Annotated in this window: 42 protein-coding genes and 1 other annotated feature (1 of these 43 cut by a window edge); of the genes, 18 read left to right on the top strand and 24 right to left on the bottom strand. The window is 45.2% G+C overall.

Annotated elements, in window-relative coordinates:
* Positions 1–400 precede the first annotated feature (400 nt).
* The 3 genes from clpB to rluD form a co-directional block, all read right to left on the bottom strand.
* Positions 401–2,974 carry an ATP-dependent chaperone ClpB gene (gene clpB / locus BIW15_RS13260; protein ID WP_005460310.1) on the bottom strand — a complete coding sequence of 858 codons (2,574 nt, stop codon included), beginning with the start codon at positions 2,972–2,974 and terminating at the stop codon, positions 401–403.
* A gap of 147 nt (positions 2,975–3,121) precedes the next feature.
* Positions 3,122–3,850, bottom strand: coding sequence for a peptidoglycan editing factor PgeF (gene pgeF / locus BIW15_RS13255; RefSeq protein WP_005460314.1), 729 nt, complete (start codon positions 3,848–3,850; stop codon positions 3,122–3,124).
* Position 3,851: 1 nt separating this feature from the next.
* On the bottom strand, positions 3,852–4,829 hold the full coding sequence (rluD, locus tag BIW15_RS13250) for a 23S rRNA pseudouridine(1911/1915/1917) synthase RluD (RefSeq protein WP_070225966.1): 978 nt from the start codon (positions 4,827–4,829) through the stop codon (positions 3,852–3,854).
* 136 nt (positions 4,830–4,965) lie between these two features.
* On the opposite strand from rluD, the gene BIW15_RS13245 reads away from it, so the two are divergent.
* The 5 genes from BIW15_RS13245 (at position 4,966) to yjjX (ending at position 9,947) form a co-directional block, all read left to right on the top strand.
* Entirely contained in the window at positions 4,966–5,694 is a 729-nt protein-coding gene (locus BIW15_RS13245) for an outer membrane protein assembly factor BamD (protein ID WP_005460312.1), read from the top strand.
* A gap of 134 nt (positions 5,695–5,828) precedes the next feature.
* The gene (locus BIW15_RS13240) at positions 5,829–7,310 is read left to right on the top strand and encodes a transglycosylase SLT domain-containing protein (RefSeq protein WP_373270266.1); all 1,482 of its coding nucleotides are present in this window, start codon (positions 5,829–5,831) and stop codon (positions 7,308–7,310) included.
* 330 nt (positions 7,311–7,640) lie between these two features.
* Positions 7,641–7,967, top strand: coding sequence for a ribosome hibernation-promoting factor, HPF/YfiA family (hpf, locus tag BIW15_RS13235; RefSeq protein ID WP_005468590.1), 327 nt, complete (start codon positions 7,641–7,643; stop codon positions 7,965–7,967).
* Between the two features lie 107 nt (positions 7,968–8,074).
* Positions 8,075–8,197 (top strand) — a sequence feature (Phe leader region).
* Between the two features lie 13 nt (positions 8,198–8,210).
* Positions 8,211–9,389, top strand: coding sequence for a prephenate dehydratase (gene pheA / locus BIW15_RS13230; RefSeq protein WP_005468591.1), 1,179 nt, complete (start codon positions 8,211–8,213; stop codon positions 9,387–9,389).
* A 24-nt stretch (positions 9,390–9,413) separates the two neighbouring features.
* Positions 9,414–9,947: an inosine/xanthosine triphosphatase gene (gene yjjX, locus BIW15_RS13225; protein WP_031810323.1), complete on the top strand. Its 534-nt coding sequence runs from the start codon at positions 9,414–9,416 to the stop codon at positions 9,945–9,947.
* 48 nt (positions 9,948–9,995) lie between these two features.
* Here yjjX and trpR read toward each other — a convergent pair whose 3' ends face one another.
* Both trpR and sltY read right to left on the bottom strand, forming a co-directional pair.
* Complete coding sequence (trpR, locus tag BIW15_RS13220) at positions 9,996–10,307, bottom strand: trp operon repressor (protein WP_005497218.1); 312 nt, start codon at positions 10,305–10,307, stop codon at positions 9,996–9,998.
* Between the two features lie 13 nt (positions 10,308–10,320).
* Positions 10,321–12,267, bottom strand: a complete 1,947-nt coding sequence (gene sltY, locus BIW15_RS13215) for a murein transglycosylase (RefSeq protein ID WP_029785163.1) — start codon at positions 12,265–12,267, stop codon at positions 10,321–10,323.
* Positions 12,268–12,629: 362 nt separating this feature from the next.
* Between sltY and ettA the strand changes: the two genes are divergently transcribed.
* The 3 genes from ettA (at position 12,630) to BIW15_RS13195 (ending at position 15,999) form a co-directional block, all read left to right on the top strand.
* Complete coding sequence (gene ettA / locus BIW15_RS13210; protein ID WP_005460278.1) at positions 12,630–14,297, top strand: energy-dependent translational throttle protein EttA; 1,668 nt, start codon at positions 12,630–12,632, stop codon at positions 14,295–14,297.
* A gap of 303 nt (positions 14,298–14,600) precedes the next feature.
* Positions 14,601–14,969, top strand: coding sequence for a PilZ domain-containing protein (locus tag BIW15_RS13200; RefSeq protein WP_005497212.1), 369 nt, complete (start codon positions 14,601–14,603; stop codon positions 14,967–14,969).
* Between the two features lie 28 nt (positions 14,970–14,997).
* Positions 14,998–15,999 carry a M23 family metallopeptidase gene (locus tag BIW15_RS13195; RefSeq protein ID WP_005477915.1) on the top strand — a complete coding sequence of 334 codons (1,002 nt, stop codon included), beginning with the start codon at positions 14,998–15,000 and terminating at the stop codon, positions 15,997–15,999.
* 62 nt (positions 16,000–16,061) lie between these two features.
* Here the strand turns inward: BIW15_RS13195 and tyrA are convergent, their stop codons facing one another.
* The 3 genes from tyrA to nagZ form a co-directional block, all read right to left on the bottom strand.
* The gene (tyrA, locus tag BIW15_RS13190) at positions 16,062–17,189 is read right to left on the bottom strand and encodes a bifunctional chorismate mutase/prephenate dehydrogenase (RefSeq protein WP_020904200.1); all 1,128 of its coding nucleotides are present in this window, start codon (positions 17,187–17,189) and stop codon (positions 16,062–16,064) included.
* Between the two features lie 25 nt (positions 17,190–17,214).
* Positions 17,215–18,288 carry a 3-deoxy-7-phosphoheptulonate synthase gene (locus tag BIW15_RS13185; RefSeq protein WP_005488320.1) on the bottom strand — a complete coding sequence of 358 codons (1,074 nt, stop codon included), beginning with the start codon at positions 18,286–18,288 and terminating at the stop codon, positions 17,215–17,217.
* A 207-nt stretch (positions 18,289–18,495) separates the two neighbouring features.
* Entirely contained in the window at positions 18,496–19,479 is a 984-nt protein-coding gene (gene nagZ, locus BIW15_RS13180) for a beta-N-acetylhexosaminidase (RefSeq protein WP_021454358.1), read from the bottom strand.
* A gap of 99 nt (positions 19,480–19,578) precedes the next feature.
* On the opposite strand from nagZ, the gene BIW15_RS13175 reads away from it, so the two are divergent.
* Both BIW15_RS13175 and murQ read left to right on the top strand, forming a co-directional pair.
* Positions 19,579–20,691 carry an anhydro-N-acetylmuramic acid kinase gene (locus BIW15_RS13175; RefSeq protein WP_077281142.1) on the top strand — a complete coding sequence of 371 codons (1,113 nt, stop codon included), beginning with the start codon at positions 19,579–19,581 and terminating at the stop codon, positions 20,689–20,691.
* 36 nt (positions 20,692–20,727) lie between these two features.
* Entirely contained in the window at positions 20,728–21,654 is a 927-nt protein-coding gene (gene murQ, locus BIW15_RS13170) for an N-acetylmuramic acid 6-phosphate etherase (protein ID WP_017449483.1), read from the top strand.
* A 79-nt stretch (positions 21,655–21,733) separates the two neighbouring features.
* Here murQ and BIW15_RS13165 read toward each other — a convergent pair whose 3' ends face one another.
* The gene (locus BIW15_RS13165) at positions 21,734–22,066 is read right to left on the bottom strand and encodes a hypothetical protein (protein WP_005460263.1); all 333 of its coding nucleotides are present in this window, start codon (positions 22,064–22,066) and stop codon (positions 21,734–21,736) included.
* Between the two features lie 139 nt (positions 22,067–22,205).
* Positions 22,206–22,547 (bottom strand): DUF2799 domain-containing protein, encoded by a 342-nt coding sequence (locus BIW15_RS13160; protein WP_005460271.1) that lies wholly within the window; start codon positions 22,545–22,547, stop codon positions 22,206–22,208.
* A 273-nt stretch (positions 22,548–22,820) separates the two neighbouring features.
* On the opposite strand from BIW15_RS13160, the gene BIW15_RS13155 reads away from it, so the two are divergent.
* The 3 genes from BIW15_RS13155 to btsR all read left to right on the top strand — a co-directional run bounded on the left by BIW15_RS13155 (position 22,821) and on the right by btsR (position 26,881).
* Positions 22,821–24,305 (top strand): carbon starvation protein A, encoded by a 1,485-nt coding sequence (locus tag BIW15_RS13155; RefSeq protein ID WP_069508639.1) that lies wholly within the window; start codon positions 22,821–22,823, stop codon positions 24,303–24,305.
* Between the two features lie 145 nt (positions 24,306–24,450).
* The gene (locus tag BIW15_RS13150) at positions 24,451–26,121 is read left to right on the top strand and encodes a sensor histidine kinase (protein ID WP_017449481.1); all 1,671 of its coding nucleotides are present in this window, start codon (positions 24,451–24,453) and stop codon (positions 26,119–26,121) included.
* Between the two features lie 31 nt (positions 26,122–26,152).
* Positions 26,153–26,881, top strand: coding sequence for a two-component system response regulator BtsR (gene btsR, locus BIW15_RS13145; protein ID WP_005460295.1), 729 nt, complete (start codon positions 26,153–26,155; stop codon positions 26,879–26,881).
* Positions 26,882–26,957: 76 nt separating this feature from the next.
* On the opposite strand, the gene ispH is transcribed toward btsR, so the two are convergent.
* The 6 genes from ispH to murJ all read right to left on the bottom strand — a co-directional run bounded on the left by ispH (position 26,958) and on the right by murJ (position 34,580).
* The gene (gene ispH / locus BIW15_RS13140; RefSeq protein ID WP_005460282.1) at positions 26,958–27,923 is read right to left on the bottom strand and encodes a 4-hydroxy-3-methylbut-2-enyl diphosphate reductase; all 966 of its coding nucleotides are present in this window, start codon (positions 27,921–27,923) and stop codon (positions 26,958–26,960) included.
* 24 nt (positions 27,924–27,947) lie between these two features.
* Positions 27,948–28,379, bottom strand: coding sequence for an FKBP-type peptidyl-prolyl cis-trans isomerase (gene fkpB, locus BIW15_RS13135; RefSeq protein ID WP_011105680.1), 432 nt, complete (start codon positions 28,377–28,379; stop codon positions 27,948–27,950).
* A 156-nt stretch (positions 28,380–28,535) separates the two neighbouring features.
* Complete coding sequence (lspA, locus tag BIW15_RS13130) at positions 28,536–29,045, bottom strand: signal peptidase II (protein WP_005460289.1); 510 nt, start codon at positions 29,043–29,045, stop codon at positions 28,536–28,538.
* Between the two features lie 73 nt (positions 29,046–29,118).
* On the bottom strand, positions 29,119–31,947 hold the full coding sequence (gene ileS, locus BIW15_RS13125) for an isoleucine--tRNA ligase (protein WP_005488293.1): 2,829 nt from the start codon (positions 31,945–31,947) through the stop codon (positions 29,119–29,121).
* A gap of 64 nt (positions 31,948–32,011) precedes the next feature.
* Positions 32,012–32,947 carry a bifunctional riboflavin kinase/FAD synthetase gene (gene ribF, locus BIW15_RS13120; protein WP_005477935.1) on the bottom strand — a complete coding sequence of 312 codons (936 nt, stop codon included), beginning with the start codon at positions 32,945–32,947 and terminating at the stop codon, positions 32,012–32,014.
* Between the two features lie 70 nt (positions 32,948–33,017).
* Positions 33,018–34,580: a murein biosynthesis integral membrane protein MurJ gene (gene murJ, locus BIW15_RS13115; RefSeq protein ID WP_025556242.1), complete on the bottom strand. Its 1,563-nt coding sequence runs from the start codon at positions 34,578–34,580 to the stop codon at positions 33,018–33,020.
* 294 nt (positions 34,581–34,874) lie between these two features.
* Here murJ and rpsT point away from each other — a divergent pair, with 294 nt between their 5' ends.
* On the top strand, positions 34,875–35,135 hold the full coding sequence (gene rpsT, locus BIW15_RS13110) for a 30S ribosomal protein S20 (protein WP_005381938.1): 261 nt from the start codon (positions 34,875–34,877) through the stop codon (positions 35,133–35,135).
* A gap of 198 nt (positions 35,136–35,333) precedes the next feature.
* Here rpsT and BIW15_RS13100 read toward each other — a convergent pair whose 3' ends face one another.
* The gene (locus BIW15_RS13100; RefSeq protein WP_005461077.1) at positions 35,334–35,630 is read right to left on the bottom strand and encodes a metalloregulator ArsR/SmtB family transcription factor; all 297 of its coding nucleotides are present in this window, start codon (positions 35,628–35,630) and stop codon (positions 35,334–35,336) included.
* A gap of 292 nt (positions 35,631–35,922) precedes the next feature.
* Complete coding sequence (gene nhaR / locus BIW15_RS13095) at positions 35,923–36,813, bottom strand: transcriptional activator NhaR (protein WP_005457134.1); 891 nt, start codon at positions 36,811–36,813, stop codon at positions 35,923–35,925.
* Positions 36,814–37,197: 384 nt separating this feature from the next.
* On the opposite strand from nhaR, the gene BIW15_RS13090 reads away from it, so the two are divergent.
* Together BIW15_RS13090 and BIW15_RS13085 are read left to right on the top strand one after the other, a co-directional pair.
* The gene (locus BIW15_RS13090; protein ID WP_005497177.1) at positions 37,198–38,346 is read left to right on the top strand and encodes a Na/Pi symporter; all 1,149 of its coding nucleotides are present in this window, start codon (positions 37,198–37,200) and stop codon (positions 38,344–38,346) included.
* A gap of 307 nt (positions 38,347–38,653) precedes the next feature.
* Positions 38,654–39,796, top strand: coding sequence for a flavohemoglobin expression-modulating QEGLA motif protein (locus BIW15_RS13085; protein ID WP_370686416.1), 1,143 nt, complete (start codon positions 38,654–38,656; stop codon positions 39,794–39,796).
* 72 nt (positions 39,797–39,868) lie between these two features.
* On the opposite strand, the gene BIW15_RS13080 is transcribed toward BIW15_RS13085, so the two are convergent.
* From BIW15_RS13080 to rppH, 5 genes are all read right to left on the bottom strand, one after another.
* Entirely contained in the window at positions 39,869–40,720 is an 852-nt protein-coding gene (locus BIW15_RS13080) for a thymidylate synthase (protein WP_005481388.1), read from the bottom strand.
* Positions 40,721–40,729: 9 nt separating this feature from the next.
* Complete coding sequence (lgt, locus tag BIW15_RS13075; RefSeq protein ID WP_021450223.1) at positions 40,730–41,551, bottom strand: prolipoprotein diacylglyceryl transferase; 822 nt, start codon at positions 41,549–41,551, stop codon at positions 40,730–40,732.
* Between the two features lie 88 nt (positions 41,552–41,639).
* Entirely contained in the window at positions 41,640–42,431 is a 792-nt protein-coding gene (locus BIW15_RS13070) for a sulfite exporter TauE/SafE family protein (RefSeq protein WP_005481395.1), read from the bottom strand.
* Positions 42,432–42,437: 6 nt separating this feature from the next.
* Positions 42,438–44,684: a phosphoenolpyruvate--protein phosphotransferase gene (ptsP, locus tag BIW15_RS13065; protein ID WP_025441313.1), complete on the bottom strand. Its 2,247-nt coding sequence runs from the start codon at positions 44,682–44,684 to the stop codon at positions 42,438–42,440.
* Positions 44,685–44,686: 2 nt separating this feature from the next.
* Entirely contained in the window at positions 44,687–45,211 is a 525-nt protein-coding gene (gene rppH / locus BIW15_RS13060) for an RNA pyrophosphohydrolase (RefSeq protein ID WP_005457789.1), read from the bottom strand.
* Positions 45,212–45,829: 618 nt separating this feature from the next.
* Between rppH and mutH the strand changes: the two genes are divergently transcribed.
* Positions 45,830–46,510, top strand: a complete 681-nt coding sequence (gene mutH, locus BIW15_RS13050; protein WP_005481789.1) for a DNA mismatch repair endonuclease MutH — start codon at positions 45,830–45,832, stop codon at positions 46,508–46,510.
* A gap of 14 nt (positions 46,511–46,524) precedes the next feature.
* Here mutH and BIW15_RS13045 read toward each other — a convergent pair whose 3' ends face one another.
* Complete coding sequence (locus tag BIW15_RS13045; protein ID WP_005481791.1) at positions 46,525–46,836, bottom strand: DUF6482 family protein; 312 nt, start codon at positions 46,834–46,836, stop codon at positions 46,525–46,527.
* A 156-nt stretch (positions 46,837–46,992) separates the two neighbouring features.
* Between BIW15_RS13045 and BIW15_RS13040 the strand changes: the two genes are divergently transcribed.
* Positions 46,993–47,449: the beginning of an NADP(H)-dependent aldo-keto reductase gene (locus tag BIW15_RS13040; protein WP_069488685.1), read on the top strand. The gene runs 578 nt beyond the window's last position; the window shows 457 of its 1,035 coding nt (coding positions 1–457); it begins with the start codon at positions 46,993–46,995; the stop codon falls past the right edge of the window.

Genomic DNA, 47,449 nt, shown 5'->3' with positions numbered 1-47,449 from the left:
TAATTTGATACCGAGGTATCTAATTGGATTATCATCAACGAGTGCCCACACAGATTGATAGGTTCTTATTTTTAAAGAGCACACTTTGAAGTTCTCTTCAAAGTGGACGGCCATTTTAGCTAGATAACTTATCGTGTCAAACACTTTTTTAAGTTATTTATCTGCGAGTTAATTCTTAACTCACTGACCTTGTTGACTAGGCTTCGCTTAACTTGCTTCCCCTTGGCAACGGAGGCGCATTATAGGGAGTTCATTGAGGAACACAAGCCTATTTTTCAAAAAAACTCTCCTTTTTAGTTCATTCGTATAGAAAACATCCAAAACGGACTAAAAGCGCATAGAAAAGGGGCCCGAAAGCCCCTTAAATGTGATTTTAATCTCACTTTTTGTGTCAGTGCAATTACTGATGAGCGAGAATTTGGTCATTAGTAACGATTAGCTGCACTTTCTTGTCTGGAACTATTTCACCAGCAAGAATGGATTTAGCTAATGGGTTCTCGACATTCTGTTGAATTGCACGTTTTAAAGGACGTGCACCGTATACTGGGTCGAAACCGACTTGGGCGATCAAGTCGAGTGCTTTATCAGAAACCTCTAATTGATACCCTTTTTCTTCTAGTCGTTTTGCCAAGCGTTCTAATTGAATAGAAGCAATGGACTTAATGTGCTCTTGACCAAGTGGGTGGAATACCACTATTTCGTCAACACGGTTCAAGAACTCTGGGCGGAAGTGTTTGCTAACCACATCCATCACTTCACTCTTGATACCTTGATAGTCCAATGTGGCGAAGTTCTCTTGGATTCGAGAGGAACCCAAGTTTGATGTCATGATCACGACGGTGTTACGAAAATCAACCGTACGACCTTGTCCATCAGTGAGTCGGCCATCATCGAGCACCTGCAGAAGAATATTGAACACATCTGGATGTGCTTTTTCTACTTCATCCAACAAGATCACTGAGTATGGTTTTCGACGAACCGCTTCAGTTAGATAACCACCCTCTTCGTAACCAACGTAACCTGGAGGCGCACCCACTAATCTTGCTACTGAGTGTTTCTCCATGAACTCCGACATGTCGATACGTACCATTGCATCTTCGCTGTCGAACATGAAGCTCGCGAGTGTCTTACATAATTCCGTTTTACCGACACCAGTTGGGCCTAAGAATAAGAAGGAACCAATTGGTCGGTTTGGATCAGAAAGACCAGCTCGGCTACGACGAATCGCGTTCGATACCACTGCAACTGCTTCGCTTTGCCCTACAACACGATTGTGAAGCACATCTTCCATGCGAAGTAGTTTCTCTTTCTCCGCTTCTAGCATCTTAGATACTGGAATGCCGGTTTGTTTAGAAAGCACTTCTGCGATTTCGTTATCTGTTACCTTATTACGAAGCAGCGTCATTTCTTGCATTTCAGCCTGAGTCGCCAAGTCTAGTTGCTTCTCTAATTCCGGAATACGACCGTATTGAAGCTCAGACATTCGGTTCAGATCACCAGCACGACGCGCAAACTCCATGTCCATACGAGCTTGCTCTAGTTCAGATTTAATATGCTGAGTACCAGAAAGTGCGGCTTTTTCTGTATTCCAAACCTCTTCTAACTCTGCGTATTCGCGTTCTTTCTCATTCAACTCATCATTCAATGCTTGCAGACGCTTTTCACTCGCTTCATCGTGTTCGTTACTTAGTGCTTGTTGCTCAATTTTTAGTTGGATGATTTTACGCTCAAGCTTATCCAATGATTCTGGTTTTGAATCGATTTGTAGACGAATGCTTGAAGCCGCTTCATCGATCAAGTCAATGGCTTTATCTGGCAACTGACGGTCCGAAATATAACGGTGCGACAAACTTGCCGCTGCAACAATCGCTGGGTCAGTAATTTCTACATGGTGATGAAGTTCATAACGCTCTTTCAAACCACGAAGAATAGCCACCGTATCTTCTACTGTCGGCTCATCCACCAGCACTTTTTGGAAACGACGTTCTAATGCAGCATCCTTTTCGATGTATTGACGGTACTCATCCAATGTTGTTGCACCAACACAGTGAAGTTCGCCGCGAGCCAATGCTGGTTTGAGCATGTTGCCCGCATCCATTGAGCCTTCACCTTTACCAGCGCCGACCATAGTGTGTAGTTCATCAATGAAGAGGATGACGTTGCCTTCTTCTTTAGCAAGTTCATTCAATACTGATTTTAAACGCTCTTCAAATTCACCACGGTATTTCGCGCCAGCAACAAGTGCGCCCATATCCAGTGATAGAACACGGCGACCGCGTAGACCTTCTGGCACTTCGTTATTAACAATTCGCTGCGCCAAGCCTTCCACAATTGCGGTTTTACCCACACCAGGCTCACCGATGATCACTGGGTTGTTTTTGGTGCGACGTTGCAATACTTGAATCGTGCGACGAATTTCATCATCTCGACCAATTACAGGATCCAATTTGCCTTGCTCAGCTCGCTCAGTTAAATCGATGGTGAATTTTTCAAGAGCCTGACGTAGCTCTTCAGCATTTGGATCATTGACCTTTTGACCACCTCTGATCTTTTCAATCGCTTGACTCACTTTTTGCTCGGTGAGCCCCACTTCTTTAAGTAGTTGCCCTAAAGGACCGCGATCTTCTAATGCCGCAAGCAAGAAGACTTCGGACGAGATGTAGGAGTCTTGACGCTTTTGAGCCACTTTGTCACACAGATTGAACAAAGTCCCCATCGAGCTAGAAAGCTGCACATCACCACCGATGCCACTCACCTTTGGTAATCGATCAAGCATTTCGCCCAGCTTTGAGCGGAGATGAGTTACATCCACGTCCAGCATTGTCAGCAATGGACGAATTGGACTGCCATTTTGATCAAGCAAAGCCACCATTAAGTGAACTGGCTCGATGTACTGATGATCGCGCCCTAACGCTAGTGATTGAGCATCAGAGATAGCGATTTGAAACTTACTGGTAAATCTATCAAGACGCATATCGACCTTCCTAACCTCGATTAAAGAGAATTCTTTTGACAGTAGAAAGATGGATACTCAGTGGGGGAATTTCAAGGGAGTGAATAAATAAAGATAGCTTTGCAAAAATAGAACTATGCATCTCAGCTCTTTTGAGCTTTATGGGGCTTACTCTTCAATCCAGATAAACGTAGCTTGCCTTCCTGTCACACCATCTCGGCGGTAAGAATAAAAGGACTCTTTATCTTGGTAAGTACACAAACCGGAATCGAAAACTTGCGAGACGCCAGCCCTGTTGAGACGCTGCGTCGCTAATTGCGACATGTTGGCAAGCCATTTACCTTCCACATTACGAGGGGTAAATGCGCGCTGAGCTTTTGAGTCAAAATCGACAAACGCTTGTAGAACATCTTCGCCCACTTCAAACGCCTGTGGACCAATAGCAGGCCCTAACCATGCCATCACATCACCCGAAAATAATGCGAGAGCATTTTCAACGATACCATTTGCCAAACCACGCCAACCAGCATGAACAGCTGCTACTTGAGTACCTTGAGTATTCGTCAGCAGTATAGGCAAACAATCAGCGGTCATGGCAGAACACACAACATTACTCGCCGATGTGAAGACGCCATCAGCATCAAGCACTATTGACGTAGGAGCATTCGCATGGGCAACGACAGTAGAATGAGTTTGGTTTAACCAAATTGGCGCACTTGGCATATTCGCTTGCTGCGCCAACCAATGACGATTCTTCGCTACGATAGAAGCATCATCCCCAACGTGTGCACCGAGATTTAACCCTTGATAAGAGCCTGTCGAAAAGCCACCAACTCGCGTAGAAGCAAAGGCTTTGACGTTTTTAGGTGCAGACCAGTTAGGAATGATTGCCTTCATCTTAAAACTCGTCCGGTAGACCGTATTCTTCAGTGTCTTTACGCAGCGCTTCAGTCATTGCCACCATATCGTCTGGCACTGGAGCATGGAATTCCAGTTCTTCACCAGTTATCGGGTGTTCAAAACGAAGCATTACAGCGTGTAGCGCCTGACGATCGAAACCACGAATCATGTCCGTCAGTTCCTGCGATGCACCAGTAGGAATACGTGCACGACCACCGTAGGCAGTATCACCTAACAGAGGATGCTGTAGGTAAGACATATGAACACGGATTTGGTGAGTACGACCCGTTTCCAAACGCAGACGGATACGCGTGTGCTCACGGAAGTGTTCTGCTACACGGTAGTGCGTTACCGCAGGTTTACCCAAAGGAGCTACAGCCATGAGTGTGCGTTTAGTCGAGTGGCGACCAATTGGTTGATCCACTTTACCACCCGCTGTCATACGACCGATTGCAATCGCTTCGTACTCACGCGTGATGTTGCGTTTTTGCAGGGCACGAACCAAACGAGTTTGCGCTGGAACGGTTTTCGCCACAACCATCAGACCTGTGGTGTCTTTATCAAGACGATGCACGATGCCCGCTCGCGGTACTTCTGCGATGTCTGGGTAATGATGTAGCAATGCATTCAGCACGGTACCATCTGGTGTACCAGCACCAGGGTGAACGACGAAGTCACGAGGCTTATTGATTACGATGATGTCATCATCTTCGTAGACGATATCTAGTGGGATATCTTGCGCTTCCCAGCGTTCTTCATCTTCCAGCTCGGCTTGCAAAGTAATTTCCTCGCCACCCATAACTTTGGTGCGAGGTTTAGTGACAACTTCACCATTCACTTGAACTTTCCCGTTCAGCAACCATTCTTTCAGGCGCGAACGAGAGAAGTCAGCGAACAATTCGGCGATAGCTTGGTCTAAACGTTGACCTAACTGGCTATCTTTTACGGTATTTGTTAATACAATCTGCTGAGCCATATCGAACTTTTTTAAAAACTGTGAGACTAATGCTCACGACTGTGGAAAAATAGACTATTACGTCATTGTATCTGTTACTGGAAAGAAAGTAACGGCAGCTTAAGAAATATTTAGATTCAAGGAACAGACTCCTGATATGAAACGTCAGACTTTAACAGGCCTTTTAGCGGTATCTCTTCTGTTTGGATGTGCAAGCAAAGAAGAAATCGTTCCTGATGTGCCACCTTCGGAACTGTATGCAGACGCACAAGTCTCACTTCAAAGTGGCAACTGGCTTTCTGCGATTGAGAAACTGGAAGCGTTAGACTCACGTTACCCATTTGGTGCCTACTCTGAACAGGTGCAACTTGACCTTATTTACGCATACTACAAAAACGACGACCTAGCGTTAGGCTTAGCAACCATCTCTCGCTTTATGCGCCTAAACCCTACCCATGAAAAAATGGACTGGGTGCTTTACATGCGTGGCCTGAGCCACATGGCTCAAGATCGTAACTTTATGCACGACCTGTTTAGCATCGATCGTAGCGACCGCGACCCAGAGCCCGTGAAAAAAGCATTTGATGACTTTAAGAAGCTGCTTCAACGTTATCCAAACAGCCCATATGCGGAAGATGCACAAAAACGCATGGTGGCCTTGAAAAACCGCTTAGCGAATTACGATTTAGCTACCGCTGATTTTTACCTTCGCCGTGAAGCATGGATCGCTGCCATTAACCGTAGCCAAGAGCTTCAAAAATCATTCCCTGATACAGAAGCAGCTCGCAAATCGTTAGAAATTCAGCTGGAAGCCTACAAGCAGCTGCAACTAGAAGATGCCGTTGCAAGAACAGAAGCGCTCATTAAGCTAAATCCTGTCAAATAAACGCCGACCGCCACAGCTCAAACTGTGGCGGTTTTGTTTTCTACCACCAATTCCTTCTCTTTGAACAATCTTGATGATTTTTTGAGCACAACTTATGCTTAGAGTTCTACTCCACCATTTAACTGGACGTGAACGTGACCATATCTAAGTTTTGGGCAATGCTGTTCTTTCTGTTGTCGGCGTCCGTTTACGCTTTGGAAATCTCACCATTAAAACAGCCTCCGTACACGGGTGACTTAGATGTCATCAAAGAGAAAAACGTATTGCGCGTTTTAGTCTCTGCCGATTTAGGCTTCTACTATATCGAAGGAGGAACACCAAAAGGGATTGGCGCAGAGCTGCTGGCTCACTTTGAAAAAGATTTACGCAAAATCAAACCCAAACTGAACGTACAAATCATCCCTCTAGCGCGAGACCAATTGCTCCCTTCTCTCGAAAACGGCTCTGGTGATTTAGTGGTGGCAAACTTGACGATCACCGATGCCCGAAAACAAAAAGTCGACTTCAGTACCCCAATCTTATCCGGCATCGAAGAGTGGGTGATCACCAACAAAAATACTCCAACCATCACTAAACTTGAGCAGTTGAGCGGTAAGGAGATTTGGGTACGTGCCAGTTCCAGCTACTTTGAAAGTATTCAAGCCGTCAACAAAACACTGAACAAGAAAGGCTTACCGCCAATTATCGTGCACTTCATCGAGGAGACTCTGCAAGACTACGAACTCGTCGGCATGCTCAACAATGGCTATATCAAAGCCATTGTTTTAGATAGCCACAAAGCCAAACTTTGGCTCAATGCGATGGATGACATCAAAGCGCATAAGAAAGTCCCTCTTCGCAAAAACGGCAACATCGCTTGGGTAATGCGACAAAACAGTCCTCAACTCAAAGCAGTGGTGAACAAATTCATCCAAAAATCTCGCTCAGGCACACTCCTTGGAAACGTCATATATAGCAAATACATCGACAATACCAATTGGCTCAATAAGGCACTTAACCCTAAGAAAATTGCCCAGCTAGAAAAACTGTCGGCGCTGTTTTCGCGCTACGGGGAGAAATATGACTTGGATTATTTGCTGATTGCGGCGGTTGCGTATAAAGAGTCCGGATTTAATAACAACTTAGTCGGCACAAGAGGCGTTGTGGGCATAATGCAAGTCTTACCGAGCACAGCGCGCGATCCAAACATCAACATCAAAAATGTTCGACAACTCGAAAACAACATCCACGCAGGAGCGAAATACTTAGCGTTTTTGCGTCGGCAGTACTTTGGCGATAAGGCCATTACGGCTGAGAACAAAATTTACTTTACCTTGGCGGCTTACAATGCAGGCCCAGGTAATGTCGAGAAAATGCGCAAGCGAGCCGCACAGCAAGGTTACGACCCCAACGTTTGGTTTAATAATGTCGAAGTGGTCATGCGAAAAAGCCTCAGCTCAACGGTCAGTTATGTGACCAGCGTGAACCGTTACTACGTCATCTATAAGCAACTAGAGAGCTTAGACCTCGCCAAAACACTAGAAAATGTGCTGCTGATTCCTGATGACCCGATCTTTATGACACCAATAAGGAAAATCACTCAAACGCCAGATACAAAAATGCCGCTTGTTAATTAAGCGGCATTTTTATTATTCAGTGTACTTTGAAATTGCAGAGTGATTAATGTCACATTTTCATTCTAGTTAAAATTTAACCACTCTAAAAAACAGGCTGAACAACGTCCCTAAAAACGAAGGCGTTTTCAGCTGAGTACTCTATCCAATCTAATGATTTGCTAACCGATAACAAGCAATTTTGCGATAAATCTCAACAGATCTTGAGTGAGATCACATTCATTTTTCATCATCAAAAACACAACTTAAAAGGTGATCTAAATCACATTCTTTTATCCTTAAAGCGGTAATCTGAACTCAACCCATGAGGGATGCAACAGAGGAAAAACACTTATGACAATGAATATCACTGGCAAAAACATCGAAATCACCTCTGCAATCCGTGCTCATATTGAGAGCAAGTTTAAAAAACTGGAGAAATGGCAAGTCGACATTATTGGATGCCAAGCAACTTTCAGTGAGGAACCGAATAAACAGAAGAAATTCGAAGCGGTAATTAAAGTTCCTAAAGGCCAACTTGTCGCCTCAGCAACTCACGAAGATCTTTACGCAGCTATCAATGAAGTGGAGCAAAAACTAGAACGACAACTGAATAAGCTAACCCACAAACCTGAAGCTCGTCGTGCCAATAAACCTGAGCTAGTGGAAGAAGAAGAGTAAACCGACCAGATTGAGGAAGTAGCGCCGAAAGGCGCTATTTTTTTGCTTGACGCTCCCCGCCTGCTTGCTTATTGTGTTTAAACACTCATAAATTAAGCACTATTTATGCACTTAACCTCACTGTTTATTTTTGACTTCTTTTTCCTTCCATAGTTGGAGGGGCTAACTCGTTTGTGAAAGAAAAGTCAAAAACAAACAGAAAGCCTCCCCACTCGGGAGGCTTTTTTTATAAGGAAAGAATTGATGACTGACCAACCTATTTCCCTTGAAGAAATTCGTTTACGCTTGAATGAGCTTGATGACCAGCTCCTTAGCTTGCTGTCTGAACGCCGTAAACTCAGCATTGAAGTAGCCAAAAGCAAAGTACAAACCTCAAAACCAGTTCGTGATGCCGTTCGAGAGCAACAACTGTTGGTTAAGCTGATTTCCAACGGCCGAGACAAATACGAACTCGATGCTCAGTACATCACCAAACTTTTCCACACCATCATTGAAGATTCGGTCTTACTTCAACAAGGTTATCTGCAAAACCTTGTTAACCCGCAACAAAGCCGCAAGCCACTTGCACGCGTCGCTTTCTTGGGAGCCAAAGGTTCTTACTCGCACTTGGCAAGCCGCGAATATTTCAGTCGTAAAAATACCGAGCTTATCGAGCTAAATTGTGAGCATTTCAAAGAAGTGACTCGAACGGTGGAATCAGGCCATGCTGATTACGGTGTGCTGCCCATCGAAAACACCAGCTCGGGCTCGATCAATGAAGTATATGACCTACTGCAACACACCACGCTGTATATTGTTGGTGAGCTGACTCAACCTATCGAGCACTGCTTAGTTGCAACGAAAGACATTCGCCTCGAAGACATCAAAACACTGTACTCGCATCCGCAACCGCACCAGCAGTGCAGCGAATTCTTAAGCCGTATGAAAGGCGTGAAACTTGAGTCTTGCGCAAGCACAGCAGACGCGATGCAAAAAGTCCAAGAGATGAATCGTGATGATGTGGCCGCAATTGGTAATGCTTCAAGTGGTAAGTTGTACGGCCTGCAAGCGATCCAAGGCAACATCGCAAACCAAACCGAAAACCACACACGCTTTATTGTCGTCGCGCGTAAACCAGTTGAAGTCTCAACACAAATTCCAGCCAAAACGACGTTGATTATGTCGACCTCCCAAGAGGCGGGCTCATTGGTTGAAACTCTACTGGTACTGCAACGCTACGGCATCAATATGACTAAGTTAGAATCGCGTCCAATCATGGGTAATCCGTGGGAAGAAATGTTCTACGTTGATCTAGAAGCGCACCTAGGCTCAACCGAAATGCAGCAAGCATTGCAAGAGCTAACAAAAATCACTAAACACTTGAAAGTACTGGGTTGTTATCCAAGCGAAAACATCAAACCAACGCAAGTGAAATTGAGCTAATAGACATCGATGAGTAAAAAGATCATGGCAACCCAAAAAGTCGTTATCGCCTCTCTAAACCCTGCAAAAATCAATGCGGTAAAGAGTGCATTTCAAAGCGCATTCCCTCAACAAGCTTTTGAGTTTGTCGGCATCAGCGTTCCGAGTGAAGTCGCCGATCAGCCGATGACTAACGAAGAGACCCATCGCGGCGCACTCAATCGAGTTAAAAATGCTAAATTGGAAATGCCAACCGCAGACTTTTATGTTGGCTTAGAAGCTGGAATTGAAGGCAATGTGACGTTTGCGTGGATGGTGATTGAATCAGATACCCATCGTGGAGAATCTCGCTCAGCCAGTTTGATGCTACCGCCAGAAGTATTAGCTCAACTTGCAGATGCTAATGAACTTGGTGATGTGATGGACAAAGTGTTTGGCACTGAAAACATCAAACAGAAGGGCGGCGCAATCAGCTTGCTGACCCAAAACCAATTAACTCGTAGCTCGGTGTATCATCAAGCGTTAATTCTGGCGCTGATTCCATTTACGAATCCAGACCACTTCCCTGCCAATCTTTAATTCGAATTACCAGATACGAAAAAGGGCGGATATTTCCGCCCTTTTCTGTTACTTCGCGACTTGAGCCACTTGCTCTAGTAAGAGTTTCAGCTTGTCTTTTTCCGCTTCGGATTTCGACTTCAACTCATTTGAGCCACGAGTGATCGTGGCAATGCCAACACCAAGCATCTGACTGATCTGACGTTGAGATAATTCCCCTTTGAGAAGCTCATTAAGAATGTTAACGCGTGCAGTTAATGATTCCCTCTCATCAGGTGTCATCAGCATGGTTAACAACATCTCATGTTGCTGGCTATCCACGCTGGATCGGATTAGCTCGACAATCTGTTGCCAGTCTCTGTACTCGGGTTCGTGTGACATCAAGTTACCTCACTCAATACTTGGTATTGATCTCGTGTTGATTCAAGAACGCGCCGTCGATACCCAAAAGATCACGATAGTAGGTTTCAAACATCAAAATGTTTTGCACATACCCACGAGTTTCGTTAAATGGAATCGCCTCAATAAAGGCGTATGCGTCCACTTTGCCTTGGGTTCGCTCTCGCCACGTTTTTACTCGGTTAGGGCCAGCATTATAAGCGGCGAGCGCAAAAATACGATTATTATCGTAATCCTCTAGCAAACCTTGCAGATAATGGCTACCGATCTCGATGTTTTTGCCAACGTTGTATAAATCATCGCTACCTTGATAAGTCAGCTTGTATTTACGCGCCGTGTACTTCGCAGTCGCAGGCATGATTTGCATGATACCGCGAGCCCCTACCGGAGAACGCGCCTCTGAATCCAATGCACTTTCTTGTCTGGCTAACGACATCATCGTAATCGGGTCGATGTCATGCTTCTTCGCATAAAAGTTGAACCACCAGCGGTGCGCAATGGGGAATCGCAGTTCAATATTGTCCCACATTTGCGCTTGGATACTGGCTGTGACGGTTAGGTGATGCCAATTCTTGGATGAGGCATACGCCGCCAACATCGCCTTTTCATCTTTACCTACTCTACTCAGCAAATGCGCCCACTCACTTTTCGCTGCCGCAATTTTATCTGTCGCAATCAACTCTTCAATACGAGTGAGAGAGTTTTGATACGGGTGGATAACCTTAGTATCGAGCTTAATACGATGAGATGGATATTTGATTGACTGACCAATCGCATTCGCCGCAGCCACGCTGTAGAAATTGCGCTGACCAACTAAGGTCGCCAATCGCTGTTTGCCAGCAATATCATCACCCAGCGCAATCTCACTTCGACCTAACCAATATTGCCAGCGAAGCGAGGCTTGCTCATCTTTGTTGAGTACGGCAATCCACTGTTGAACACCTTTCCAATCTGCATTTTGAATTGCTAGACGGATACGATTTTCGATCAAAGCGACATTTTTACTGGTTTTCGTCTTATCATCTCGCCATTTGGCTAGTGAATCGGATTCAGTACGAATCAGACGAATCGCAATGTAGTCCGCAAGTGCTTGGGCTTTTTCTGCTGAGAATTTTTGTCCTTTCACGACTTGCGTATACGCTTTTTGAGCTTGATTGACATCCATGCGGGCTAGCTTTTCTAACGCATACTCACTCTGAGCACGATAAAAGTCGTTGGCTGGCTTTTTCTTAGCAAACTCAGCCACCGTCGCAGGTTTATCAAACAACGCTTTCATTTCTTGCGCTTGTTGTTTCGCTTTTGCAGAGCTTGGCAGCTTTTGCAAATAAGCCATCAAACTACCGTTACGAGCATCAAACGCCAACAACATGCGTTGCAGAACCAAATCGTCTGTACGTCCACCCGCTTTATCCCAAGCATTAAATAACGGGTCACACTCACTCGCGATGCTAGAACCGCTTAGCCACATGTCTTCTGCGCCTTTAAAGGCTGCAACTTGTTTGCCTTGTTTTAACTGAGCAACGTAAAAAATACACTGATAACGCTCACCACTTGGAATGACTTTTTGAAACTCAGTGATGGTTTTCCAATCTTTCTGTTTGTACAAGTTATCGAGATAAGGCGCACGAATGCGACGTGAGAAAGGGAACGCCTCATGCTCATTAATGAAAGCATCCACTTGTTGTGGTGATTTCATGGATAGCTGCCTGATGAACGTTCGGTAATCCACATAAGGAGTCAGTGGATAATCAGCAATTTTTGGACGAATAGATAAGTATCCGTCAATGTCATTCTTATCTAATAAATCTTGAGCTTGTTCATATACTTCGCGCTGCTTTTCTAAGCTGAGCGACGCGTTTGCCGTCATGCTCACTGCACATAACGCAGCGGCATAACACACGTTTTTAGCCAATTCAGATACGTTGAATCTCATTTGTGTCATTTTCCCCAGACATTTACTGCCCCAAAGCTAGTTTTCTTAGAGTTCAGTGTTTTGAAGGCGCTTTGAATCCATGCATTCATTCGTTTGGAATGCGGCTATCACTGTAAAACAACTTGGTGTATTAAAATTTGTACTCGTGAAACTTTTAAGACAATAGAGGCATGATGTTCCCAATAAGCAATGCAGACGCTCCTAAAATCAAAGCGAATAACAAAAGTGTATACCCTAACCGTGTAAGTTTCCGGTCAGCTGAAAATAAGAAATCTCATCCATAGGGAAATTCTTGCAATCCGGTAACAAAACAAAGGGAGTTGGTATAAAATAGTGGGTTTGAATGACAGTTAATTTAGGAACGATCGGCAATGGCTGAATACGTATATACCATGTCGCGGGTGAGCAAAATTGTGCCACCTAAGCGTCAAATTCTTAAAGACATCTCTCTGAGCTTCTTCCCTGGTGCGAAAATCGGTGTTTTAGGTCTGAACGGTGCAGGTAAATCTACCCTGCTACGTATCATGGCTGGTATCGACACGGATATCGACGGTGAAGCACGTCCACAACCGGGCCTAAACGTTGGCTACCTACCGCAAGAACCAGTACTCGATGAATCGAAAACCGTTCGTGAAGTCGTTGAAGAAGCAGTTGCTGACGTTGCTGACGCACTGAAACGTCTTGATGCTGTGTACGCTGCATACGCAGAACCAGATGCAGACTTTGATGCCCTAGCGAAAGAGCAAGGTGAACTAGAAGCTTTGATCCAAGCAAAAGACGGCCACAACCTAGAAAACACGCTAGAGCGTGCGGCAGATGCACTTCGTCTACCTGAATGGGACCAAAAAATCGCTCACCTATCTGGTGGTGAACGTCGCCGTGTAGCAATTTGTCGTCTGCTTCTATCGAAACCAGACATGCTACTACTCGACGAACCAACCAACCACTTGGATGCAGAGTCGGTTGCATGGCTAGAACGCTTCCTAGTGGATTACTCTGGCACTGTTGTGGCGATCACCCACGACCGTTACTTCCTAGACAACGCAGCAGGTTGGATTCTTGAACTTGACCGTGGTGAAGGTATTCCATGGGAAGGTAACTACACCTCTTGGCTAGAGCAGAAAGATGCACGTCTACAACAAGAAGCATCACAAGAAAGCGCTCGCCAAAAGACCATCGAGAAAGAACTTGAATGGGTACGTAAAAACCCTAAAGGTCGCCAAGCAAAATCTAAAGCACGTATGGCGCGCTTTGAAGAGCTACAAAACACTGAGCACCAAAAACGTAACGAAACCAACGAGCTGTTCATCCCACCAGGTGAGCGTCTAGGTGACAAAGTGATTGAAGTGAAGAACCTGACTAAGTCGTTTGACGGTCGCGTTCTGATTGATGACCTATCGTTCAACATGCCTAAAGGTGCGATCGTGGGTATCATCGGTGCCAACGGCGCGGGTAAATCAACGCTATTCAAGATGCTAAGCGGCACTGAACAACCTGACTCAGGTACCATTGAGATGGGTGACACAGTAAAACTCGCATCTGTTGAGCAGTTCCGTGATTCAATGAACGATAAGAACACGGTATTCCAAGAGATTTCTGAAGGCGCTGACATCATCAAGATCAACAACTTTGAAATCCCTGCGCGTGCGTACTGTTCACGTTTCAACTTCAAAGGCTCAGACCAACAGAAAGTGATTGGCGAGCTATCTGGTGGTGAGCGTAACCGTGTACACCTAGCAAAACTGCTTAAAGCGGGCGGTAACGTACTACTACTCGACGAACCAACCAACGACCTTGACGTTGAAACGCTACGTGCTTTAGAAGAAGCACTACTAGAGTTCCCGGGCTGTGCAATGGTTATCTCGCACGACCGTTGGTTCCTAGACCGTATTGCAACGCACATCATCGACTACCGTGACGAAGGCCAAGTTAACTTCTACGAAGGTAACTACACTGAGTACATGGATTGGTTGAAGAAAACGTTGGGCCCTGAAGCTGCAGAGCCGCACCGCATCAAATACAAACGTATTGCGAAATAATGATTACGACAGACTGACACCGAAACTTACGCTTTCTGGAAAGTCTGTTGGTAATTTATACAAAGGCCGCTATCATAGCGGCCTTTGTCGTATACCCCAGCCAGTTAAAAGCGCCTTTCTGGGCCATTTTGATTGGCGTTATTAAGGTATTTGATGATTTGAGAGTCATTGGGTCAGTGAAAAACATGACCGTGTACTTACGTAACTCTGTAGCGTTCTCGACAGTTTTTAAACAACATTCGAACACTTTTTGTTCTTCTTGATATACTATTCAATCTGTTTAAATGCCTTAGAGAGCGCAATATGACGGAGAAAAGACGCTTTTCACGCATCATCTACCAAGCTCCAGCTCAGTTAGAACAACGTGATTTGAGACTTAACGCTACGATTCAAGATCTTTCCTTACATGGTTTGCTCTTACAAGCCGAAGGCTTAGATACATTGAATCCTGCACTTTTAGTTGATGTCGGTTTCTCGTTCCACCAGTCTGAACAAGAGATTACGTTAACGGCACAGATCGTAGACGTCGCTCAAGACCAAATACGGCTCAAGATCACCAACATCGGCATTGAAAGCATTAGCCAATTAAAACGATTTATCGAATTGAATGTAGGCAATAACGAACTTCTGAATCGAGAGTTAGACCATCTTTCCGATTTAGGGGAAAAATAAATCAACGCCTATTTAAGTAACAATAATTATGTCTAAAAAAATCATCATGCAGATCCCCACTAAAAACGGTGATCAGCAATTTTATTTGGGCCGCGGTTCGGTCCTAACCATATTAACTTCGATCATCGCCTTACCTGCCGTTGTCGGCGGGGCTTGGTATTTGAACCAGCAACAGATTCATAATCAGACAACGCTGGCGCAAACCATTACCAAACTAGAAAGCGAGAAAGCGGAAATCACAGCGCTCTATGAAGAGCAATTGGATACCAACCACTCTCTCTCTCAAGCTTTGACGGACAAGAACAACCAGATTCAGCTGCTCGGAAAGCGCGTATTTGATGTGGAATCAGTACTCGGCCTTGCTGATGAAGAGCTGTCTATCGATGAGAACAACCTCGCCTTAGAAGAGCGAATTGATGCGGCAGCTATAGATTCTGCGGTTCGTGCAACCATGTTCCGTTTGATTCCGAATGACAGCCCAGTGACGTATCAACGAATCTCTTCTTCTTACGGCAGTCGGATCAATCCTATCTCAGGCAGAAGACACGTGCATACTGGTATCGATTTGACCTGTAAGCGCGGTGAAGAAATTCTCGCACCTGCAGACGGTGTGGTTGAAACCGTACGTCCAGGAAACAAAGGTTATGGTAACTACCTCACCCTTCGTCACTCTTTTGGTTTCTCTAGCTCTTTCGCTCACTTGAACAAGTTCAATGTCAAAAGCGGCCAGTTTGTTAGTAAAGGGGATGTCATTGCGCAATGTGGTAACTCAGGAAATTCAACCGGCCCACATTTGCACTATGAAGTGAGATTTCTAGGTCGCACACTTAATCCTCAATCACTAATGGAGTGGACGCCAGAAAACTTCAACTACGTGTTTGAGAAAGAGAAGATGGTGAAATGGGGTCCATTAGTTCAGTTGATTGATAATGTAGTGCGTCTACAAATCAACTTAACTAACTCACCCTACCGCGACACAACGATTAATACTGTTTCCAGTGAAGACAACAACGAAACGATTATTAACTGATGTCATTCGCTTGAAATAGAAAGAGCAGCCTAGAGCTGCTCTTTTCTTTTAAGAGGATAACATTATCCACGATGGATATTGTCATTCGCCTGTTTCAGTAAGTTTTGGCTCTCGTTCATAAATTGCTGAGAGTATTGGCCAAACCAATCACTCACCTGCTCAAAACTTTCTACAAATTTGGCCTTGTCTTTGCTGTCTAAAATCGCAAGCGCTTCCCCAAAGCGTTGATGGAAACGTTTGATCATATCGATGTTCTCTTGCGATGCGAGAATGATGTCACCGTAGAGATTTGGATCCTGCCCAAACAGACGCCCCACCATTGCCAATTCAAGACGGTAGATTGGCGAGCTCAGTTTCAACAGTTGCTCGATATTCGGGTTCTCTTTGCTAAGGTGCATTCCGTAAGCAAATGACGTGAAGTGGCGCAGCGCTTGAATTAACGTCATGCCATGATCGTGCTCTTGCGCATCAATCTGACACAAGCTCGCGCCCCAAATACCAAACTGTTGTAACAACCATTGGTATTGCTCGTTACCACGCCCATCACAGTACACAATCACCTGCTTGGCAAGGCTAGGAACATCAGGGCCGAACATCGGGTGTAAACCAACCACAGGTCCAGCGTGCACATTCAACATCGCTTGCAGCGGCTTTGACTTGATAGACGTCAGGTCACACAGAATGCAGTCTTGTGGCAAGTTGCCCAGTTTTTCAATCACCCCTTCCGTCAGGTGAATCGGTACGGTGACAACCACTAAGCCTGCGTCTTTGAGAATCTCATCTGCACGATCCCAATCTTTGCTACCCAAAACTTTCACTTGGTAACCTGATAGCTTGAACATGCGGCCAAACAGACCGCCTAACTGGCCATTACCACCAATAATGACCACTGAGCGTAATTCTGGGTTCAAACACTTAAAACCGGAATCTTTCTCGCTGGCATAAGACTCACGCATGGTACGACGAAGAATGTCTTCGATAAGCTGAGGTGGGACACCCATTTTCTCAGCTTCTGCTCGGCGAGACGCCAGCATCGCCGCTTCACGATCAGGGGCATAAATAGGCAAACCGTGTTCGCTTTTTACTTCCCCAACTTTTTCTACCAGCGCTAAACGCTGAGCCAAAAGCTCAAGCATTTGTTTGTCGACTGCATCAATCTGATCGCGCAATGCGTTAAGTTCAACTGCCATTGATGTTCCTTAAATAAGTTCCGTTTTAGCCTTTAAGGCGGTTTTCTAAGAAAGGCACCAGCTCTTCGTGTGCATGACGTAATAGTGCCTCAGTTGACTCCCAATTAATACAAGCGTCAGTGATAGATACGCCGTATTTCATCTCATCCAAAGCCAGATCAGAAGATTGATTACCTTCATTGATGTGGCTCTCGATCATCAAACCGATGATCGACTTGTTCCCTTCACGGATTTGGTGAATCACATCTTCTGCGACCAATGGCTGACGACGGTAATCTTTGCGTGAGTTTGCATGGCTGCAATCCACCATCAATGACGCTTCAAGACCTGATTTCGCCATTTCTTGTTCGCATTCAGTAACGGATACTGAATCGTAGTTCGTCTGTTTACCACCACGTAAGATCACGTGGCCATTCGGGTTACCTTGGGTTGTGAGCAACGCAACTTGACCTTCACGGTTGATACCCATAAAGCGGTGGCTAGAAGAGGCTGCCTGCATCGCATTGATTGCGGTTGCCAAACTGCCATCTGTGCCGTTCTTAAAGCCAATCGGCATCGAAAGACCACTAGCCATCTCACGGTGTGTTTGTGATTCTGTTGTGCGTGCGCCGATCGCTGCCCAACTAAAAGTATCGGCTAAGTATTGTGGGCTAATTGGGTCAAGAGCTTCGGTTGCAAGTGGGATTTCCATTTCCGCCAGTTCCACCAGCAGTTCACGTCCTACATGCAGACCGTGTTCAATGTCGAAGCTGCCGTCTAGGTGTGGGTCATTGATCAGGCCTTTCCAGCCGACCGTGGTGCGCGGCTTCTCAAAGTAAACACGCATTACAATATACAGTTGATCGCTTAGTTGTTCAGAAAGAGCTTTTAGACGCTTCGCGTAATCCTTTGCGGCTTCGATGTCATGGATAGAGCATGGTCCACATACGACAAGTAGGCGATGGTCTTTTTTGTGAATGATGTTGGCGATGGTTTGGCGAGATTCTTGAATAAAACGGCGCGCCTTTTCACTAAGAGGAAGCTTCACTTTTAGCTCATCTGGCGTAATAAGAACCTGTTCATCGCTGATGTTTATATTGCTCAATTCACTTTTTTGCATAATTCAAACCTGTATATTTATTTTTACACCCAACCAAATCCTTGGCGAGACAACTAAGCTTTAACGACAAGATAACAGGCTAAAAAAGAAAAACAAGCGTACACAATAAAAAACATTTAATGTAAATTAAAATTTACACTAAAAGAAAAAGCCAAAGTCTAATGAGCTTTGGCTTCTAATTGGTGTTTTTAACAGTTTACAAGAGGTTTAGCTGGTCAAGCGTTTCATCGCTTCACTCGCCGCTTTCCACTCATGAGACAATTTGAGATCGCTTAAAGAAAACGACTGCTTTTTGAGTAACGCATCCGCTAGTGGCACGGTTGAAACAGGCAAGTTATCCAACACTTCAACTTGTGCTTCACGCTTATTACACATCAATAGCATATCGCAACCGGCTTTCATGGCTTGAGCCCCACGCTCAGCTGGGCTGCCCATGATCGCTGCACCTTCCATCGTCAAATCATCGGAGAAAATTAAGCCTTTAAAACCAAGCTGTTGACGTAAAACGTGTTTCAACCAGTATTCAGAACCACTTGCGGGCTGAGAATCGTAGTTCGGGAAAATCACGTGAGCAGGCATCATGGCATCTAAAATACCGGCATCAATTTGCGCTTTGAAGATAGCCATGTCTTGTTCAAAAATGTCACTGCGCTCGTCGTATGGCGTTTCTAAGTGTGAGTCAGCAATCACACCACCATGACCTGGGAAGTGTTTTCCGGTCGTCGCCATTCCTACGCTCTTCATACCCTGCATATAAGCGGTGCTATAACGAAGGATGGTATCGGCATCTTCACCAAATGCACGGTTACCGATCGCTTTACATTGATGACCTTTGTCGAGCACGGGTGCAAAGCTTAAATCGATGTCGTGAGCAATCAACTCGGCTGCCATTAGCCAACCGCCCATACGTGCTAGCTCTTCGCCATTTTGATGTTTGGCGTATTCGTCGGCGGCAGGGATTAACGAGAAACCTTCACGAAAGCGTTGTACTCGCCCGCCCTCTTGATCCACACCAATCAGGAATGGGCGTTTCACAGCTTTGCGGATAGATTGAGTAAGTGCTTGAAGCTGTTCACTATCATGATAGTTACGAGTAAATAGGATCAAGCCACCAACCGTAGGATGTTCCAGAATTTCTTTGTCTTCTGCGGTCAGTTCATAACCCGCAACGTCAACCCATAACGGTCCCATTTTTTCTCCTCAAAATCGGCTGAATATCTCGTATTCGATGAGGTTATTCGCTTCAGATTTGCTTTACAATAAGTGAATGAAGAATTGACGAGATCGGCTATGAAATTTAACGAACTGTACATTGGTGTGATGTCTGGAACCAGTATGGACGGCGTTGATACCGCTCTGGTTGAGATTACAGATAATCACGTTCGCTTAATTGCGCACGACGACTATCCAATGCCTGCGGCGATGAAAGAAATGCTGTTATCGGTTTGTACCGGTCAAGCGACAAACTTAAAAGCCATCGGTGAACTTGACCACCAGCTCGGCCACCTATTTGCAGATGCCGTGTTGCAGCTACTCAATAAGTCTGGTTACGTCGCAGAACAAATTCGTGCGATTGGTAATCACGGTCAAACGGTATTCCACCAACCTACTGGAGAGTTACCCTTTACCACTCAATTGGGCGATGCCAACATTATCGCGGTCAAAATAGGCATTGATACGGTAGCGGATTTTCGTCGTAAAGACATGGCGCTAGGTGGACAAGGAGCCCCACTGGTTCCCGCTTTTCACAAAAGCATCTTTGCCATGCAAGATTCCACAACGGTCGTGCTAAACATCGGCGGCATTGCCAACATTTCGGTTTTGCATCCGCAGCAACCCGTGCACGGCTACGATACAGGGCCGGGCAATATGTTGATGGACGCATGGTGTGAGCGACATACAGGTCACGGTTTCGACAAAGACGCGCAACTTGCCCTGCGAGGCAGCGTCAACGAAGCATTGCTGGCTCATTTACTTAAAGAGCCTTATCTCGCAATGTCTGCCCCGAAGAGTACTGGACGTGAACTGTTCAACATGGATTGGCTACATCACCAGTTAGTAAATTACGATGTATCCGTCGAAGACGTCCAACGCACCTTGTGCGAATACACCGCAATCACTATTGCGCATGACGTAACAAAGTTCACGTATGGCGAGACTCCTCAGCTGTTGGTTTGCGGCGGGGGTGCACGCAACCCACTTTTGATGCAACGTTTAGCGGAACTTCTCCCCCAATGGCATGTGACAACCACTACCGATAAAGGCGTTGATGGCGACTACATGGAAGCTATGGCGTTTGCTTGGCTTGCGCAGCGCCATATTCATGGCCTCCCTAGCAATTTACCGGAAGTCACAGGGGCAAGTCGCCTCGCTTCACTTGGTGTGCTCTATTCAAAAAATTAAGGGCAATAGACCCTAAACAAAAAGGCTTAATTCATTATGACGAACGATGCACTTATCGCAGCTTTATCCCATTTGGTCTCTGAAGGGCGAAATCCAGATACCATGGACATCGACTTGCTGCCTTCTCTCGATATTGTTCAACGCATCAACCAACAGGACAAACTCGTTCCGCTTGCCGTTGAAAAAGTGCTGCCTGAAATTGCTCAAGCGGTCGATAAGATCACCGACGCCTTTAAAGTGGGTGGACGCTTAATTTATATGGGTGCAGGCACGAGCGGCCGTTTAGGTGTACTGGATGCCTCGGAATGCCCACCAACGTTTGGCGTATCGGACAAAATGGTGATCGGCCTTATCGCTGGTGGCCCAGAAGCGATACTAAAAGCCAAAGAAGGTGCAGAGGACTCACCTCAACTTGGTGAGCAAGATTTAAAGGCTATCGACTTCAGCAGCAATGATGTACTGGTAGGAATAGCAGCCAGTGGTCGTACACCTTATGTGATTGGCGGTTTGGAATACGCGAATACGATTGGTGCAACTACCGTTGCGTTGTCGTGCAATCCGGACTCTCCTATCGCAGATATTGCCGATATCGCAATAAGCCCCGTTGTTGGCCCTGAAGCCTTGACGGGGTCCACTCGCTTAAAATCAGGCACCGCGCAAAAGTTGGTGCTCAACATGCTCACTACAGCAAGTATGATCCGTTTAGGTAAGAGCTACCAAAACTTGATGGTGGACGTGAAAGCGACCAACAACAAATTGGTCGCGCGTGCTGCTCGCATTGTTATGCAGGCGACGGAGTGCACTAAAGAAGAGGCAACCGAGGTACTTAAGCAGACCAATTATGAGGTGAAACTGGCGATCTTAATGATCTTGACCGATCTTGATATCGAGTCCGCACGTCAGCACCTTCATCATCAAGAGGGCTTCTTGCGTAAAGCGGTAGAAAGCCACAAAGCAAACTGACCTAATGTAAGAAGGTTGGATAGTAAAAAGGTGGCTCATGGGCCACCTTATCTTTTTGCCGGAGCTGATACATCAAGCATCAATCCTCGTCATACAACCACTCATCAAATTCGCGATTTAACTCGTTATTCACCTTACGCTTGAGCTGGTCTGGATCAGTGGCATTTTTAACGCGTTCCACTTTATTCGTGTACTGGCTTGTCGCCTCGTTTACTTCCCGTTTCATTTTGTTTTGCACGTAAGTCCCGTTGGTGAGATCTTCAATATCCCGCTTGGTATTATTGAGCGTATTCGTAATCTGATGCTTGTTATGGTCGTATTTGCGTTTCGCTTTGATCGTGTCTTTCAGCACATTGCCGGCACTTGCGGTTAGCGGCAGTAATACTAACGCAACTAAAAAGTACTTTTTCATATTTCAATATCACTTATTACTCAATCTCAATGAGCCAAGTAGACCAAAGCGATCCGATAGAATTGTCAGAAGTTCAACAAGCCAAACTATCGTCTTGATTATGAAACAGAATGAGTCTTGGCGTTAATTACTGTATTTATTAATTACTGTATTCGTTCCAGCCTCGTTGCCATTCCATACGGAATTTTTGCGCTTGCTCAGTGCCCTCACAGACACCCTCATAATATTGGCCAGATAGACCCATTTGATAAGCAAAGTCTGGATTGCAATATTCAGCGACACCTTCCAAATAGCCACGGTCATAATCACCAGGATTAGCAGTGCCCAACGTTTTCAGCTCTTTTACACTACGAGAAGTGTGCCCTGCGATGCCATCTTGATAACCAATCTGATACCAATCACCCGATTTGGCGAGATCTTCCGTGGTTGCAGCACACCCAGCCAATAATACCAGCGCCAACCCCAACGTCGCTTTTTTCATAACTCTTCCTTAACTGATTGTTTTCAAAACAAGCTTATCACTAATTCTCAGAATCTGCCGCTCAACACTCAGATTTCGCCGCTCACGCAACCGCTAAACCACTTAATGATGAAACGCGCCACTCACGAGCATCACAAACCACTCAATCGGTATATCGACCACTCGCTACTCTATTCGACCACTCATCTACTAAGCGAATGCATTTAACACAAGTGCCGCATAACATGCACCCTGAGATTAAAAAATTACCCTACCCAACCAAGGACAATTGCTATGATGTGGTTTCTAACTTGTGTCGCTGCCCTCATCGGCGGATACTTCATCTACGGCGCTTTCGTTGAGAAAATTTTCGGCATCAATGAGAAACGCCAAACCCCTGCACACACCAAAACGGATGGTGTTGACTTTGTTCCAATGTCAACAAAGAAGGTTTACCTAGTTCAGCTACTTAACATCGCTGGTGTAGGTCCTATCTTTGGCCCAATCATGGGTGCACTTTACGGCCCAGCCGCAATGCTTTGGATTGTTGTAGGTTGTATCTTTGCAGGTGCCGTACACGATTACTTCTCAGGTATGCTTTCAGTGCGTAACGGCGGTGCATCAGTGCCAACGATTACTGGTCGCTACCTAGGTAATGGCGCAAAACACTTTATGAATATCTTTGCCATTGTCCTGTTGCTTCTTGTTGGTGTGGTATTCGTATCAGCGCCAGCGGGCATGATCACAAACCTAATCAATGATCAAACCAGCCTAAACGTAAGCATGACAACAATGGTTGTGGTTATTTTTGCTTACTACATCATTGCGACAATCGTTCCAGTAGATAAGATCATCGGTCGTTTCTACCCCCTATTTGGCGCACTACTTATCTTCATGTCGGTTGGTCTAATGACTGCGGTTGCTCTATCTAGCGAGCACACAGTGATGGGTGATTTCCAAATAACAGACATGTTCTCTAACCTAAATCCAAATGACATGCCTTTATGGCCTGCGCTGTTCATCACTATCGCTTGTGGTGCAATCTCTGGCTTCCACGCAACTCAGTCGCCACTAATGGCGCGTTGTATGGAAAACGAGAAAAACGGTCGCTTCGTATTCTATGGTGCAATGATTGGTGAAGGTGTTATCGCTTTAATCTGGTGTGCTATCGCCCTTTCATTCTTCGGCTCTCTAGAAGCGCTTTCTGAAGCAGTGAAAAACGGTGGTCCTGGTAACGTGGTATACAGCGCGTCATTTGGCCTACTAGGTGTATTCGGCGGTATCATTGCTTTCCTAGGTGTGGTTATCCTACCAATCACATCAGGTGACACAGCGTTCCGTTCAAGCCGTCTAATCCTTGCTGAATACTTCAACATGGAACAGAAAACACTACGTAACCGTCTACTAATGGCTGTACCGCTATTCGTTATCGGTGGTGTGTTGACTCAAGTAGACTTTGGCATCATCTGGCGTTACTTCGGCTTCGCAAACCAAACAACCGCAGTAATGATGTTGTGGACTGCGTCAGCTTACCTACTACGTCACAACAAACTGCACTGGATTACGACTATCCCTGCAATGTTCATGACTACAGTGTGTGTAACTTTCATCCTAAACAACAGCTCACTAGGTTTCGGCCTACCAATGCAAGTGTCGACTATCGCAGGGGTCATCTTCTCCCTAGTCGTTACAGGTTACGTTATCAAAACCTCTAAAGGTAAAGGCGAATCTGAACTGGCGGATGAAGAAAAACCACAAGCAGTAACAGAAACTGCGTAAGCCAACCTCATATTGACTGGTTAAGACAAGGAGCCTGCCGTTTGCAGGCTCTTTTTGTTTTATACCTAAATGACTTTAAAGGCCGATAAAACCTTGAGGTTGTTTAGGTATACAATAACAACATTAATTTCAGGTTAGGTTCGCTATGGAACTGGTTATCTCTCTCTTGCAGCAAATGTGTGTTTACTTAGTCTTGGCTTACATGCTGAGTAAAACACCCATCATCTTACCGCTACTGAGTATTTCGTCTCGCCTTAGCCATCGTTTGATTTGCTACGTGCTCTTTTCTGGCTTTTGTATCCTCGGGACGTACTTTGGTCTACACATCAATGATGCTATCGCCAACACCCGTGCCATTGGCGCTGTCATGGGCGGGTTGTTCGGCGGGCCAGTAGTTGGTTTTGCTGTCGGCTTAACTGGCGGGATCCATCGTTATTCCCTTGGCGGCTTTACCGACCTAGCCTGTGCTATTTCAACCACTGCTGAAGGCGTGATTGGTGGCTTGTTACATGTCTACCTTATCAAACGCAACAAGGGCGCATTGCTGTTCAACCCAAGCGTGGTGTTCAGCGTGACATTTGTTGCCGAAGTTGTGCAGATGATTTTGTTGTTGGCGGTAGCCAAACCCTTCGACCAAGCCTACGAACTGGTGTCAGCGATTGCCGCTCCGATGATCATTGCCAACTCGTTCGGTGCCGCACTTTTCATGAGCATCCTACAAGATAGAAAAACCATTTTTGAAAAGTACTCCGCAACCTTTTCACGCCGCGCGCTTACCATCGCCGATCGATCCGTAGGCATTTTGAGCAACGGTTTTAACACCGAGAATGCAGAAAAAATCGCTCGTATCATTTACGAAGAAACCAAGGTTGGCGCAGTTGCAATTACTGACCAAGAGAAGATTTTGGCGTTTGTCGGTATTGGCGATGACCACCATAGACCGAATACGCCTATTTCATCGCAAAGCACATTAGATTCGATGGAGAAAAACGACATCATCTACCTTGATGGTACAGAGCGTCCGTATCAGTGTTCTTTGGCGAAAGATTGCAAACTCGGTTCGGCGTTGATCATTCCATTGCGTGCGGGTAAAGCGGTCATCGGAACAATCAAACTCTATGAACCTAAGCGTAAGCTGTTCTCAACCGCCAACATGTCAATGGCAGAAGGGATAGCTCAGTTGCTCTCCAGCCAAATTTTGTATGGCGATTATCAGCAACAACAAGCGCTGTTAGCGCAGGCAGAAATCAAACTGCTGCACGCGCAGGTAAACCCTCACTTTTTGTTTAATGCACTTAATACCATCAGTGCGATTACGCGCCGCGATCCAGATAAAGCCCGTGAATTAATTCAAAATTTATCGCACTTTTTCCGCAGCAACTTAAAGCAGAACATTAATACGGTGACGCTGAAAGAAGAGCTTGCACACGTCAATTCTTACCTCAGTATCGAAAAAGCACGCTTCACGGATCGCTTGGAAGTAGAAATAGATATCGATCCAAAATTGCTCGATATCAAGCTGCCAAGTTTTACACTTCAACCCTTGGTGGAAAATGCCATCAAACACGGCATCTCCAATATGCTTGAAGGTGGAAAAGTAAAAATTTACAGCGAAGCGCACCCTCAAGGACACCTGATTACGGTCGAGGACAACGCAGGCAGTTTCCAGCCACCAAAAGACAACCACTCAGGTTTAGGCTTGGAAATTGTAGACAAACGTCTCACTAATCAATTTGGGCGTGACTCAGCGCTAAAAATTGCGTGTGTGACGCATCAATTTACTAAAATGAGCTTTATCATTCCCCCGAAATCATAAACCCAATCAGCAGCAATAAAGGTAATGTTGGATGTTAACCGCACTCGTCATTGATGATGAACAGTTTGCTCGAGAAGAGCTGGCAGAGCTCTTGGATGAAACAGGTCAAGTGGAGGTGGTCGGTGATGCGTCCAATGCCATCTTGGGCCTCAAAAAAATCAACGAGCTCAAACCTGATGTGGTGTTCTTAGATATCCAAATGCCTCAAGTAACCGGGATCGAGCTGCTTGGCATGCTCGATCCTGAAACCATGCCGTATGTGGTTTTTGTTACCGCTTATGACCAATACGCAATCCAAGCTTTTGAAGATAACGCGTTTGACTATCTCCTCAAACCTGTCGACCCATGCCGCTTGAACAAAACCGTTAAGCGCCTAAACAAGGTGATCAGTCAATCCGCGTTAACTCAACAACTGTCTGCGATTACACCCGATACTTTGGATCAAATTCCTTGTATTGGACACAATCGGATTGTGATCATGGCAACCGAGACGGTGGAATGTGCTTATAGCGATATTAGCGGTGTGCATGTACGTTCCACCAGCCAAACAGCAAGCACTCAGCTCACGTTAAAAACACTGGAAGAAAAAACGCCCTTAGTGCGTTGTCATCGCCAATATTTAGTGAGCATTAAAGCCATCAGTGAAATCAAGCTGCTGGAAAATGGTCTAGCCGAAATCATCACTAAAACAGGCTTTGAGATTCCAGTAAGCCGTCGTTACCTCAAAGTACTCAAAGAGATGCTAGGTATCAGCCATTAAGTGCCGAATATGAGCGAAACATGCGATCAAAAAAGGCGACCTTGAGGTCGCCTTTTGAATATTCGATAAATGGATATCAGTCCACTTGCTTGATTTGCAGCTCTTTTGGTACTTCAAAGAACATGTTTTCTTCTCGACCTAAGACTTCATCGACTGAGCGTGCACCCACTAGCTCTTTGATACGCTCAAGAATCTGATTCACCAACTCTTCTGGTGCAGAAGCACCCGCTGTCACACCTACTTTTGTCTTGCCTTCAAACCACTCTGGCTTGATATCTTCAGGACAATCAGTCAAGTAACCAGGCGTGCCAAGTTTCTCAGCCAACTCTTTAAGACGAGTAGAGTTTGAAGAATTCTTAGAACCCACAACCACCATTACATCCACATCACCAGCCAGCTCTCGCACGGCATCTTGGCGGTTTTGTGTTGCGTAACAAATATCGTCTTTACGCGGGCCTTGGATGTCAGGAAATACGCGGCGTAGCTCTTCAATCACATCAGCGGTTTCATCGACAGACAATGTGGTTTGGCTTACATAGTGCAGATCCGATGGATCTTTCACGATCGCTTTTAGTTTCTCAACGTCCGCAGGAGTTTCCACTAAGTACATGCCGCCAGTTTCGCTTGAGTACTGCCCCATGGTACCTTCGACTTCTGGGTGACCAGCGTGACCAATCAGAACCACTTCCATATTGCGGCGGCTTGCACGCGCAACTTCCATATGAACTTTCGTTACCAATGGGCAGGTTGCATCAAATACCGTCAGATCACGCTGTTTTGCTTCTTGGCGAACCGCTTGCGATACACCATGAGCAGAGAAAATCACGATGTTGTTGTCAGGCACTTCATGTAGCTCTTCAACGAAGATAGCGCCTCGTTGCTTTAGCCCCTCAACCACAAAACGGTTATGTACCACTTCATGGCGAACATAAATCGGTGGCTGATACAGCTCTAGTGCACGCTCTACGATGCTAATCGCACGGTCAACACCAGCACAAAAACCGCGTGGGTTAGCTAATAGGATTTTCATTTCATTGCTCATGGAAATTATCTTTTATTGGGTTGGCTATTCTACTGACAAAATTTCGACTTCGAAAGTCACGTCTTGTCCCGCTAGAGGGTGATTAAAGTCTACCGTTACCGAATCGCCAGCAATCTCAGTAATGATGCCCGGAATTTCCATACCATCAGGGCCACTGAAAGCCATGATAGTACCGACTTCAACTTCCGCTTCACCAACAAATTTGGTGCGATCCATATGATGAATATGGTCTGGATTAGGCATACCAAAAGCATCTTGCGCTTTGAGTTCAATCGCTTTGTTCTCACCAGATTGGAGACCCACCAAGCACTGCTCGAAGTTCTCACTTAGGCTACCGTCACCCATCACAAACTTCGCTGGTTTGCCCATATTATGAGTGCTGTCTGCCACCGAACCATCTTTCATTTTGATCGTAAAGTGCAGGGTTACTACCGAATCATTCGTTATTGTTGTCACGTTACTGCTTCCTTGTTCTTGGGTCATTACGTCTATCCGCTTTGTCTTTTTATACACTGATGTGCGGATTTGCGCTTCAACATAATAAAAAGCGTCGTACGAATCAACGGACGACGCTTAGGGTTATTCGACTTTTCCAATATACATGGCCACGATTTAGGCTTTTGCTGTGTCTTTCTTGCGAAAGCCGTCTAGGATAATCATCGCCGCACCAAGACAAATCGCCATATCAGCAAGGTTAAATGCCGGCCAGTGATAATTGCCCCAGTAGAAGTCTAAGTAATCGACCACAAAACCATGGATCACGCGGTCAAATACGTTGCCAACGGCACCACCAATAATCATGGCGTAAGCAATGTTGTTCCACTTTTCTTTTGCAGGAAGCTTACTCATCCAATAAGTCAAAAGACCTGTGACTACAAACGCGATACCGGTAAACAACCAACGTTGCCAACCCGCTTGATCGCTCAAAAAGCTGAAAGCTGCGCCATAGTTGTGAACATAGAGAAGATTGAAGAAAGGCAAAATTTCAATTCGGTTTGCCCAGCCATATCCCATGTTGTTCATGACAACGTATTTAATGCCAATATCGGCCAAAAAAATCACAATCGCTAGCCACAGCCAACGTACACCTGATTGCTTTAACGTCAGTGCTTTTTCACTCATTACTTTACCTACAAACAGCCCCAGTAAATACTGGGGCTGTTAATTTTAAAAAAAGTTCAGTCGTTCTAGGCTATTACGCGAATTTACGTACTTCACCTTCGCCATCAACGTTAGATACACAGCGACCACAAATCTTCTCGTGACCCGCAATTGTGCCTACGTCTGGCGTGTGGTGCCAACAACGATCACACTTCTCAGCTTCTGTCGCTTTCACTTCAACAAACAGACCTTCGATGTCTGTTGCTTGTGCCGCGTCAGATTTCTCGCTTAAAGGCTTAACTGCTGCTGCAGACGTCAGTAGCACGAAGCGTAACTCGTCTTCTAGCTTGTTGATTTTCGCCGCTAGTGCGTCATCAGCAAATAGAGTTAGCTCAGCTTGTAGTGCACCACCGATGGTTTTCTCTGCACGCGCCGCTTCAAGAAGTTTGTTCACCGCACCACGAACTTTCTGAATTTCAGTCCAGAATTCGTTGTTCAGCTCTTCACCTTCCGCTAGACCAAATAGACCATCGAACCACTCACCTGTGAACACGAATTTTTCGCGCTCGCCTGGCATCTCGTTCCAGATCTCATCTGCGGTGAATGACATGATTGGCGCCATCCAACGAACTAGTGCTTCTACGATGTAGTAAAGTGCAGTCTGACAGCTACGTTGAGCGTGGCCGCCCTGCTTCGCTGTGTACTGACGGTCTTTGATTACGTCTAGGTAGAATGAGCCCATCTCGATAGAACAGAACTGCATTAGACGCTGAGTTACGGCGTGGATGTTGTATTCATCGTACGCTTTGATGATCTCTTCTTGCGCAGCAAGTGCACGACCAACTGCCCAACGGTCTAGCGCCACCATTTCTTCAGCAGGAACGATGTCTGTTGCTGGGTTGAAGCCATTTAGGTTCGCTAGGAAGAAACGCGCTGTGTTACGGATACGACGATACGCATCTGCAGAACGTTTTAGGATTTCATCAGAAACCGCAACTTCACCAGTGTAGTCTGTAGAAGCAACCCATAGACGCAAAATGTCTGCACCGAGTTTGTTCGTTACGTCTTTTGGCGCAACCACGTTACCGATAGATTTAGACATCTTACGGCCGTGACCATCAACCACGAAACCATGCGTCAGAACTTGTTTGTATGGCGCTACACCTTTCATCGCAATTGATGAAATTAGAGAAGACTGGAACCAACCACGGTGTTGGTCAGAACCTTCAAGGTATAGGTCTGCACTGTTACCGTTGTACTCTTCACGAGCATCAACAACTGAGAAGTGCGTAACACCTGAATCGAACCATACGTCTAGCGTATCGAGTACTTTTTCGTACTGCTCTGCTTCGTCGCCTAGTAGTTCAGCTGCGTCTACATCCCACCATGCTTGGATGCCTTTTTCTTCAACAAGCTTCGCTACTTTTTCAATTAGCTCTAACGTGTTTGGATGAAGTTCTGCTGTTTCTTTATGAACAAACAGAGCGATTGGTACACCCCAAGTACGTTGACGAGAGATACACCACTCAGGGCGACCTTCGATCATACCTTCGATACGGCTTTGACCCCACTCAGGCATCCACTGAACACCTTTGATTGACTCTAGTGCTTTTGCACGTAGGCCAGCTTGGTCCATTGATACGAACCATTGAGGTGTTGCACGGAAGATGATTGGAGTCTTATGACGCCAACAGTGCGGGTAGCTATGCTCGTAAGCGTGGTGATGCAGTAATGCGCCTTTTTCTTTTAGCGTTTCTACTACAGCGTCATTCGCTTTGAATACGTGCTGGCCAGCAAAAAGCTCAGTGTCTGGTAGGTAAACACCGTTAGAGCCCACTGGGTTTGCCACTTCTAGGTTGTACTTTTGACCAACCGCAAAGTCTTCCTGACCATGGCCAGGTGCCGTGTGAACCACACCAGTACCTGAGTCAGTCGTCACGTGATCACCAAGGATCGCCGGAACTGTGAAATCGTAGAATGGGTGTTGGAACTGAGAAAGCTCTAGATCCGCACCTTTCGCAAAACCAAGGTTATGGAAGTGCTCGATACCCGCGCGATCCATCACATCTTTTGCCAATTCAGCAGCAACGATAATACGCTCAGGGTTGTCACCCTCAACTTGGATTAGCACGTATTCAAGATCATCACGTAGACATACTGCGCGGTTTGCAGGCAGAGTCCAAGGAGTGGTTGTCCAGATAACGATTGAAACGTCACCCTTACCTTCGTGACCTTCAGTCAATTCAAATTTAGATAGCAGCGCAGCTTCGTCCGCTGTTTTAAAACGTACGTCGATAGATGGCGATACTTTATCTTTGTATTCTACTTCTGCTTCTGCAAGTGCAGAACCACAATCCGTACACCAGTGAACAGGTTTGAAACCTTTTAATAGGTGGCCATTACTTGCGATTTTACCAAGCGCACGAATGATGTTCGCTTCAGTTGCGAAATCCATAGTGCGGTATGGCTTATCCCACTCACCCATGATGCCAAGACGCTTGAAGCTTTCTTTCTGACCTTCAACCTGACCTGCTGCGTATTCGCGACATTTTTCGCGGAATTCCGCTGCCGTTACTTTTTGGCCTGGTTTGCCTACTTTCTTTTCTACCATCAATTCGATTGGCAGACCGTGGCAGTCCCAGCCTGGGATGTAAGGTGCGTCAAAACCTGAAAGTGTTTTGGATTTAATAATAATGTCTTTAAGAATCTTGTTTAGTGCGTGACCAATGTGAATGTCACCATTTGCGTAAGGAGGGCCATCGTGCAATACGAATGACTTTTTGCCTTTTTTAGCTTTACGGATTTCACCGTAAAGATCTTCTTTGTACCAACGCTCAAGCATTTCTGGCTCACGATTAGCCAGGTTGCCGCGCATTGGAAACCCTGTTTCAGGTAAGTTCAGGGTATCTTTATACTCACTCATCGATTCTTAATTCCGTTATATTGGGCGAAAATTAGACATTATGTCGAACGGTGGAATAAACCGTTCAACTCTTAAGCTGACGCAGCCACACCCTTGCTGCTTCAGCATCCAATTCGATTTGTTGTTTAAGTGCTTCAAACGACTCAAACTTTTGCTCATCTCGAAGTTTGTGCAAAAGTTCCACTTCTAGTTGCTTGCCATATAAATTGGCATGAAAGTCAAATAAGTGTACTTCTAACTGTTGGCGAACGCCATTTACTGTAGGTCGTTGGCCAATATTAGCCACGCCACCGACTGGCTTATCACCCAAGCCTAGCGCTTGAACAACATAGACTCCGGAAACCGGAGAAACACAACGTTTCAGTGGAATATTGGCCGTCGGGAATCCAATGGTTCTTCCTAACTTTCTTCCGTGTGAAACGCGACCGCTGATGCTGTAATCTCTTCCCAGCATCTCTTGTGCGGCATGCAAATCGTCACGAGCTAAGGCTTCGCGAATCGCGGTGCTACTCACTCGTAACTGTTGTAAACAAAAGCTTTGGGTACTGACGACTTCAAAGCCGTATTTTTCCCCAGCTTCCTGCAACATAGCAAAGTTACCTAAACGGCCTTTGCCAAAGCAGAAATCATCACCAACGACAAGAAACTTAACACCCAAACGCTCGACCAACAAGTCGCGGATAAACTCTTCCGCTGTCAGGCTGGCAAAATGGCGATTAAAGTTGACGCAAAGCAAACGATCGATGTCGAGCTTGCTTAATTGAACGAACTTGTCGCGCAGTCGCGTCAACCTTGCGGGCGCTTTGTCTTTGGCAAACAGCTCCATTGGCTGAGGTTCAAAGGTCATCACAACCGACGGTAACGAAAGTTTCTCCGCTTGCTCAGACACTTGCTGCAATACTTGTTGATGGCCTTTGTGTACGCCATCGAAATTGCCGATCGTCAACACACAACCATAATGGTGTGGTGCGATATTATGAATGCCTCTAATCAGTTCCATTGGATACTGCGTTCTGCCTCTGTTTTTACTTTGCACTGTGTGAAACTGACGGATTATATACTAATCAACCTCAATCTGTCCCAGCTTTTAGGTCTTTTAAACGTACGCCTGTCAAAAATAGAACCGCCAGGTAAACTGCGGCGCCTAGACCAATTAACGTTCCTAACATGCCGCTACGGTGAGCAAAGCTCCACTCTAGCCAAACCGACATGTCTTCCAATTGCCATAAGATCGCAGCGACCATCGCAGCGCCAGCAACAACCAAACGTATAATAAAGAAGACGGTACGCTTAGTGATTTGATAGACACCTGCAATGTGCAGACCTCGGTACAACAGCGCCATGTTGACGAACGCTGACAATGCCGTAGCAATAGCCAAGCCGACGTAACCGTAGAAATAGGCAAAAATTGCGTTGAACACCATGTTAGTCACCATCGCGATGATGCCGTATTTCACTGGCGTTTTTGTGTCTTGACGTGAGTAATAGCCTGGCGCTAACACTTTAATTAACATGAAATTCAATAGGCCAGATGCGTAAGCGAGCAACGACAGAGACGCTTGGTGCACATCTTGTGGAGAGAACTCACCGCGCATAAATAGCACCATCAACATCGGCTTCGCCAACGCCATCAAACCCAACATCGCCGGAATCCCGAGCAGCGTTACCATGCGAACGCCCCAATCCATGGTATGTGCAAAACCTTCGCTCTGCGAGTCCACATGTTTACGAGACAGCGCAGGCAAAATCACCGTCGCAATCGCAATACCAAACAGCCCCAGCGGGAACTCCAACAAACGATCGGAATAATACAACCAGCTGATTGAGCCAGTTTGTAGAAAGCTGGCAATAAAAGTATCAAATAGCAGGTTGATTTGACTGACAGAGACGCCAAACAAAGCGGGAATCATCAACGTGCGGATTTTTACCACCCCAGGATCGCGCCACCCCCACTTAGGCTTAACCATCACGCCCGCTTTAATAAGGAAAGGAATTTGGAATAAGAACTGAACCAAACCACCTAAAAACACACCGATAGCCAGACCAATTTCCGGTTGAGACATCTGTGGCGAGATAAACCAAGCCGCCAGAATGATCATGACATTCAAAAAGACCGGAGTGAATGAGGAGACGGCAAACTTGCCGAGTGTGTTAAGAATGGCTCCGGAAAGCGCAACAAAGGTGATGAACCATAAATAAGGGAAGGTAATTTTGAGCATCAGACTGGCTAGCTCAAATTTCTCTGCGGCCGGCCCACCATGCATCCAATCTAAAAACCAGCCAAAACCAAACAGCGCGGTTACCACACCAGAGCCCAGCACGCCCAGCACGGTAACAATAGAGACAATAACCCCTAACGTACCGGCAGCACGAGCAATCAACTCGCGTGTTTTATCCATATCACCTTGAGCGTGATTCTCCGTTAAAACAGGGACAAACGCTTGAGAAAAAGCCCCTTCAGCAAACAAACGTCGTAAGAAATTCGGAATTTTGTTGGCGAAGAAAAAGACGTCAGCGCTTGCTCCTGCCCCCATTAAATTTGCCACTACAACATCGCGAACTAAACCCAGAACGCGGGAAATTAATGTCATAGCACTGACGATCATGCCTGACTTGAGTAGTCGTTTACTCACTGTAACCTCGGAATATCACTATAAGACAGCCAACCCTATACTGTTAAGCTCGTGGAGGCTCTAAATAGACGTCAAAAATATATCCGTTTATTGTTAGTTCTAAGCGGATAATTATTAGCATTGGTATAAAAATGCTGTTAGAATCCCCGCCATCTTAACCGCGATAACCTTTCATACCAAAATTTGTTTTGGTTTAGATGGGTTTTTGCACAAATCATTTGACATTTAGGCGCAAATGAGGGATATTCCTCGCCCTTAAATTGTCACAGAACTAAGTTTTTGGGAGTTAGACCCTTGGCAAATAGTAAATCTGCTAAGAAGCGCGCTATCCAAGCTGAGAAACGTCGTCAGCACAATGCTAGCCGTCGCTCAATGATGCGTACTTACATGAAGAAAACTGTTGCTGCTATCGAAGCAGGCGACAAAGAAGCTGCAACTGCTGCATTCGCTGTAGTTACACCTATCCTAGACCGCATGGCAACTAAAGGCCTTATTCACAAGAATAAAGCAGCTCGCCATAAGTCTCGTTTCGCTGCACAAATCAAAGCTCTTTAATAGACACTTGATTTTACAGTGAAGAAAAAACCGGCTTTATGTCGGTTTTTTTATATCTAAAATTCGTCAAATCACGAATCCAAGATAGGAAAAAAGCTGGCACTGCCAGCTTTTGTTATTTAGAACGACTCAAATCTGCCAGTTACCTACCGTTGCCTAAACAACACAGATAACCCTAACGCATTTCAGTCTGTGCAATCAGTTTGCGCAATAAAGACCGTGAAGGGTTTGAATCAATGTCTTCACCTCATCACTTTTTAACGTGTAATACACCGTTTGCGCTTCTTTTCTCGTCGCGACCAATTCGTCACGACGAAGCCAAGCTAAATGTTGCGATAACGCCGACTGGCTTAATTCCAGTTTGGTACACAGCTCCCCAACGGACAACTCTTGGTTATGCAGCATACAAAGAATTTGTAGGCGTCTTTCGTTTGCCATCGCTTTGAGCAACACGACGGCTTTTGCGGAGTTTTTCTCCATTTCTTGTAGATTCATGTGTTGGACCTCTAGCTACAACTTACTTATTCCAACCCTGGCCAGCTTGTTGTGTTGCACTGATTTAATATCTCTAAGGACATCAAGATTCTTCTCCAGAGTCTTCTTTATTAGAACCTCTAAATTTGGCTTTAAAGCGATACATCAATTTAACCCACCAGCAGTGTTCACTGGGGCTTTATCGACGAGAAATAATTTTGCTCACTAAACCAAGTATCTTGAATTACTTAGGTATCATTTAGATTTATATTTTTATCGATAGTAATCTATTTATTTGAGCAACGATACGGGTTTACTCAAACATTTGACTGAAATCAGCATCACATACGTTTTTTACCGCAGGATGCTGAATCATTCGCTCGGCGAAAATAACGTAATACTCTTCTTTCAAATCCTCAACATGACCGATCAACTGTAAGCTGCGGTCATCTTCGATTTCTGACATGTAAACCGTCGGCGCCAAAAAGATCACATCATCACGGTATCTCGCAAAGGCTTTCATCAACGCGACGTCATCAAACTCTCCTAGGACATCAGGTTGTAATCCTTGGCGATCAAACCATTGAATGACTTTTCGCCCCATCGCCGTTCGACTTGCTGGGATCAACAGCTTTTTCTTTTCCAAAATTTCAGGGAACTTCACGTCTGGAATATCAGAAGATGCAAAGAAACTCATGCTACTCTCGCCAAGCTTCTTACTATAAAGGCCTGGGCTTTGCGTCGAGTCCACCGGGCAATCAGAAAGAATCATATCCAACTTGTGCTGCGATAGCCGTTCTAATAACAGTTCGTGCGTCGACTCGTAACAACGTAAATGGATACTGTTGTCTTCAGGCACGGTTGTCATCAGCACTTTACTAACTAGCCGTTTTGACAGCGCATCAGCTACACCAACTTCAAACAAAATATTGGAGTGCTGACTGTAGTTCACAATATCAAGCATCTCATAGCTTAAACCAAACATACGATCCGCATATTTGAAGACCAATTGTCCGAGTTCTGTTGGTTCGACAGTACGGCCGTTTCGCTTGGTTAGCTTACCTTTCATCCGCTCTTCAAGCGCTTTGATTTGCCCAGTCACAGTTTGAGGAGTGAGAAAAAGCGCATCCGCGGCCTTGGTAACAGAGCCTTGCTTGCACACCATCCAGAAGTAATAAAGATGGTTGTAATTTAGATGTGACATCGGCCAATTCCAGAAAAGAAGGTGATGCTTTTTATACCAAATGTGACAGAGACAGACAAGATACTCGGCAAAACCATCACTTTAACCAACTAAAATTAAGTTTTACCGAAAATACAATCTCAGTATTGTCATAAAACTTGAAGTAAAACGCACTTTTTATCGAATTCTCATCAAAAAAAACTCAGTTTATAAAACCAATAAATCCTATATTTTTCAATGAATTAAAACAGGACAATCCGCTACTTTTTTTGAACTATTAAAAAGCACAATAAAAAGTGCCCACAGAAATCAATCTGTAATATTACTGAAATATTTGTTCTCTAACATCGCCCGAAGTTTCAACTTAAGACCGAAAAACGAACTTAAAGGTCAACGGAGAAAATTATGATGAACCAAGCTACTTCAACAGCAGCGCCTATCTCGAGCACGACTCGTTGGTTACGCTGGGCTAACTTGGCATTCATGCTGTATCTGCTTCTTCTAGCAGTATCTATGGTTGGTAGCGGTTTCAAATGGGCAACTGGCGACCAAGCAAAAGTATTGTTTGAGTTTGCATCTCACCCTATCGCTGGTCTTATGATCGGCCTAGTAGCAACAGCCCTAATCCAATCCTCAAGTACTGTAACTTCTATTATTGTGGGCTTAGTTGCAGGTGGTCTACCTGTAGAGACAGCGATTCCAATGGTAATGGGTGCCAATATTGGTACCACAGTGACCAACACTTTGGTTTCACTAGGTCACGTACGTTGTAAGGAAGAATTCAAGCGCGCATTTGCTAGTGCGACGATCCACGACTTCTTTAACCTTCTTGCTGTTCTGATATTCCTTCCTTTGGAAATGATGTTCGGCATTCTAGAGAAAATTTCTCACTGGTTGGTTTCGCCACTATTGAACACTGGCGACATGAGCATGAAGGGTTTTGACTTCATCAAGCCAATCACTAAGCCTGTTGTTTCTGCTATCAAAGAACCGCTATCAACATTTGGTGACACCATGGGTGGCGTTGCTCTAATTGCTTTAGGTATCGCTACAATCTTCGTTGCTATCACAGTAATGGGTAAGCTAATGAAGAGCCTAATGGTTGGCCGTGCTCGCGATATTCTGAAAAATGCAATTGGTCGTGGTCCTATCCACGGTATCGTATCAGGCTCGATCGTGACGGTGTTGGTACAATCTTCATCAACAACAACAAGCTTGATGGTTCCACTTGTAGGTACTGGTGTTCTTAAAGTTCGTGACATTTACCCATTCACGCTGGGTGCGAACATCGGTACGTGTATCACTGCGCTACTTGCTGCTACCGCAGTATCTGGTGAGTTTGCTGTGTTTGCTCTTCAGATTGCGCTAGTACACTTAACCTTTAATATTTTGGCGACACTGTTTATCTTTGGTATTCCGTTCTTACGTGAAATCCCAGTAAAAGGTGCTGAAATGATTTCAGAGCTTGCTATCAAGAACAAAGCAGTTGTGGGTGGCTACCTGATGTCTGTATTCATCATTCTGCCAGGCGCAATCCTTGCTCTGACAACCTGATAATACCAACCATCGCTTATTGTTTAAGGCTCCACGTTGTGGGGCCTTTTTTGTATCTGTAATCATGATGCAAAAATGAGAGCTGATGTAACTCCGATTGAGACTGAGAAATATTTGTTGTTCAAACCAAACACTCAATGATAATTTGGCTTCACCTCTTTCAATACAATCACCGTTAGTCAAAAGTACAGAGACGGTCATATACACAATGGATAACGGCTCTTGCCTCCCATAGTTGTCTTCGATGACTGACAGGTACTCTGCGCGTTGTTGAAAAAGGTCTTACCTTCACATGGAGTTGAACGACATGGCTCAGTTTAATGAACCAATTTCTAGCCAGCTATTAGTAATAGATGAAAACCTCACTCAGTTAGTCACTGATATTGATATTCTTAGCAGCGTAAACCCGCTTAATTACGCCCAAGAGCGAGAAAGGTTCATCAGTAATAAGTACTCGCAAGAACCTAACTTTCAGTACCAGAAAGCGCCTCTTGACACTCATCAGTCAAAACGCCGTTTGTACGAATTGCCTTTGGAACACATCGAAGATACTCAGTTGCAAAAGCTTTATGAGGATGTCATTCAGTCTTACGCCGACAAACTTGATCAAGTCAACACCATAGGTACGCAAGAGTTCCTATACAACTCTCTGCGCTATTACGGTGAACCAAGTGCGAAAGACATTGCGAACGCACATTTCATTTTGCATCTGCCGACAGAAGAAGAGAGCAAACCAGAGCATGATAGCCGCTCCATTGCTCATTTCATGCAAAGCTTCGCCGATAAAAATGGGTATGAATGTGAAATTCAAATCTTAGATGGCATGCTAGCTAACGCTTTGGTGTCAGGCTCACGAGTGAAGATTAACAGCGCTGCGCACATCACAACTGACGAACTTGAAGCACTCGCACACCACGAGATGGGCGTGCATTTGCTAACTACGCTTAATGGCCGTCAACAACCACTTAAAGTGCTTAGTTTAGGTTGCCCTGCCAATACCAATACGCAGGAAGGGTTGGCAATTTTGTGTGAGTACCTCTCTGGACACTTCAGTATCAAACGTTTAAGAACCTTAGCTCTTCGCGTGCTTGCTGTAGAATCCATGATTAAAGAGCGCGATTTCCGCCACACCTTTATGTTGCTGAAGGAGCAGTACAAAGCGTCTGACGTTCAAGCCTTTACCATTACTTCGCGCGTATACCGCGGTGGTGGCTTAACTAAAGATTATTTGTACCTGAGAGGATTTAGAGAAGTGCTCAACGCGTACGATAAGCTAGGGGATGATTTTTCACTGCTGCTATGTGGTAAAACGGAATTAAAGTATTTCGATCTGATCCGTTCTCTCGTTAATAAAGGGATTTTCACTCAACCGAAGTTCATTAGCCCTGCGTTATCGACTCCGAAGCAAACTAACCCGATTCATCGCTATATCGTTAGCGCATTGAAGTAACGAAACTCAAACGCATCGCAAAAGCAAAAAAGCTCCATTCGGAGCTTTTTGTAGTATCAAGAACCAGCGTGATTACACTGAGAATGGATAACGAATTGGATCGTGGTGTTCGTACCCTTCTACCCAAAAGTCATCCAGTGTCACCCAAGTTTCCAAATCTTCTAGAGATTTAATCTCCGGATTGATATGGAATGTTGGTGCTTGTAACGGTTCACGCTTCAACTGAACATCACGCATCAACTCAAGCTGATCTTCATAAATGTGCGCGTTAACGATTTTATGGAAGGCCTGACCTGGCTTCTTACCCGTAATTTGCGCCATGATCGCTAAGAACACATAAACTTGAACCATGTTGAAGTTCAATCCAAGCGGCACATCGCACGAACGCTGTGTACTGTTGAGATACAAAGTGTCATCCAGTAGCGAAAAATGATGACTGTACATACAAGGTCGCAAGCACCCCATATGGAACTCACCAGGGTTGTAGAAGTTCAAGATTTCACCACGGTCATCAACACCGCGAGTCAAATCATCCACAATCTTGCGTAGCTGGTCGATATGACCACCATCAGGTTTTGCCCATGCACGACCTTGAACGCCGTATACACGGCCCATGTCGTCTTCACCCTTACGGTATGGGTTATTCAACCAAGCGTCGTTTAGGTTGGCGTTCGCATCCCACGTTTTGGTGCCTAATTTACGGAAATCTTCAGCATTATCATAACCACGAATGTAGCCAAGTAGCTCAGCCACTGCTGCTTTCCAAAAACTTTTACGCGTCGTTACCAATGGGAATTGATTGTTCGCAACATCGTAGGTTAAATCCGCGTTGATTACCGTCAGGCAACGCTTACCTGTACGTTCATTTTCAACCCAAACACCTTGATCAACGATGCGTTGACACAAATCTAAATACTGTTTCACACCAATACCTTACTTCGTTTTAACTTGAGCTTTGTCTTGGTAAAGACCACGTTTGTAAGCCCAAACCATCATCAGAATACCCAACACGATCATTGGCGTTGATAGAATTTGTCCCATCGAAATATAACCACCAAATAGACCAAGCTGAGCATCCGGTTCGCGAACGAACTCGACTAAGAAGCGGAATGTACCATATCCAGCTAAAAATAGCCCTGATACCGAACCCAATGGGCGAGGCTTTTTGATGAACCAGTTCAAGATGAAAAACAGCACTATGCCTTCTAACAGCATTTCATACAGTTGCGATGGGTGACGTGGTAAAGGCCCGCCATTTGGGAAAACGATAGCCCAAGGAACGTCTGTTACACGCCCCCAAAGCTCGCTGTTCATGAAGTTACCCATACGGCCCATACCCAAGCCAAATGGCACAAGAGGCGCAACAAAGTCAGCAACGCCGAAGAAGGTACGACCGTTCTTGTGTGCATACCAGAACATTGCCGTAATCACACCCAACAAACCACCGTGGAACGACATACCGCCAGTCCAAACTTTGAAGAGATACAAAGGATCATCTAAAAACAGTTCAAAGTTATAGAAGATAACGTAACCGACGCGACCACCGATGACGACCCCTAAGAAGCCCGCGAAAAGTAGATCAGAGACTTGCTCTCGAGTCCAGCCGCTGCCTGGTTTGTCAGCACGACGGTTCGCCAACCACAATGCAAACATGAAACCGACGAGGTACATCAAACCGTACCAACGAATTGAAACAGGACCAATAGAGACTAAAACCGGATCAATATTGGGAAATTGAAGGTATCCCTGAGACATAAATCATTCTCTTCTTATTTACAAATAAAACCAATATACCCAAGTCACCTCAAATGCTCGGTTCAGCGTGAATAACTTGGGAATAAACTTACAGCAGCATTGTTGCTGCAACAAACATTAAGAATATTGCGAATATTTTCTTTAATACCGCAGTAGGAAGATTGGTCGCGAGCTTCGCCCCCACTTTCGTGGTCAACATCGAAGTCATCGCAATCGCAAGTAACGCAGGAAGGTAAACATAACCAATACTGTACGCAGGTAAGCCTTCAACCTTATAGCCGTGCAAAATAAAGCCTATCATGCCAGAGATGGCGATGATGCAGCCACAAACTGACGATGAGCCGACCGCTTTACGCATTTCTACGCCGTGCTTGTTGAGAAAAGGCACCGATAAAGAACCGCCACCGATACCAGCTAAGCTCGAAACCACACCAATTCCCGTTCCGTACATCATAGTGACCGGACTACTCGGCATTGGCTTCTCACTTTTTACTTTAATGGATCGGAACATCTGTACAGCTAGACACAGTACAATGACACCAAATACTTTCGGCAAGTAATGAGTTGGGATCCATTCGGCAATGTTGGCACCAACAAAGCCGCCAATCACCACTCCGGGCATGAGCCACTTCACAACAAACATATCTACGTTGCCAAGTTTAAGATGGTTGAGAGCAGAAGAACCTGATGTAACGATGATGCTTGCCAGAGATGTCGCAAGCGCCATATGCATGCTCATTTCTGGAGAAATGCCCGCCCAAGGCAGCAAAAATAACAACGCAGGTACGACGATTAATCCGCCCCCAATGCCGAGTAGCCCCGCCATCACACCAACAAAAGCGCCTAGCGCCAGCAATAACAAAAATAAAGAGACGGTCACGATTACCTACTTTTTCCCTGCACGAACGAAGCCTGCAAAACCTTGTTGGATAAAGAAATCATGCATCATTTGATGAATCTCCTCTCCGTACGATTTTGTCATCGCCTGTTCCGCTAGTTTTTCTAGTTCCTGTTGTTGGCTATGACGAATCAAATACTTCACCTTAGCCACGTTAGATGTGTTCATACTTAAGCTGGTGTATCCCAACCCAAGTAATAAGAGCGCACCAAATGGATCACCGGCTAATTCACCGCAGATGCACACTGGCACATGATATTTATCGCACACGTCATGAATCTGTTTGAGTGCTAACAGCACTGCCGGATGCATGGATTCATAGACATCAGCAACGCGGGAATTGTTCCGATCCACCGCCAGTAAATACTGAGTTAAGTCGTTAGTACCAACAGAGACAAAATCCACTCGATGCGCGATGGCAGGAAGCAGATATACCATCGATGGTACTTCGATCATCACCCCGACCTTTGGAGCCTGGATACGCTCATCAAGCAAGACAACTTCGCTGTAGGCTTGGTTGATCAGCGTCATCGCATCATCCAGCTCTTTAATACCAGATACCATGGGTAACAAGATACTTAAATTACCACTTTCAGCACTGGCTCTTAGCATCGCACGCAATTGAATCAAAAAGATATCAGGATGATCTAACGTAAAGCGAATCCCGCGCCAACCTAAAAACGGATTGTCCTCTTCGATTGGCAGGTATGGCAATGGTTTATCACCACCGATGTCCAGAGTACGCATCACCACGCGTTGGTTCGAGTAGCTGTTTAATATTGCTCGATATTGATGATACTGCTCATCTTCCGATGGAAAGTGATGTTGAAGTAAAAATGCAATTTCAGTTCGATATAAACCGACACCATCGACGCCCGTATTAATGGCAATGTTGCTATCGGCACTGAGACCCGCATTCAGCATCACTTCAATGTGCTGGTTATCTAACGTTACGGCAGGTAACGCGAGATCTTTATTGACCATCGCGAAGAGCTCTGACTCTTCACTAACCAAACTGCGATACTCACGCAACAGCTGACGGTTGGGCTCTAGAAAAATCTCGCCCGTATAGCCATCAACGATGCCTAATTTGCCGTTAACCACATCCGTATTGATGTTAGCGCCCATAACGGCCGGCACACCCAATGCGCGCGAAAGAATTGCAGCGTGTGAGTTTGCGCCCCCTTCAAGCGAAACGACCGCTAATAAATGTTCTTTCGGCACCGATGCTAACAAAGTCGCAGTAAGCTCATTGGCCACTAAGATGATAGGACGATCGATGGCCGCATTCTCTTGCTCACTGTTGTGCAGAAAATACAGCAACCTTTGCCCCAACTCTCGGATATCTTGTGCTCGTTCACGCAAATAGACATCTGACATACGAGCAAAGCGGTTTGAATAAGTTTCGACTACCTGACGCAGCGCCCAATCCGCTCGATCGCCTTTTTCAATCTGTTTCTTAAGATCGCCGCGCAACATTGGATCATTGAGCAAGTGGGTAAACAAATCGAATATCGCTAACGCATCTTTATTGATTTCGCTGTCAAACTTTTTCCGCATCCGGCGGAAATCATTCAGCGCACGCTCAATCGCTACCAGCAGCAGCTCTTGCTCTCGCTCTTTATCCAGCGTGGAAGACGGGAATACGTCCGACAAACTCGGCTGCGTGTTGTCAAACCAAAACTCTCCGATGGCGACACCCGTTGATGCAGGCAAGCCTTTAAGAACCGTCGGTTTTGAGGCTAATTGCCAATGACCTAAACTTTGCGCGTGAGCGATGATCACGGCTAACTGTGCAGATAAGGTCACTAAGAAAGATTCTTCCATCTCACTAAACAATCGTGGCGTCTTTTGCTGAATGACTAATACACCTAATACTTGTTTGCGATGGATGATTGGAGTGGCGAGGAAAGAGTGATAAACCTGTTCACCAAGCTGCGGGAAGAATTTAAATTCAGGGTGTTTTGAGGCTTCTGCGAGGTTAAGAGGTTCTGCGCTGCGTTTAACGAGACCAACTAAACCTTCATTGAAATTAATGTGGATGCTATCGCCTTCAAAAATAAGGCCTTGAGTTGCCATCAACTCAAGGCGCTGCATTTCTTCGTTGGCGAGATAGATAGTACAGCACTCAGTGCGAAGGGCGGCACAAGTCTCTTTTACCAATATATCGAGTGCCAGATGCACATCATCGACTCTGGAGACTTTCTCAACTATTTCCCTTAGCTGGCTGAGCATGACTATCCTCTACGTTGTTGCTTTTTTCTTTTCCCTTTCGCTTTTCTCTCTCGAAAAGGCATGGCTAAAGATGCAAACTCTTTCATCGCTCGACGATAAACATCACGCTTGAAAGAAACAACTTGCCTAACTGGATACCAATAGCTCACCCAGCGCCAACCATCAAATTCAGGGGATTTCCCGCGCTGCATATTGATGCGCGATTCATCGCATTCCAATCGCAGCAGAAACCATTTCTGTTTTTGGCCGATACAAACAGGCTTGGAGTCCCAACGCACCAATCGCTTTGGTAGTTTATATCTTAACCAATGACGACTTGTTGCAATGATCTTAACGTCTTTTTTCGTTAATCCGACTTCTTCATACAACTCCCTGAACATCGCCTGTTCAGGTGTTTCACCTTCGTCAATCCCACCTTGTGGAAATTGCCATGAGTGTTGCCCGTATCGTTTAGCCCAGAAGACCTGACCATGGTTATTACATATCACAATACCAACATTCAGTCGGTAACCATCGCCATCTATCACTGGCTAACCTCTATGAATAATTTTTTATTACCGTGATTTTTCCACATATCCCCATTACTAGCAAACTTACTGATGTGATATGAGCAAGATTTATTACCTTTTCACCGTCATTGGATATCTTTTAATCAAATTAAAGTTTATCAACACAAGAGTGAGACATTGCCCACATTTATTCACCTTTTCTGTGAATAACTTTGTGAAGAATTCCATATCAACTCCGATTTTCAATCAAAAGCATTATTCTCTTACTCATCAATAAAAATAACGACCAATCATAACTCAATGATAAATATAAACTTAAAAACAAACCTGGAGATAAAACGATCTTGTAAATTCTGATGATCTTTTCACCAAACTCAGATCGGTCAAAGATCAACCGATCGGTTATTTATCCACACATTCATTCTCTAACTTCATGACATCTACATAAAATCAAGCCTAAAAACGTTTCAAAACCCCTGTTTATTCATCCAGCCCATCAGTAGATCCACTTATATGCACCTATATCTGTGGATAAGTTATGAATTGATCATTCTTAATCCATCTCGATGAAATCTTGGACAGTAGATTTTGTTGAAATTTGTTAGACTAGGATTTTTCCATTGTCATGCAGTTATTATGAAACCAGAACCACAATCAGAAGCGGAGTTAATGGAACGCGCTCACGATATTGCCGGACTCAGTTTTGCGGAATTAGCGGACGAAGCAGGGATGACCGTTCCAGAAAACCTCAAACGCGATAAAGGCTGGGTGGGACAATTGCTGGAATGGCATTTGGGCGCTCCTGCGGGTAGCAAACCTCAACAAGACTTTTCCAAACTTGGTATCGAGTTAAAGAGCATTCCAATTGGCTACAACGGACGACCGTTAGAAACTACATTTGTATGCGTTGCACCCTTAACTGGTGTTCAAGGACTGACATGGGAAACCAGCCATGTGCGCAATAAGCTCTCGCGTGTATTGTGGGTACCTGTGGAAGGTGAACGAGAAATCCCCCTTGCCGAGCGTCGTGTAGGGACACCTCTTATTTGGTCGCCAGATAAAGAAGAAGAGCAGATCTTACGAAATGACTGGGAAGAACTGATGGAAATGATCGTCTTTGGCAAATTTGATCAAATTTCAGCCAGACATGGCGAAGCGCTTCACTTGCGCCCAAAGGCCGCTAATGCCAAAGCACTAACTGAAGCCTATAGCTCCAACGGGAAACCAATGAAGACGCTACCACGAGGCTTTTACCTGCGAACACAATTCACCGAACAGATCTTACTGAAGCACTATATCAATGTGCAATCTGAGTAACTCATCTGTTCACTCTAATGGGTAACCAACGATAATTCGATATCACAGTAAGAGGCAGTACCCTCACTACCGCACTCATCGTAAGCGTTGTGTAACCGCAAATAAGCTTTGTCGATACCTAACCTGAGCAGCTCTTCTTTCACCAAATCTAAGGAACCAAAATGAAGCGGTTCCTCTCCATCTTTAATCGGCTCTAGCTGGTGCTTATATTCCACAGCTAGCAAATAGTCAGAGACATCGGAACACCCAATGACAAATACTTTGGGTAACGTATAGGTGTCTTTATGTTGACCATGTAGCCACATGTCCAGTTGATGCTTCTGCATAGTGCACCTCCTTCACAAGATCTTTTTAGTGTAGTTGGGGGATGAATACCTTTCGAGCCACACTTGCGCTTATACGTAAATGATTTGCGATAGCGACCAAAAATCCCATATATTGATGGATAACCTATTCAGTTGGCTATTTTTCAAGGAAGTGAAATGCAATACACCAAACTACCGCACTCATCACTCGAGATCAGTAAAATCTGCCTCGGCACTATGACTTTTGGTGAGCAAAATACCGAACAGGAAGCTTTTGAGCAGCTCGACTTTGCTGTCGAGCATGGGGTGAACTTCATTGATACCGCAGAGATGTACCCTGTTCCGCCAAAAGCAGAAACACAAGGCCTAACAGAACAATACATCGGCAACTGGCTGACAAAATCCGGCAAGCGAGAAAAAGTCGTTCTAGCGACAAAAGTGGCAGGGCCGCGCAATGTGCCTCACATCCGTGAAAACATGAGTTTAAATCGTCGCAATATCCATGATGCCATCGACTCTAGCCTTCAACGACTCCAAACCGATTACGTAGATTTGTACCAACTTCACTGGCCACAGCGTCAAACTAACTGCTTTGGCCAACTCAACTACCCTTACCCAGACAAGCAAGAAGAAG

Origin of the sequence: Vibrio sp. SALL6 (assembly GCF_002002385.1) — a bacterium.
GTDB lineage: Bacteria > Pseudomonadota > Gammaproteobacteria > Enterobacterales > Vibrionaceae > Vibrio > Vibrio parahaemolyticus.
This window is presented reverse-complemented; position numbering and strand designations above follow the sequence as displayed.

Bases quoted from the DNA above. Each gene is read 5' to 3' on its own strand.
- yjjX (WP_031810323.1), top strand. From the start codon at position 9,414: ATGGCAACCCAAAAAGTCGTTATCGCCTCTCTAAACCCTGCAAAAATC.
- pheA (WP_005468591.1), top strand. From the start codon at position 8,211: ATGACTGACCAACCTATTTCCCTTGAAGAAATTCGTTTACGCTTGAAT.
- clpB (WP_005460310.1), bottom strand. From the start codon at position 2,974: ATGCGTCTTGATAGATTTACCAGTAAGTTTCAAATCGCTATCTCTGAT.
- BIW15_RS13160 (WP_005460271.1), bottom strand. From the start codon at position 22,547: ATGAAAAAAGCGACGTTGGGGTTGGCGCTGGTATTATTGGCTGGGTGT.
- BIW15_RS13200 (WP_005497212.1), top strand. From the start codon at position 14,601: ATGACGGAGAAAAGACGCTTTTCACGCATCATCTACCAAGCTCCAGCT.
- ptsP (WP_025441313.1), bottom strand. From the start codon at position 44,684: ATGCTCAGCCAGCTAAGGGAAATAGTTGAGAAAGTCTCCAGAGTCGAT.
- BIW15_RS13195 (WP_005477915.1), top strand. From the start codon at position 14,998: ATGTCTAAAAAAATCATCATGCAGATCCCCACTAAAAACGGTGATCAG.
- ispH (WP_005460282.1), bottom strand. From the start codon at position 27,923: ATGAGCAATGAAATGAAAATCCTATTAGCTAACCCACGCGGTTTTTGT.
- mutH (WP_005481789.1), top strand. From the start codon at position 45,830: ATGAAACCAGAACCACAATCAGAAGCGGAGTTAATGGAACGCGCTCAC.
- BIW15_RS13175 (WP_077281142.1), top strand. From the start codon at position 19,579: ATGAAATTTAACGAACTGTACATTGGTGTGATGTCTGGAACCAGTATG.
- nhaR (WP_005457134.1), bottom strand. From the start codon at position 36,813: ATGTCACATCTAAATTACAACCATCTTTATTACTTCTGGATGGTGTGC.
- tyrA (WP_020904200.1), bottom strand. From the start codon at position 17,189: ATGGCAGTTGAACTTAACGCATTGCGCGATCAGATTGATGCAGTCGAC.
- ileS (WP_005488293.1), bottom strand. From the start codon at position 31,947: ATGAGTGAGTATAAAGATACCCTGAACTTACCTGAAACAGGGTTTCCA.
- trpR (WP_005497218.1), bottom strand. From the start codon at position 10,307: ATGTCACACGAACCCGAGTACAGAGACTGGCAACAGATTGTCGAGCTA.
- BIW15_RS13165 (WP_005460263.1), bottom strand. From the start codon at position 22,066: ATGAAAAAGTACTTTTTAGTTGCGTTAGTATTACTGCCGCTAACCGCA.
- BIW15_RS13245 (WP_005460312.1), top strand. From the start codon at position 4,966: ATGAAACGTCAGACTTTAACAGGCCTTTTAGCGGTATCTCTTCTGTTT.
- ribF (WP_005477935.1), bottom strand. From the start codon at position 32,947: ATGGAACTGATTAGAGGCATTCATAATATCGCACCACACCATTATGGT.
- BIW15_RS13090 (WP_005497177.1), top strand. From the start codon at position 37,198: ATGATGAACCAAGCTACTTCAACAGCAGCGCCTATCTCGAGCACGACT.
- pgeF (WP_005460314.1), bottom strand. From the start codon at position 3,850: ATGAAGGCAATCATTCCTAACTGGTCTGCACCTAAAAACGTCAAAGCC.
- BIW15_RS13150 (WP_017449481.1), top strand. From the start codon at position 24,451: ATGGAACTGGTTATCTCTCTCTTGCAGCAAATGTGTGTTTACTTAGTC.
- murQ (WP_017449483.1), top strand. From the start codon at position 20,728: ATGACGAACGATGCACTTATCGCAGCTTTATCCCATTTGGTCTCTGAA.
- lspA (WP_005460289.1), bottom strand. From the start codon at position 29,045: ATGAGTGAAAAAGCACTGACGTTAAAGCAATCAGGTGTACGTTGGCTG.
- BIW15_RS13155 (WP_069508639.1), top strand. From the start codon at position 22,821: ATGATGTGGTTTCTAACTTGTGTCGCTGCCCTCATCGGCGGATACTTC.
- BIW15_RS13100 (WP_005461077.1), bottom strand. From the start codon at position 35,630: ATGAATCTACAAGAAATGGAGAAAAACTCCGCAAAAGCCGTCGTGTTG.
- lgt (WP_021450223.1), bottom strand. From the start codon at position 41,551: ATGTCTCAGGGATACCTTCAATTTCCCAATATTGATCCGGTTTTAGTC.
- BIW15_RS13185 (WP_005488320.1), bottom strand. From the start codon at position 18,288: ATGCAAAAAAGTGAATTGAGCAATATAAACATCAGCGATGAACAGGTT.
- btsR (WP_005460295.1), top strand. From the start codon at position 26,153: ATGTTAACCGCACTCGTCATTGATGATGAACAGTTTGCTCGAGAAGAG.
- ettA (WP_005460278.1), top strand. From the start codon at position 12,630: ATGGCTGAATACGTATATACCATGTCGCGGGTGAGCAAAATTGTGCCA.
- rluD (WP_070225966.1), bottom strand. From the start codon at position 4,829: ATGGCTCAGCAGATTGTATTAACAAATACCGTAAAAGATAGCCAGTTA.
- BIW15_RS13085 (WP_370686416.1), top strand. From the start codon at position 38,654: ATGGCTCAGTTTAATGAACCAATTTCTAGCCAGCTATTAGTAATAGAT.
- hpf (WP_005468590.1), top strand. From the start codon at position 7,641: ATGACAATGAATATCACTGGCAAAAACATCGAAATCACCTCTGCAATC.
- BIW15_RS13045 (WP_005481791.1), bottom strand. From the start codon at position 46,836: ATGCAGAAGCATCAACTGGACATGTGGCTACATGGTCAACATAAAGAC.
- nagZ (WP_021454358.1), bottom strand. From the start codon at position 19,479: ATGGGACCGTTATGGGTTGACGTTGCGGGTTATGAACTGACCGCAGAA.
- sltY (WP_029785163.1), bottom strand. From the start codon at position 12,267: ATGACACAAATGAGATTCAACGTATCTGAATTGGCTAAAAACGTGTGT.